General features: G+C 71.9%; 57 protein-coding genes and 1 pseudogene (1 of these 58 cut by a window edge). 19 read left to right on the top strand and 39 right to left on the bottom strand.

What is annotated here, in order from left to right; genetic code table 11:
- The first annotated feature begins 49 nt into the window (after nt 1-49).
- The 4 genes from moaC to BMY89_RS18745 are packed head-to-tail and all read left to right on the top strand — an operon-like array spanning nt 50 to nt 2,699.
- Entirely contained in the window at nt 50-541 is a 492-nt protein-coding gene (moaC, locus tag BMY89_RS18760; protein WP_092381314.1) for a cyclic pyranopterin monophosphate synthase MoaC, read from the top strand.
- The gene (locus tag BMY89_RS18755; protein ID WP_092381313.1) at nt 538-1,020 is read left to right on the top strand and encodes a MogA/MoaB family molybdenum cofactor biosynthesis protein; all 483 of its coding nucleotides are present in this window, start codon (nt 538-540) and stop codon (nt 1,018-1,020) included. The genes moaC and BMY89_RS18755 overlap by 4 nt, the downstream gene beginning before the upstream one ends.
- A gap of 9 nt (nt 1,021-1,029) precedes the next feature.
- Complete coding sequence (locus tag BMY89_RS18750) at nt 1,030-2,286, top strand: molybdopterin molybdotransferase MoeA (protein ID WP_092381312.1); 1,257 nt, start codon at nt 1,030-1,032, stop codon at nt 2,284-2,286.
- Complete coding sequence (locus BMY89_RS18745) at nt 2,280-2,699, top strand: molybdenum cofactor biosynthesis protein MoaE (protein ID WP_092381311.1); 420 nt, start codon at nt 2,280-2,282, stop codon at nt 2,697-2,699. Before BMY89_RS18750 ends, BMY89_RS18745 begins: the two co-directional genes overlap by 7 nt.
- A 71-nt stretch (nt 2,700-2,770) precedes the next feature.
- Here the strand turns inward: BMY89_RS18745 and BMY89_RS18740 are convergent, their stop codons facing one another.
- Together BMY89_RS18740 and BMY89_RS18735 are read right to left on the bottom strand one after the other, a co-directional pair.
- Entirely contained in the window at nt 2,771-4,213 is a 1,443-nt protein-coding gene (locus BMY89_RS18740) for a glycosyltransferase 87 family protein (RefSeq protein WP_092381310.1), read from the bottom strand.
- Nucleotides 4,214-4,418: 205 nt separating this feature from the next.
- Entirely contained in the window at nt 4,419-4,964 is a 546-nt protein-coding gene (locus tag BMY89_RS18735) for a DoxX family protein (RefSeq protein ID WP_092381309.1), read from the bottom strand.
- A 134-nt stretch (nt 4,965-5,098) separates the two neighbouring features.
- Here BMY89_RS18735 and BMY89_RS18730 point away from each other — a divergent pair, with 134 nt between their 5' ends.
- The 3 genes from BMY89_RS18730 (at nt 5,099) to BMY89_RS18715 (ending at nt 7,122) form a co-directional block, all read left to right on the top strand.
- Nucleotides 5,099-5,644, top strand: coding sequence for a GNAT family N-acetyltransferase (locus BMY89_RS18730; RefSeq protein WP_092381308.1), 546 nt, complete (start codon nt 5,099-5,101; stop codon nt 5,642-5,644).
- A 519-nt stretch (nt 5,645-6,163) separates the two neighbouring features.
- Nucleotides 6,164-6,931, top strand: a complete 768-nt coding sequence (locus tag BMY89_RS18720; RefSeq protein WP_092381306.1) for a DUF5753 domain-containing protein — start codon at nt 6,164-6,166, stop codon at nt 6,929-6,931.
- Complete coding sequence (locus BMY89_RS18715) at nt 6,928-7,122, top strand: DUF397 domain-containing protein (RefSeq protein WP_092381534.1); 195 nt, start codon at nt 6,928-6,930, stop codon at nt 7,120-7,122. Before BMY89_RS18720 ends, BMY89_RS18715 begins: the two co-directional genes overlap by 4 nt.
- Before the next feature lie 214 nt (nt 7,123-7,336).
- On the opposite strand, the gene BMY89_RS18710 is transcribed toward BMY89_RS18715, so the two are convergent.
- From BMY89_RS18710 to BMY89_RS18680, 7 genes are all read right to left on the bottom strand, one after another.
- A complete protein-coding gene (locus tag BMY89_RS18710; RefSeq protein WP_092381305.1) occupies nt 7,337-8,578 on the bottom strand; it encodes an ATP-binding protein in 1,242 nt (413 codons plus the stop codon).
- 151 nt (nt 8,579-8,729) lie between these two features.
- Nucleotides 8,730-9,608: an LppU/SCO3897 family protein gene (locus BMY89_RS18705; RefSeq protein ID WP_092381304.1), complete on the bottom strand. Its 879-nt coding sequence runs from the start codon at nt 9,606-9,608 to the stop codon at nt 8,730-8,732.
- A gap of 160 nt (nt 9,609-9,768) precedes the next feature.
- Nucleotides 9,769-12,966: a UvrD-helicase domain-containing protein gene (locus tag BMY89_RS18700; RefSeq protein ID WP_092381303.1), complete on the bottom strand. Its 3,198-nt coding sequence runs from the start codon at nt 12,964-12,966 to the stop codon at nt 9,769-9,771.
- 62 nt (nt 12,967-13,028) lie between these two features.
- A complete protein-coding gene (locus tag BMY89_RS18695; protein WP_092381533.1) occupies nt 13,029-14,339 on the bottom strand; it encodes a metallophosphoesterase in 1,311 nt (436 codons plus the stop codon).
- A gap of 13 nt (nt 14,340-14,352) precedes the next feature.
- Nucleotides 14,353-14,601 carry a MoaD/ThiS family protein gene (locus BMY89_RS18690; RefSeq protein WP_092381302.1) on the bottom strand — a complete coding sequence of 83 codons (249 nt, stop codon included), beginning with the start codon at nt 14,599-14,601 and terminating at the stop codon, nt 14,353-14,355.
- Nucleotides 14,602-14,603: 2 nt separating this feature from the next.
- Nucleotides 14,604-15,617 carry a GTP 3',8-cyclase MoaA gene (gene moaA, locus BMY89_RS18685; RefSeq protein WP_092381301.1) on the bottom strand — a complete coding sequence of 338 codons (1,014 nt, stop codon included), beginning with the start codon at nt 15,615-15,617 and terminating at the stop codon, nt 14,604-14,606.
- On the bottom strand, nt 15,614-16,528 hold the full coding sequence (locus tag BMY89_RS18680; RefSeq protein WP_092381300.1) for a fructosamine kinase family protein: 915 nt from the start codon (nt 16,526-16,528) through the stop codon (nt 15,614-15,616). Before BMY89_RS18680 ends, moaA begins: the two co-directional genes overlap by 4 nt.
- A gap of 214 nt (nt 16,529-16,742) precedes the next feature.
- On the opposite strand from BMY89_RS18680, the gene BMY89_RS18675 reads away from it, so the two are divergent.
- Both BMY89_RS18675 and BMY89_RS18670 read left to right on the top strand, forming a co-directional pair.
- Nucleotides 16,743-17,780 (top strand): DUF4192 domain-containing protein, encoded by a 1,038-nt coding sequence (locus BMY89_RS18675; protein ID WP_092381299.1) that lies wholly within the window; start codon nt 16,743-16,745, stop codon nt 17,778-17,780.
- Nucleotides 17,781-17,817: 37 nt separating this feature from the next.
- Nucleotides 17,818-18,528, top strand: coding sequence for a GAP family protein (locus BMY89_RS18670; protein WP_092381298.1), 711 nt, complete (start codon nt 17,818-17,820; stop codon nt 18,526-18,528).
- Nucleotides 18,529-18,568: 40 nt separating this feature from the next.
- Here the strand turns inward: BMY89_RS18670 and fdhD are convergent, their stop codons facing one another.
- The gene (fdhD, locus tag BMY89_RS18665; protein ID WP_092381297.1) at nt 18,569-19,423 is read right to left on the bottom strand and encodes a formate dehydrogenase accessory sulfurtransferase FdhD; all 855 of its coding nucleotides are present in this window, start codon (nt 19,421-19,423) and stop codon (nt 18,569-18,571) included.
- A 535-nt stretch (nt 19,424-19,958) separates the two neighbouring features.
- Here fdhD and mobA point away from each other — a divergent pair.
- The 3 genes from mobA to BMY89_RS18650 all read left to right on the top strand — a co-directional run bounded on the left by mobA (nt 19,959) and on the right by BMY89_RS18650 (nt 22,057).
- A complete protein-coding gene (gene mobA / locus BMY89_RS18660) occupies nt 19,959-20,609 on the top strand; it encodes a molybdenum cofactor guanylyltransferase (RefSeq protein ID WP_092381296.1) in 651 nt (216 codons plus the stop codon).
- Nucleotides 20,606-20,896, top strand: coding sequence for a DUF6457 domain-containing protein (locus BMY89_RS18655; RefSeq protein ID WP_092381532.1), 291 nt, complete (start codon nt 20,606-20,608; stop codon nt 20,894-20,896). The genes mobA and BMY89_RS18655 overlap by 4 nt, the downstream gene beginning before the upstream one ends.
- Before the next feature lie 81 nt (nt 20,897-20,977).
- Nucleotides 20,978-22,057: a T3SS (YopN, CesT) and YbjN peptide-binding chaperone 1 gene (locus BMY89_RS18650; RefSeq protein ID WP_092381295.1), complete on the top strand. Its 1,080-nt coding sequence runs from the start codon at nt 20,978-20,980 to the stop codon at nt 22,055-22,057.
- Between the two features lie 57 nt (nt 22,058-22,114).
- Here the strand turns inward: BMY89_RS18650 and BMY89_RS18645 are convergent, their stop codons facing one another.
- Together BMY89_RS18645 and BMY89_RS18640 are read right to left on the bottom strand one after the other, a co-directional pair.
- On the bottom strand, nt 22,115-24,049 hold the full coding sequence (locus BMY89_RS18645; RefSeq protein WP_092381294.1) for a beta-propeller domain-containing protein: 1,935 nt from the start codon (nt 24,047-24,049) through the stop codon (nt 22,115-22,117).
- A gap of 58 nt (nt 24,050-24,107) precedes the next feature.
- A complete protein-coding gene (locus BMY89_RS18640) occupies nt 24,108-24,566 on the bottom strand; it encodes an Lrp/AsnC family transcriptional regulator (RefSeq protein WP_092381293.1) in 459 nt (152 codons plus the stop codon).
- A gap of 59 nt (nt 24,567-24,625) precedes the next feature.
- Between BMY89_RS18640 and ddaH the strand changes: the two genes are divergently transcribed.
- Nucleotides 24,626-25,459, top strand: coding sequence for a dimethylargininase (ddaH, locus tag BMY89_RS18635; RefSeq protein WP_175510387.1), 834 nt, complete (start codon nt 24,626-24,628; stop codon nt 25,457-25,459).
- Between the two features lie 90 nt (nt 25,460-25,549).
- Here the strand turns inward: ddaH and BMY89_RS18630 are convergent, their stop codons facing one another.
- Together BMY89_RS18630 and BMY89_RS18625 are read right to left on the bottom strand one after the other, a co-directional pair.
- A complete protein-coding gene (locus BMY89_RS18630) occupies nt 25,550-26,749 on the bottom strand; it encodes an ABC transporter substrate-binding protein (RefSeq protein WP_092381291.1) in 1,200 nt (399 codons plus the stop codon).
- Nucleotides 26,750-26,828: 79 nt separating this feature from the next.
- Entirely contained in the window at nt 26,829-27,626 is a 798-nt protein-coding gene (locus BMY89_RS18625; RefSeq protein ID WP_092381290.1) for an alpha/beta hydrolase family protein, read from the bottom strand.
- A gap of 101 nt (nt 27,627-27,727) precedes the next feature.
- Between BMY89_RS18625 and BMY89_RS18620 the strand changes: the two genes are divergently transcribed.
- The gene (locus tag BMY89_RS18620; RefSeq protein ID WP_092381531.1) at nt 27,728-28,330 is read left to right on the top strand and encodes a bacterial proteasome activator family protein; all 603 of its coding nucleotides are present in this window, start codon (nt 27,728-27,730) and stop codon (nt 28,328-28,330) included.
- Nucleotides 28,331-28,376: 46 nt separating this feature from the next.
- Here the strand turns inward: BMY89_RS18620 and BMY89_RS18615 are convergent, their stop codons facing one another.
- From BMY89_RS18615 to BMY89_RS18605, 3 genes are all read right to left on the bottom strand, one after another.
- On the bottom strand, nt 28,377-29,189 hold the full coding sequence (locus BMY89_RS18615) for an HAD family hydrolase (RefSeq protein ID WP_092381289.1): 813 nt from the start codon (nt 29,187-29,189) through the stop codon (nt 28,377-28,379).
- Entirely contained in the window at nt 29,189-30,010 is an 822-nt protein-coding gene (locus BMY89_RS18610) for an HAD hydrolase family protein (RefSeq protein WP_092381288.1), read from the bottom strand. The genes BMY89_RS18615 and BMY89_RS18610 overlap by 1 nt, the downstream gene beginning before the upstream one ends.
- A gap of 212 nt (nt 30,011-30,222) precedes the next feature.
- Nucleotides 30,223-30,975, bottom strand: a complete 753-nt coding sequence (locus BMY89_RS18605) for a hypothetical protein (protein WP_092381287.1) — start codon at nt 30,973-30,975, stop codon at nt 30,223-30,225.
- Nucleotides 30,976-31,135: 160 nt separating this feature from the next.
- On the opposite strand from BMY89_RS18605, the gene BMY89_RS18600 reads away from it, so the two are divergent.
- From BMY89_RS18600 to BMY89_RS18590, 3 genes are all read left to right on the top strand, one after another.
- Complete coding sequence (locus BMY89_RS18600) at nt 31,136-31,567, top strand: OsmC family protein (RefSeq protein WP_092381286.1); 432 nt, start codon at nt 31,136-31,138, stop codon at nt 31,565-31,567.
- A gap of 107 nt (nt 31,568-31,674) precedes the next feature.
- Nucleotides 31,675-32,034 (top strand): metallopeptidase family protein, encoded by a 360-nt coding sequence (locus BMY89_RS18595; RefSeq protein ID WP_175510386.1) that lies wholly within the window; start codon nt 31,675-31,677, stop codon nt 32,032-32,034.
- 74 nt (nt 32,035-32,108) lie between these two features.
- On the top strand, nt 32,109-32,825 hold the full coding sequence (locus tag BMY89_RS18590) for an AIM24 family protein (RefSeq protein ID WP_092381285.1): 717 nt from the start codon (nt 32,109-32,111) through the stop codon (nt 32,823-32,825).
- Between the two features lie 33 nt (nt 32,826-32,858).
- On the opposite strand, the gene pheA is transcribed toward BMY89_RS18590, so the two are convergent.
- The 4 genes and pseudogenes from pheA to BMY89_RS18570 all read right to left on the bottom strand — a co-directional run bounded on the left by pheA (nt 32,859) and on the right by BMY89_RS18570 (nt 35,832).
- Nucleotides 32,859-33,815, bottom strand: a complete 957-nt coding sequence (gene pheA / locus BMY89_RS18585; RefSeq protein ID WP_092381284.1) for a prephenate dehydratase — start codon at nt 33,813-33,815, stop codon at nt 32,859-32,861.
- Nucleotides 33,816-33,926: 111 nt separating this feature from the next.
- Nucleotides 33,927-34,400, bottom strand: a pseudogene (locus BMY89_RS18580) (hypothetical protein); the annotation flags it as partial.
- Between the two features lie 67 nt (nt 34,401-34,467).
- The gene (locus BMY89_RS18575) at nt 34,468-34,926 is read right to left on the bottom strand and encodes a PAS domain-containing protein (protein ID WP_092381283.1); all 459 of its coding nucleotides are present in this window, start codon (nt 34,924-34,926) and stop codon (nt 34,468-34,470) included.
- Between the two features lie 168 nt (nt 34,927-35,094).
- Nucleotides 35,095-35,832 carry a hypothetical protein gene (locus tag BMY89_RS18570; protein WP_092381529.1) on the bottom strand — a complete coding sequence of 246 codons (738 nt, stop codon included), beginning with the start codon at nt 35,830-35,832 and terminating at the stop codon, nt 35,095-35,097.
- A 163-nt stretch (nt 35,833-35,995) separates the two neighbouring features.
- Between BMY89_RS18570 and BMY89_RS18565 the strand changes: the two genes are divergently transcribed.
- The gene (locus BMY89_RS18565) at nt 35,996-37,195 is read left to right on the top strand and encodes an arginine deiminase (protein ID WP_092381282.1); all 1,200 of its coding nucleotides are present in this window, start codon (nt 35,996-35,998) and stop codon (nt 37,193-37,195) included.
- 63 nt (nt 37,196-37,258) lie between these two features.
- Here the strand turns inward: BMY89_RS18565 and BMY89_RS18560 are convergent, their stop codons facing one another.
- The 10 genes from BMY89_RS18560 to BMY89_RS18515 all read right to left on the bottom strand — a co-directional run bounded on the left by BMY89_RS18560 (nt 37,259) and on the right by BMY89_RS18515 (nt 46,973).
- Nucleotides 37,259-38,143 (bottom strand): DUF5926 family protein, encoded by an 885-nt coding sequence (locus tag BMY89_RS18560; RefSeq protein ID WP_092381281.1) that lies wholly within the window; start codon nt 38,141-38,143, stop codon nt 37,259-37,261.
- 83 nt (nt 38,144-38,226) lie between these two features.
- Nucleotides 38,227-38,640: an ATP-binding protein gene (locus BMY89_RS18555; protein WP_232521430.1), complete on the bottom strand. Its 414-nt coding sequence runs from the start codon at nt 38,638-38,640 to the stop codon at nt 38,227-38,229.
- 67 nt (nt 38,641-38,707) lie between these two features.
- On the bottom strand, nt 38,708-40,165 hold the full coding sequence (locus BMY89_RS18550) for a sensor histidine kinase (protein WP_092381279.1): 1,458 nt from the start codon (nt 40,163-40,165) through the stop codon (nt 38,708-38,710).
- Between the two features lie 49 nt (nt 40,166-40,214).
- A complete protein-coding gene (locus BMY89_RS18545; RefSeq protein WP_092381278.1) occupies nt 40,215-41,006 on the bottom strand; it encodes a glycerophosphodiester phosphodiesterase in 792 nt (263 codons plus the stop codon).
- Nucleotides 41,007-41,017: 11 nt separating this feature from the next.
- Nucleotides 41,018-41,353, bottom strand: a complete 336-nt coding sequence (locus BMY89_RS18540) for a rhodanese-like domain-containing protein (RefSeq protein ID WP_092381277.1) — start codon at nt 41,351-41,353, stop codon at nt 41,018-41,020.
- A 78-nt stretch (nt 41,354-41,431) separates the two neighbouring features.
- Entirely contained in the window at nt 41,432-42,493 is a 1,062-nt protein-coding gene (locus BMY89_RS18535; RefSeq protein ID WP_443673917.1) for an LCP family protein, read from the bottom strand.
- Between the two features lie 76 nt (nt 42,494-42,569).
- A complete protein-coding gene (locus BMY89_RS18530; protein ID WP_372433314.1) occupies nt 42,570-43,787 on the bottom strand; it encodes an LCP family protein in 1,218 nt (405 codons plus the stop codon).
- Between the two features lie 207 nt (nt 43,788-43,994).
- Nucleotides 43,995-45,224, bottom strand: coding sequence for an LCP family protein (locus BMY89_RS18525; protein ID WP_092381276.1), 1,230 nt, complete (start codon nt 45,222-45,224; stop codon nt 43,995-43,997).
- A 99-nt stretch (nt 45,225-45,323) separates the two neighbouring features.
- Nucleotides 45,324-46,298, bottom strand: a complete 975-nt coding sequence (locus BMY89_RS18520; RefSeq protein WP_092381275.1) for an NAD-dependent epimerase/dehydratase family protein — start codon at nt 46,296-46,298, stop codon at nt 45,324-45,326.
- Between the two features lie 99 nt (nt 46,299-46,397).
- Nucleotides 46,398-46,973, bottom strand: a complete 576-nt coding sequence (locus tag BMY89_RS18515) for a flavin reductase family protein (protein ID WP_372433315.1) — start codon at nt 46,971-46,973, stop codon at nt 46,398-46,400.
- Here BMY89_RS18515 and BMY89_RS31365 point away from each other — a divergent pair.
- Complete coding sequence (locus BMY89_RS31365) at nt 46,953-47,075, top strand: hypothetical protein (RefSeq protein WP_269766874.1); 123 nt, start codon at nt 46,953-46,955, stop codon at nt 47,073-47,075. The two genes, BMY89_RS18515 and BMY89_RS31365, sit on opposite strands and share 21 nt — an antisense overlap.
- Before the next feature lie 20 nt (nt 47,076-47,095).
- On the opposite strand, the gene BMY89_RS18510 is transcribed toward BMY89_RS31365, so the two are convergent.
- From BMY89_RS18510 to BMY89_RS18475, 8 genes are all read right to left on the bottom strand, one after another.
- Nucleotides 47,096-48,775 carry an ABC transporter permease gene (locus BMY89_RS18510; RefSeq protein WP_092381274.1) on the bottom strand — a complete coding sequence of 560 codons (1,680 nt, stop codon included), beginning with the start codon at nt 48,773-48,775 and terminating at the stop codon, nt 47,096-47,098.
- Complete coding sequence (locus tag BMY89_RS18505; protein WP_092381273.1) at nt 48,772-49,536, bottom strand: ABC transporter ATP-binding protein; 765 nt, start codon at nt 49,534-49,536, stop codon at nt 48,772-48,774. The genes BMY89_RS18510 and BMY89_RS18505 overlap by 4 nt, the downstream gene beginning before the upstream one ends.
- Before the next feature lie 190 nt (nt 49,537-49,726).
- Complete coding sequence (locus BMY89_RS18500) at nt 49,727-51,367, bottom strand: sodium/solute symporter (protein WP_092381272.1); 1,641 nt, start codon at nt 51,365-51,367, stop codon at nt 49,727-49,729.
- Nucleotides 51,368-51,817 (bottom strand): DUF485 domain-containing protein, encoded by a 450-nt coding sequence (locus BMY89_RS18495; RefSeq protein WP_232521420.1) that lies wholly within the window; start codon nt 51,815-51,817, stop codon nt 51,368-51,370.
- Nucleotides 51,818-51,919: 102 nt separating this feature from the next.
- Nucleotides 51,920-52,699 carry a LytR/AlgR family response regulator transcription factor gene (locus tag BMY89_RS18490; protein WP_092381271.1) on the bottom strand — a complete coding sequence of 260 codons (780 nt, stop codon included), beginning with the start codon at nt 52,697-52,699 and terminating at the stop codon, nt 51,920-51,922.
- Nucleotides 52,696-53,922 (bottom strand): sensor histidine kinase, encoded by a 1,227-nt coding sequence (locus BMY89_RS18485; RefSeq protein WP_092381270.1) that lies wholly within the window; start codon nt 53,920-53,922, stop codon nt 52,696-52,698. Before BMY89_RS18485 ends, BMY89_RS18490 begins: the two co-directional genes overlap by 4 nt.
- A 46-nt stretch (nt 53,923-53,968) precedes the next feature.
- A complete protein-coding gene (locus tag BMY89_RS18480; protein WP_092381269.1) occupies nt 53,969-55,540 on the bottom strand; it encodes a sugar transferase in 1,572 nt (523 codons plus the stop codon).
- Nucleotides 55,541-55,807: 267 nt separating this feature from the next.
- Nucleotides 55,808-56,112, bottom strand: partial view of an Fpg/Nei family DNA glycosylase gene (locus BMY89_RS18475; RefSeq protein WP_092381268.1) — the end only. It continues 556 nt past the right edge of the window; only the last 305 of its 861 coding nucleotides appear in the window; the start codon falls outside the window, past its right edge; the stop codon is at nt 55,808-55,810.

Raw genomic sequence — 56,112 nt, 5'->3', positions numbered from 1 at the left:
CTTCCGAGCATCATCGGCGCTGTCGTACCGGAGGGATAGGCTCGCGACCGTGACCGAACCGGCCCAGCTCACCCATGTCGACGCCGCTGGTGCGGCCCGCATGGTCGACGTCTCCACCAAACAGATCACCGGCCGGGTGGCGGTGGCCGCCGGCCGGCTGCGGACCACCCCCGAGGTCATCGACCTGCTGCGCCGCGACGGATTGCCCAAGGGTGACGCGCTCGCGGTGGGGCGACTGGCCGGGATCATGGGTGCCAAGCGCACCCCTGATCTGATCCCGCTGTGCCATCCGATCGCGCTGCACGGTGTGACGGTCGAGTTGGTGCCGACCGTCGACACGGTCGAGATCACCGTGACCGCCCGCACGGCTGACCGCACCGGCGTGGAGATGGAGGCGCTCACCGCGGTCGCGGTCGCCGGGCTGGCCCTTGTCGACATGGTCAAGGCGGTGGATCCGGCGGCGAGTGTCGACGCGGTCCGGGTGCTGCGCAAGGAAGGCGGGAAGACAGGTCTGTGGGAGCGTCCGGAGGACCGGCTGTGATCCGCGCCCGGGTGGTGGTGGCCTCCAACCGGGCCGCTGCCGGCATCTACGCCGACACCAGCGGTCCACTACTCGTCGATGGTCTGCGCGAGTTGGGCTGCACGGTGGACGATCCGGTGGTGGTGCCCGACGGCGACCCGGTCGGCGCGGCGGTGTGGGCGGCCGTGGCGGACGGCGTCGACGTGGTGCTGACCAGCGGTGGCACCGGGATCACCCCCACCGACCGGACCCCGGACGTGACCCGGGCCCTGCTCGACTACGAGATCCCCGGCATCGCCGAGGCGATCCGCGCGCACAGCCGCGACAAGGTGCCGACCGCCGCGCTGTCCCGCGGCGTGGCCGGGGTGGCCGGTCGCACGCTGGTGGTGAACCTGCCCGGCTCGACAGGGGGGGCGCGCGACGGCCTCGCCGTGCTGGGGCCGATTCTCGGGCACACCGTCGACCAGTTACGCGGTGGCGACCACCAGGCAACCCGATAGGCTCGGCCGGTGAGAACGGAAACCGCATCCCCCGATGAGGTCACCGCGCCACCACCGACCGACTGGTCGGAGGCACGCACCCGGGTCCACGCGGTCGGCCTGGCCGCCGCGCTTCCCGCCGTCGAGCGTCCCCTCGCCGAGGCCGACGGGCACACCCTCGCCGAACCGCTCACGCCCAGGACCGACCTGCCGGCCTTCCCGACGTCGAGTGTGGACGGCTGGGCGGTGCGCGGTACCGGCCCGTGGCGGGTGACCGGCCGGGTGCTGGCCGGTGGGGTTGCGGCCCCGTTGACCGAGGACGGGACGACGGTCGAGATCGCCACCGGGGCGATGGTGCCGGTGGGCACCTCCGCTGTGCTGCGGGTGGAGGAGTCGACGCGTACCGCCGACGGGCTGGTCGACGGCGTGCCGCGAGCCACGCCGGAGTGGCGGCGGCCCGGCGAGGAGGCGACCGCCGGCGAGCCACTGCTCCCGGTCGGCACTCCGGTCGACCCGGCGGTGATCGGTCTGGCCGCCTCCTGCGGCCACGACAACCTGCGGGTACGCCGGCAGCCCCGCGCGGCCCTGCTGGTCTTCGGCGACGAACTGCTCACCGAGGGGCCGCCCGGCGGCGGTCGGGTCCGTGACGCGCTGGGCCCGGCGGTGCCGGGCTGGCTGCGCCGGTACGGCTGCCAGGTGAGCCCGGCCGACGTGGTCGGCCCGGTCGCCGACACGCTGACCGCCCACGTGGCCGCGTTGCGTGCCGCACTGGGCAGCGTCGACCTGGTCTGCACCACGGGCGGCACCATGCACGGTCCGGTCGACCACCTGCATCCCGCGTTGGCCGAGTTGGGCGCGGACTACGTGGTCAACACGGTCGCGGTGCGTCCTGGCTTCCCGATGCTGCTGGCCCAGGTGGTCGGCGCTGACGGGCGGGCCCGGTTCGTCGCCGGGCTACCGGGAAATCCGCAGTCCGCCATCGTCGCCCTGGTCTCGCTCGTCGCCCCGCTGCTGGCCGGTCTCACCGGCCGGCCGTTGCCGGCGCTGCCGCACGTCACCCTCGCCGAACCGATCGCCGGCCGCGGTGACCACACCCATCTGGCGCTGGTCCGGCTCGACCGGGTCGCCGGGACGGCCCATCCGGTCCGGCATGTCGGCTCGGCGATGCTGCGCGGGCTCTCGGCCGCGGACGGGTTCGCGGTGATCCGGCCGGGCAGCGCCGGGGTCGCCGGAGACCGGGTGCCGGTCGTACCGCTACCGCTGCTGCCCGGGGAGCGCGCATGGTGACCGTTATCAGCACCGTCAGCGAGGAGCCGCTCGACATCGCCGCGCACGAGGCGGCGGTCGCCGACCGTCGGGCGGGCGCGGTGGTCTCGTTCGCCGGCGTGGTCCGCGACCACGACCACGGCCGCTCGGTGACCAGCCTTGAGTACGAGGGCCACCCGAGCGCCGAGAAGCTGCTGCGGGAGGTCGCCGAAGAGATCGCCGAGGACCCCGACGTCTACGCGGTGGCCGTGTCGCACCGGATCGGTCCGTTGGCCATCGGCGACGTCGCCCTGGCCGCAGCGGTCAGCACCGCACATCGGGCCGCCGCGTTCACCGCCTGCGCGCGCCTGGTGGACGAGGTCAAGGCTCGGCTGCCGATCTGGAAGCGGCAGGTCTTCGCCGACGGCACCGACGAGTGGGTCAACTGCCCCTGACGGTGTGCCTCCTCGCCCCACCGGCGATGCCCGGCCCCTGGGCCCTGCGCCAGGGTGCCGGACGTGGCGCGCTACCGCCGGCCGTAGAGCATCGCGGTGCGCGCCATCCGGTCGGTGTGAAAGGCGGGTTCCGCGCCCGGCCGCCAGGGCAGCGCGGCGACCAGCACGATCAGGGCCAGCGCCAGGGAGTTCTCCATCAGCGCGCCGAACAGGCCGTCGTCATAGTGGGAGACCTCCGGCAACTGGTGCTCGTACGGCCAGATCGGGGAGATCAGGAAGAGCAGGTAGAGCCCGATCGCGGCGACGCCGTGCCGGAGACCGGTCAGCGTGGGATACCAGATCGGCGGGCGCAGTGTGGACACTCCTGGCGGGCCGCCGTACGGCCCCGTCGCCGGGCGAAGTGCCGGTAGTCGGCTGGCGTCGTGGCGGCGTACCGCGGCATCGGCCAGCACGATGATCGCCGGGATCACCCAGACGAGGTGATGCGTCCAGGAGATCGGGCTGATCACGTTGGCGGTCAGGCCCACCAGCGTGAACGCGGTCAGTTCGTCGCCGTCGGCGTGGGAGTTGGCGGCCCGGGACAGGCCGAGCGCCAGCATCAGCACGGAGAAGGCGAGCCAGAGCAGCCCGGGGGTCTCGATCGAGTCGTAGAGCCGGGCCAGCAGGCCGGCCAGGGACTGGTTGGGCGTCATGTCGGCGGCGCCCACCCGTTCGGTCTGCCACAGCACGCTGCCGAAGTACGCGCGGGACTCGGTGCCGACGACGCCGAAGCTGCCGATCGTCACGGCTACGGCGGTGCCGACGGCCGTCGCGGCCACCCGCCACTGCCGAGTGATCATCAAGTAGAAGATGAAGAGGGCCGGGGTCAGCTTGACGGCGGTGGCCAGGCCGATGCCCACACCGGCCCACGCGCCACCGTAGACGAACCGCAGTAGTGCCCCGTCGTTCTCGGCCTGATGGGTGCCCCGGCGGGACCGCCAGCGCAGCGCGATCAGGTCGGCCATGATCAGGGCGAACAGCAGCAGGTTGACCTGTCCGTAGCCGAGCGTTTCCCGAGTGGGCTCGATGGCGACGGCGAGCGGCGTGGCGATGGCCACCGTCCACCAGAGGGGCCAACCCAACCGGTCGACGATCGGGCGCAGCAGCGCCGCCAGCACCACGGCCAGTGCGGCGATGCTGACCGTGGCGTTCAGTAGGCCGGCCAGGGCAACCGGCAGGTGCGCCATCGGCAGCATGGCCAGGCCGGCGAAGGGTGGGTAGGTGAAGCCCAGGGTTGTGTCGGGCGCGACGAACTCGTACAGCTCGTGACCGCTCGCCCACCAGACAACCGCGCCGTGGTAGATCTTCATGTCGAAGAAGTTGTACGGACGCCCGAACGCACCGATGGCGAGCCATGCGGCGTAGGCGACGGCGGCCACGATGCCCGCCCGTACGACTGTCCTACGATCGATCCCACGCGTTGCGCGACGGACTGTAGCGAGGCGGTCCAGCCCTCTACCGACGATCGTCGGCATGGCGTGGCCACCCCCGTACCAGTGTCGTCCTACCCGTCCAGGTCCAGTACGGAGCCTAGAACGGCGCATCACGTCAGTGCCTCCCGCGTTATGCGACCGTGTCCGATCCCACACATTCTCTTGATATTTCCACCGCGTTAACGCTTGGTGGGTGGTTCAGGTGATTCGTGGCCTTAGTCGGGGCGCGGGGGCGGACAAGCGCAGCTCAGCCGGGTAGGCGTCGAGCGGTGGAGGCGGACAGGACGGCGATCCTGGCCTCGCGCCGGGCGGTCCGCACGGCACGGCGCACCGAGCGTCGCGAGTGGCCGATCCGGTGTCCGGCGCGCCAGCGTAGCCCGGGCTTACCCTCCGTGTCCGCCGCAGCGAGCAACAACCCACCAAGGAGACCCAGGTTCTTCAGGAAGTGGATCTGGTTGTTGTTCTTCGCGATCGGATCGTCGTTGCTCCAGAAGGGGTGCCCGGCGAGCGTCACCGGGATCAGCGTGCCCGCCAGGACCAACGCCGCCGGCCGGGTGAGCCGCCCGGTGGCCAGCATCAGTCCGGCGCCGAACTGCACCGCCGCGTTGGCGCGGACCAGGGTCGCGGTGTCCGTGGGGATGCGCGGGTGGGCCCCTGCCAGCAGCGGCGCCACCCGGTCGGTGATCGGTTTCGCTGCGGGCACCAGGCGTTCGGGGTTGGCGAAGTTGCGGGCGCCGCTGACCACGAAGATGCCGCTCAGCATGGCGCGGGCGAGGGATCGTACGGGCGTCATGGACCAGTCATACCCTGTTCCGGCCATCGCCACGCCCGGCAACGGCACATCTCGATCGATCGGGTGACCACGCCACCGTGCCCAGTTCCCGAGACCGTCGTGGATGGACGAGCCGCAGGCGGTAATCTCGCCGCGTGACGACGCTGCGGCTACGCCCGGAGGAGCCGGCCGACACCGGCGCGGTCCGGCGGGTGCTGGCCGCTGCCTTCGCCCGGCCCGACGTGGCCGTCCCACCGGAGGTGCGGCTCGTCGACGAGCTACGCGGCGGCGACGCCTGGATTCCGGAGTTGGCGATGGTCGCCGAGTACGGCGGTGAGGTCGTCAGCTACGCCCTGCTCACCCGGGTCGTGGTGAGTTCGGCGGAGGCGAGCGTGCCGGCGCTGGTGCTCGGACCGGTGGCGGTGGCACCCCACCGGCAGCGGATCGGGCTCGGCGCCTCGGTCGTGCAGGCCGCCCTGGACGCGGCGACGGAGCTCGGCGAGCGGCTGGTGGTGGTGCTGGGCGACCCGGCCTACTACCGGCGTTTCGGCTTCACTCGGGCTGACCAGCTGGGCCTGACCAGCCCGTGGTCGGGGCTGGGTGAGCCGTGGCAGGCGCTGGTCCTGCCGCCGACGGTCAGCGGTGAGCAGCCCGCACCGCGCGGTGAGGTGGTCTTCCCGCCGCCCTGGTCGAAGGTCTGACCGCGCCGGGCGTACTCACTTCGAGCGGCGGACCGGGACCCAGTCGGTGAACCGCCGATGCAGGTCCCCCGCCTGCCTGACCGAAGTCTGATCTGCGAGCTGTCCGGCGGCCTCCTCCCGAAGCGTCACGAGATAGACCATGAGCGACGGCGTGTTGTCTGCGTACTCGGCGAGGAGGCGCAGCTTCGCCGGTTGGCACGGCCACGGTGCGCCGCAGGCCCGGCAGCGCCACGCTGGGCGTGCCGGCGCGTGCTCCTGCCGACGGTCGGTCACCGGAGATCGCGGTGGGGCAGCGGTGCGGGCACGGGTGCCTCCTCGGTCGCCACAGAAAGTTGGGAGGGGCCGCCCCCGTAGGTGCTCGCCGGTCAGGAGCGGCCCCGACAGCACGACCAGCGGGTTCGGGGGTCCTCCACTGGCGCGTGCCGTCCTGGGTGCCAGCCTGCCGGCGATTGGCTGCCGCCTACACCACGTATGGGAGTGGATACTGAGTGTCCCCGGACGTCCAGGAAGGATCGTGGAGTGAACCGTGCCGTCGTCACCGCCATGACCGAGGCGGGCGAGACCGCCGACACCCTCGCGGCGCAGGTCGGCGTCGACCCGAAGACCGCCGCGCGATGGGCGAGCCATGGACGCATACCGCGCCCGCAGACCCGGCGGCGGGTCGCCGCTGTGCTCGGTCGAGAGGTGACCGAGCTGTGGCCGGACTTCCTCAAGCGACGCGAGCCGGCGTGGTTCCGGCGGTGGGTGGACATCGAGCGCGAGGCGGTGGCGCTGCGCGCCTTCCAGCTGGCCTGGGTGCCGGGCCTGCTCCAGACCGAGGCGTACGCGCGGGCGACGCTGGCCGGGGAGACGCTGACCAGCGACGATGTCGGCCGGCTGGTGGAGGCCCGCCTCCAGCGGCAAGCCATCCTGCGCCGGGAGAACCCGCCGATGCTGATCGTGGTGTTGGACGAGCTGGTCCTCCGCCGGCCCGCCTACGGCGACCGGGCGCTGATGCGCGAGCAGTGCGAGCACCTGGTGACGTGCGGCGCACAGCCCACGACGGCGATCCACGTGGTGCCCGCGTCGGTCGGCATGTACCCGGGGTTGGGTGGCCCTTTCATCCTTGCCGAGCTGGACGACGGCAGCGTGCTCGGTCACGCCGACAGTCAGGCCGAATCACAGATCATCGATCAGCCTGCGGACGTTGCTACCCTGGCTCGCAGGTGGGAACGCATCCGTGGCGAGGCGCTGTCACGGACGCAGTCCCTGGAGCTGATCAGGGAAGCGGCAGCATCATGGAGATGACCGGCGCGCAGTGGCGCAAGAGCAGCAAGAGCGGCAACAACGGCGGTGACTGTGTCGAGGTCGCCGACAACATCCCCGGCGTCGTCCTCGTCCGGGACACCAAGGACCGTGCCGGCGGCACGCTCACCTTCCAGCCGGCGGCCTGGCGCGGCTTCGTCGAGCTGGCGAAGGCCGGCCGTCCGACCGCCTGACCGACGTCAAGAGCAGCCCTCGGCCGGGTGGCCGAGGGCTGCTCGCCGTCTGCGTCGACTCGCTGCCCGTCTCGACCGCAGACCATTCCCCGCCGCCCGGCCTGGCCGTGCCGCCAGTCGGATCTGGGGCAGTGCGGGTGTCCGACACGCCGGGGGCAGGGTTGCTGCACTGACACAGATCAGGCCGGCGAGCTGGTGGCGGTCGCCGGCCGAGTCAGGCGGGTTGGGTGCGCAGGTAGCGGCCGAAGTGCGGGACGGTGAAGGCGACCGTGCCGCGTTCGCCGGAGTAGATCAGGCCCTTCTTGATCAGGGCGTCGCGGGCCGGGGAGAGGCTGGCGGGCTTACGGCCGAGCGCTCGGGCGATCTCCGCGGTCGGCACCGCCGCGTCCATGTCGTCCCGTCCGCCACCGTCGGCCTCCCCCTCGACCAGGGAGAGCGTGGCCATCGCCCGCATGTACTCACGCTCGGCGGGGGTGGCCCGCTCGAAGCGGGAGCCGAAGAATCCGACCGCCAACTCGGCCTCGGCCTCCGGCGCGGCGACCCGCACGTCGGCGGCGGTGATCGGCGACCGGGGCGCGTGATCCCAGGTCGCCTTCCCGTACGCCTGGACGAAGTACGGGTATCCGCCTGACTTCTCGTAGAGCAGGTCGAGGGCCTTAGCCTCGTACTCGACGTCCTCCCGCTCGGCGGGGGCGCACAGTGCGTGGTCGGCGGCGATCCGGTCGAGCCGGTCGATGCGCTGGTAGCGGAACAGCCGCTCGGAGTACGACTTGGCCGCGCTCAGCACCGCCGGCAGGTGGGGCAGCCCCGCACCGACCACGATCAGTGGCGCGCCGAGCTGGGACAGCTCGTGGCAGGCAGCGCAGAGCGCGGAGACGTCCTCCGGCCCGAGATCCTGCATCTCGTCGATGAAGATGGCGATGCCGGTGCCGACGTCGCTGGCGACCGAGGCGGCGTCGGTGAGCAACTCCACCAGATCGATCTCGATGTCGCCGGAGTCCGCGCGCCCACTGGCCGCCGGCACGTCGATGCCGGGCTGCCACCGGTCGCGTAGTTTCGGGGCAGCGCCACCACGGCCGGTCGGCGCACCCCGTTGGGCGAAGGCCTTGAGCACCCCGAGGAACGCGTCGATCCGGTCCGGTGCCCGGTGTCGCGGTGCGAGTTCCCGGACGGCCATGTGCAGGGCGGCGGCGACCGGCCGGCGCAGTGACTGATCCGGTCGCGCTTCGATCTTGCCGCTGCCCCAGAGACCGTTGATCGCCTGGGACCGCAGGGTGTTGAGCAGCACGGTCTTGCCGACACCCCGCAGCCCGGTGAGCATCAGGCTGCGCTCGGGGCGACCTCGGGCGATGCGTTCCAGCACGATGTCGAAGACGTCCAGTTCCCGCCCCCGCCCGGCGAGTTCGGGCGGGCGCTGGCCGGCGCCCGGGGCGTACGGGTTGCGGACCGGATCCACGAATCGCAGAGTATCGGGCTGTCTAGCCGAGAGGCTAGACATGCGTAGATGAGGCTATCGGCGTGTTGCCCCGTCGAGATAAAACTAGTGCTGTCTAGCGTCCATGCTAGACAGCACTAGTTTTGCCGATCGATCAGTCGGGCGGGCTGCGTCAGCCGCGTTGCTTCAGGCAGAGCACGAAGTCGAGGGAGTCCAACTCGCTGTCGTAGAAGTACCAGTTGGTGTAGCCGTCGACCTTGGCGCACTTCTCCTCGGCGTCCTTCTCGCCGCTGGTCTTGCCGTCGAAGCGCTGTAGCACCTCGTACGACTTCGACACGCAGTCGCTGATCAGCAGCTTGGGCTTTGTGCTGGCCGGCGCCTCGTTGCTCACACACTGGCCGGCCCGCACGAAGCGCGGGTCGGTGGACGAGTTGGCCGCCGGATCGCTGGGCGGTGCCTCGTCCTCGTCCAGGGCGTCGGAGTCCGGCGGCGGCGCTGCTTGCTCGGTGGGCGCGGACACCGGGGACGGCGTCTCGTCGTCCTGCCCGAGCAGGTAGAACGCCGTCGTACCAGCCAGCGCCAGCACCAGTACCGCCGCCAGCACCGCGAGCACCGGGCCTCGGCGGCGGTTGCGCTCCGGTGGCGGCTCGGGCGTTCCGGCGTACCCGGTAGCCGCCCCGACCTCGTCCGGGTAGGCCCGGTGGACCTCGGTCTCATGGGGGTGCGGGCGGTAACCCTGCTCGGCGGCGCCGTAGCGGGGACCGCCGTAATCCGGCCCACCGCCGTAATCCGGCCCACCGCCGTAATCCGGCCCACCGCCGTAATCCGGCCCACCGCCGTAATCCGGTCCACCGCCGTAAGGCGGCCTGGCCCGGTAATCCTGCCCGGCCCCGTAGGGCTGACCGGACCCATGTGGCTGCCCGGAGTCGTAGGGCTGGCCCGGTCCGTAGGGCGGCTGCGGGTCGGGTGACTGGCCGGGGCCGTACGCCTCACCGGGTCGCGGCTCGTGCCACGGCTGCCGGCCGCCGCCCGGTGGTCCGTAGTTCGCCATACACGCCCTCCTGAGCCAGTCGGTGAAGCCGTCGGGTGTCCGACCGACGACGATGACCGCCGCCCACGTCACCGTAGTGTCTACGACAAGACCACCGAAGCGACGGACGGTCGGCTATACGACCCAGGTCAGGTGATCCCGCCGCGAGCGGAATCGATCGTCAGATGAGCCGCAGCTGACGGTCCTTCGGCCGGCGTGGTCCGTCACCCTCGCCCAGGCGTTCGAACAGGCCCGGGTCGACCACGTCGAGGAACGGCGACGGACGGCAGTCGCGCTCTGACCCGTGCCGGACCCGGCGGGCGGCGTGACTGACGTAGAGCCGGTCCTGCGCGCGGGTCAGCCCCACGAAGAAGAGCCGGCGTTCCTCGGCGATGGCGTCGTCGTCGGGTGCCGAACCGGGCCAGCGCAGCGGCAGCAACCCGTCCTCTGCACCGACCAGGAAGACCACCGGGAACTCCAGCCCCTTCGCGGCGTGCAGGGTCAGCAGGGTGACCGCCTCGGCCCGGGGGTCGAGCGCGTCCACCTCCGCCCCGGTGGCGAGTTGAGACAGGAACATCTCCATGTCCTCACCGCACCGGCGGGCCAGCGGAGTCAGCAGGTCGACCGCGCTCCGGACGTCCTCGGGGCGTACCCCGCCCGATCCGTCGAGGGTCGGGGTGGCGAACCGCTCCGCGAGCACCTGGCCGGCGAGGCGTACCCGGGCGGGCAGGGCACCGTCGAGACCCGACGCGTGCCGTAGCTCGCGGGCGATCGCCATCACGCCGGGGCGGTCCCGCAGCCGGTCGTGCGAACGTTTCTGCACCGGGATGTTGGCCCGCGACAAGGCGTCCACGATCGGCGCGGCCTGCGAGTCGGTGCGGTACAGCACCGCGATGTCCGAGAAGGACAGCGTGGTGGACCGGCCGTCGATCCGGCCGGAGTCCAGCGACCGGTGGGAGAGGCCACCGACCAGTTCGTCGACGGTGCGTACCACGAAGTCGGCCTCGTCGGCGACGGACGCCGCAGCGTACCGGCCGACCATGGGCGCCTCCGGGTCGAGCCGGGCCGGATCCAGCCGGCGGCCGCGGACCAGCGAGGACGGCGCGATGGCCTGCACCGCCGCGGCCAGGATCGGTGCCGAGGAACGGTAGTTGCGGTTGAGCCGGACCAGCCGGGCGTCAATGAAGTCCTGCGAGAAGCGCAGGAAGTACCCGACGTCGGCACCCCGGAAGGAGTAGATGGCCTGGTCCGGGTCGCCGATCGCGCACAGGTTGCCGTCGGCGGGGCTGAGCAGGCGCAGCAACTCGTACTGCACCGCGTCGACGTCCTGATACTCGTCCACGAAGATCCATCGCCACCGCTCCCGGTACCGGTCGACCAGCCGCCGGTCCTCCCGCAGCAGCGCCACCGGCAGAGTGAGCAGCTCGTCCAGGTCGACCATGCCCTGCTTGCGTAGCAGGGAGGTGTAGCGGGTCAGGTCCTCGCCGGCGTCGGTCCGCGCCGCCGCCCGATCCGCGTCGTCGGCGATCCGGAAACCCTCCGGCAGGCCGGCGGCCTCGGCGTTCTCGCGCAGGATGGTCAGCCCCAGCGAGTGGAAGGTGCCGACGGTGACGTCCTCGGCGACCGGACCGAGCAGGCCGTCGAGACGGTGCTGCAACTCCTCGGCGGCCCGCCGGGTGAAGGTGATCGCCAGGCACTGCTCCGGAAAGACGTTCAGCTCGGCACAGAGGTACGCGATCCGGTGGGTCAACGTCCGCGTCTTGCCGGTGCCCGGCCCGGCGACGATGAGCAGTGGACCGCCGGGGGCCGAAGCGGCGACCCGCTGCATCGCGTCGAGCCGATCGAGCAGCCCGGTACCGACCTCCTCCATCCCGGCGAGCATCGGCTCGAACGGCTCGTGCGGCGAGGGTGGCGGTGCGATCGGCGGCGCCGGAGGTGCCGGCTTACGCTTCGGTTCGGGCTTCGCCGCCGGCCGCTTCGCCCTGGTGTCCGGCTTCGCCGCCGGCTCCGTGGGCTGCCGCTGCGCGGGAACCGGTACGTCGAACAGCGTCTCCTGCCCGGCGGACGCCCCGGCGCCGCCCAGCTCGGCGGGATCGAACAGCGTGATCACGCCGTACTCGCCGTCGTAACCGGGCACCCGGCGGACCTCGCCACGGCGCAGCCGGCCGATCCCCTCGGCCAGCAACTCTCCGCCGACCCGGCCGATCTCGTCGACCGGTACCCGGGTCAGGATTCCCAGCTCCGAGCCGAGCGCGGCGACCAGCTCGGTGAGTTTTCCTTCGACCTTCTTCGAACGCGGGCCCACCTTGTTGATCTCACCGAGGATCTCGGCGAGTTGGATCAGGTGGGTCACCTCGGGACTGTGCTCCGGCCGGTACCCCTCGGGCCGGTCGGCCAGGTCCGACACCCGGCTCAGCACCCCGACGGTCAGCGGCTTGCCGCATTCCGGGCAGCGTCCCCCGGCCGCCCGGGTCTGCTCGGGTGCCCAGTTCACCCCGCACAGCCGGTGGCCGTCCGCGTGGTACTTCCCCTCCTCGGGGAAGAACTCGATCGTGCCGGCCATCCCGGTGCCGGTACGCAGCGCCTCGCGCATGCCGAAGTAGTCCCGGGTCGAGGCGAAGACCGTCGCCTCGCGGGCCAGCGCGGGTGGTGAGTGCGCATCGGAGTTGGAGACCAGCCGGTAGCGGTCCAGGCTGCCGACCCGCCAGTTCATCTCCGGGTCGGAGGAGAGGCCGGTCTCCACCGCGAAGATGTGCTCGGCCAGGTCGGCGTAGCAGTCGGCGATCGCGTCGAAGCCGGACTTCGAGCCCAGCGCGGAGAACCACGGGGTCCAGATGTGCGCCGGGACGAGGTAGCCGTCACCGCTGGCCTCGAGAGTGATCTCCAGCAGGTCGCGGGAGTCCAGACCGAGGATCGGTCGACCGTCCGAGCTCAGGTTGCCGATCCGGCCGAGCGCGGCGTTGAACCGGCCCACCGCGTCCAGGTCCGGCAGGTAGACCAGGTGGTGGACCTTGCGGGTACGGTCGTCCCGCTTGTAGATCGTGGAGATCTCCACGCTGAGCATGAACCGGACCGGGTCGCTCTCCGCCTCGCTGGACAGCCGGGGCGGCAGCCGGCGGGCGATGTCCCGTTCCGCCTCCGGTGACAGCCGGTACAGCCCGGGTTCGGCGGGGTGCAGCGTCTCACGCAGGTGGTCGTACCAGGCCGGGTGGGTGAAGTCGCCGGTGCCGAGCACCGCGATGCCCTTGCGTCGCGCCCACCAGCCGAGGTTCGGCAGGGTCAAATCGCGGCTGCAGGCACGCGAGTACTTCGAGTGGATGTGCAGGTCCGCGACGAATGGCGGGAGGCCACCGGGGGGTACGGCGCTGAACGGAGGCACGCCGCATCCTGCCACGCCCGGCGGCGCTCCCGCGCGTCGCCACGCTACAAAGGTGAGGTGCGCTATGCCGAGCGGAGCTCGACGAGGGTGATCTGAGGCTCCGCGCCGACCCGTACCGGCGGGCCCCAGAAGCCGGCGCCGTTGGTGACGTAGACCTTCGTCCCGTCCACCTCGCCCAGCCCGGAGACCACCGGTTGTTCGAGCTTGACCAGCAGATTGAAGGGGACCATCTGGCCGCCGTGGGTGTGGCCGGAGAGTTGCAGGTCGACGCCGTACCTCGCGGCCTCCAGCGCGGCAACCGGCTGGTGGGCCAGCAGCACCACCGGTCGGGACGGGTCACGGTCGCCGAGCGCCGCGCCGTAGTCCGGCGGTGCGGACACCCCGCTGCCCACGGCGGAGACGTCGTTGACCCCGGCCAGGTCGAGGACGCCACCGGGAGCGGCGATCTCCAGCCGCTGGTTCTGGAGTACCCGCAGCCCGAGCCGGTCGACCTCGGCCACCCACTCCTCCACGCCCGAGTAGTACTCGTGGTTGCCGGTGACGAAGTAGCTGCCGTGACGGGAGCGCAGGCCCCGCAACGGCGCGGCGGCGTCACCCAGCTCGGCCACCGTGCCGTCGACCAGGTCACCGACCACGGCGACGATGTCGGCGTCCAGCCGGTTGATCGCGGCCACGATCTGCTCGGTGTGTACCCGGCCGCGCAGCGGCCCGATGTGGATGTCGGAGACGGTGGCGATGCGCAGGCCGTCCATGCTGCGCGGCAGCTTGGCCAGCGGAATCTGCACCCGGTCCAGCTGCGGCGGGCCCATCGCGGTACGCACGCCGTAGCCGACCAGCCCGGTGGCGGTGAGGCCGGCGAAGATCGCGGCTCCCCGGGCGAGCAGCAGGCGACGGCCCGGATCGTGGTCCGGCCCGATCGCGCCGGCGGCCGGCGGCTCGGCGGGGGCGTCGGTCGAGGGTGCCTCGGCGACCGGCGTCGGCCCGTCGGTCGCGGCCGGCCCGTCGGTGGACGGTGCGGGTCCGCGCGCGCCGGCCGAGCCGACCAGGACCGGTTCGGGCGCGGCCAGGGCCGACCGGCGGCGCAGCACCAGCCGCGTCACCAGCATCGGGACTTCCAGCGCGACGAGCAGCACCAGCAGGTAGAACATCAGCGCCAGCCAGAGGTAGCCCGGCCAGGCGAGCCAGTACATCCCGGCCCGGGTGCCGACCATGGTCGCCGGTACGAGCAGCGCCAACACGATCGCGCTGACCGTGCCGACCCGCCGCCAGCGCCCCGCCGTGGTGGTGTCCTTTACCAGCCGCTTCCACAGGTAGAGATGGATCAGCCCGGTGACCAGGGCAAGGGTGGCCACGAAGCCGAGTACCGCGAACACGTGTGGTTCCCCCTCAGCCACCGGCGAAGGGAGGCAGGACGTCGATCGTCGCACCGGCCGGCAGCGGCTGCTGCCGATCATGACAGGTCACGCCGTCGACCAGAAAACTCGACACCGCCAGCACCGGCACCATCCGCCCGCCGTGCCGCTCGGCCAGCTCCGCCAGCAGCTCCTCCAGCGACCTGCCGGCGGCGGTGGTCTCCTCGGCGCGGCCGGCGGCGGCGCGCGCCCCGGCGAAGTAACGGACGGTGACGCTCGCCATGATCAGCCTCCGATGGCCGACATCGGCCGGGTCGGTTGCAGGAAGGACGGGTCGTCGATGCCGTGCCCGGCCCGCTTGCCCAGCGTCGCCGCCTGCCAGCGCCGGGCCAGCTCCTCGTCGTCGGCACCGGCCCGCAACGCGCCGCGTAGATCCGACTCGTCGGTGGCGAACAGACAGTTGCGGATCTGGCCGTCGGCGGTGAGCCGGGTCCGGTCGCAGTCGCCGCAGAAAGGCCGGGTGACCGTGCCGATCACCCCGACGCGGGCCGGACCGCCGTCGACCAGCCAGGTCTCGGCGGGTGCCGCGCCGCGCTCGGTCGGGTCCTGGCTGAGGTCGTACGCCGCCCGCAGGGTGACCAGGATCTCCTCGGCGGTCACCATGGCGGCGCGGTCCCACCCGTGCTGGGCGTCCAGCGGCATCTGCTCGATGAACCGCAGCTCGTAGCCGTGGTCGAGAGCGAAGCGGAGCAGCGCCGGTGCCTCGTCGTCGTTGACGCCGCGCATCAGCACGGCGTTGACCTTGACCGGGGTGAGCCCGGCGTCGGCCGCGCCGGCCAGGCCGGCCAGCACGTCGGGCAGCCGGTCCCGGCGGGTGAGCCGGCTGAATCGCTCACGGTCCAGCGTGTCCAGCGAGACGTTGACCCGGTCCAGGCCGGCGGCGCGCAGCGCCGGGGCGAGGCGTTGCAGGCCGATGCCGTTGGTGGTCAACGAGATCCGGGGACGCGGGTCCAGTGCGGCGACGGCCGTCACGATGCCGACCAGGCCGGGCCGGATCAGCGGCTCACCTCCGGTGAACCGCACCTCGTCCACCCCGAGCCGGCAGACCGCGACCCGGATCAGTCGGACCACCTCGTCGTCGGTGAGCAGCTGCGGGCCGGCCAGCCAGGGCAACCCCTCGGCGGGCATGCAGTAGGTGCAGCGCAGATTGCACTTGTCGGTCAGGGATACCCGCAGGTCCCGGGCGACGCGGCCGTACCGGTCGACGAGGACGCCGCCGGTCGGCGGGGCCAGGCTCACCCGTCGACCGTAGCGCGCCCGACCCCACTCAGGGCGTCCCGAGCGCTGCGGGTTACCGAATCACGGTACGCCGCGCCGAAAATGGCGGTGTGTACGAGCAGCAGGTGCAGTTGATGCAGCGGCATCCGAGCGCGCCAGCCGTCGGCCAGCGGCCAGGTCTCCTGATAGGCCGCCAGGATCCGCTCCCGATGAGGCGGACCGCCGAAGAGGGTGAGCTGTGCCAGGTCGGTCTCCCGGTGGCCGCCGTGCGCCGCCGGGTCGACCAGCCAGGCCCGGTCGTCGTTGCCCCAGAGCACGTTGCCCGGCCAGAGGTCGCCGTGGATGCGGGCCGGCCGCTCGTCGCCGCCGAACTCGTCGATCCGGGCCATCACCTGCTCGACCAGCGCCGCGTCCGCGCTGTTGAGGGCTCCGCCGTTGACCGAGCGCCTGAGGTACGGCAGCAGCCTGGTCCGGGCGAACCACTGCGGCCAGGAGCCCTCGTGCGGTGTGTTGTCCGCCGGTAGCGCACCGATGAACCCCACCCACGGCGCGCCGAACGCCGGGGCGCCGGCCCGATGCAGTCCGGCCAGTTCCCGGCCGAAACGTTCGGCTGCCTCCGGGCTCGGCTCACCCGGTTCGATCCACTCCAGCGCGAGCAGGTCGGGCAGCGCCACCAGCACCTCCGGTACGGCCACCGCGCCGGCCTCGCGTAGCCAGCGCAGCCCGGCCGCCTCGGTGGCGAAGAAGCCCTCCGGCGCCGGCCGCCCCGCCTCCGGTGGCCAGGTCTTCGCGAACACCGAGTGACCGTCGTCGAGGGTCAACCGGGACGCCGCACAGATGTCACCGCCGGACACCGGCGTCTCCCGGATCCGCTGGTGGGTCAGGAAGGTCGGCAGGTGCTCGGGATGCGCCCGCAGGTACGCCAGATCCATCCCCGCAACGTATCGCCTGAGGTGCAAGGAGGGGCCCCCTGTTAACGCCTGCGGTAGAGAAGGGGCCCCCTATTAACAACCGACACCGCCCGCAGAGGTCTCCGGTGCGGGTCGAACGCCAGCGAGCTGGGAAAATACTCTCCGTGTCTGTGGATAACCCGCGTGTCATCCACAGGGGCAGCGGCGCTCACCGCTCGGCTCGCAGGCTTCCTGCATGAACTCGACCGACCTGCCCCGGCTCACCGTCCGCTCGCCCGCCGACCTCATCGCCGCCGTGCCGTACCTGCTCGGCTTCCACCCCGCCGACAGCGTCGTGGTGGTGGCGATGTCCGGCTCGCGGATCGTCTTCGCCGCGCGCGGCGATCTGCCCGGCGACGCAGATCCCTACGAGCCGGGTCAACACATCGCCGCCGTGACGGCCCGGCAGGGCGCCGACTCGGCCACCGTGATCGGGTACGGCCCGGCCGCCCAGGTGACCCCGGCAGTGGACGCGGTACGGGACGCGCTGGCCGACGCCGGGCTCACCGTCCTCGACGCCCTGCGGGTCACCGACGGGCGGTGGTGGTCCTACGTCTGCGCGCAGCCGGAGTGCTGCCCGCCCGAGGGCACCCCGTACGACCCGCAGGCGAGCCTGCTTCCCGCGGCGGCCGTCTTTGCCGGCCAGGTCGCGCTGCCCGACCGGGCGGCGCTCGCCGCCCAGGTCGCCCCGGCCGGTGCGGCGACCATGCGGGAGGCCACCGAACGGGCGGAACGACGGATCGCGGACCTGCTGGCGTCGGCACCCCCGACCGATCTGCTCGGTGGGCGGGCGCTGCGGGCGGCCGGGGTGAGCGCCCTGCGGGACATTCGACGGCAGCACCGCGACGGTGAGCGGCCGACCGACGACGGGTTGGCCTGGCTCTGCCTGCTCCTGACCCATCTGCCGGTACGTGACCACGCCTGGGAGCGCACCGACGGCCGAGACGAGGACATCGCGTTCTGGGCGGAGGCGCTGCGCCGCGTCGACCCGGCGCTGACCGCCGCCCCGGGTGCGCTGCTGGCGTTCGCCGCGTGGCGCGCCGGGCAGGGTGCGTTGGCAGCCGTCGCGCTGGAACGGGTGCTGGCCGAGCATCCCGACTACTCGCTCGCCCTGCTGCTGGACGATCTGCTCCGGCAGGGCGTGCCCCCGTCCCGCCTGGACGGCTGGCCGGCGACGGGCCGACCGAGGGCACCCCGACGCGGTCGGCGCCGCTCCCGACGCCGACCGCGATGAATAATCGCCTCATGTTCGACCTGATCGTCGGTACGGCATGAGCGTCGCGCTGCTGCTGTCCCTTGCGGGTCTGGCGCTGATCGACAGCACCAGCATCGGCACCCTGTTCATTCCCGTCTGGCTGTTGCTCGCCCCGGGATCGGTGAGCGTTCGGCGGGTGCTGACCTACCTCGGCACCATCACCGGCTGCTACTTCCTGGTCGGGTTGCTGCTCTACTTCGGCGGCAGCGGTCTGGCCGAGCTCCTCGGCGGTGCGCTCGACAGCCGGCCGGTGCTCTGGTTGCAGCTGGCCCTGGGAGTCGGGCTGTTCGTGCTCAGCTTTCGCTACGACGGCAAGCGAGGCGCCGGCACCGGCCGGGTACTGCGCTGGCGGGACCGGGTGACCACTGGCGACTCGTCACCGCGCTGGCTGGTCGGGCTGGCGTTGTTCGCCGCACTCGCCGAGGTGGCCACCATGCTGCCGTACCTCGGCGCGCTGGGGCTGCTGACCACCTCGGGGCTCGCCGTGCCGACCGTGCTGGCCCTCCTCGGCGGGTACTGCCTGGTGATGGTGCTGCCGGCGATGCTGTTGCTGGGCGCTCGGGTGGCCTGGCCGAGACTGGTCGAGCCGGTGCTCACCCGGCTCAACGCGTGGATCGTCAGATCGTCCGGCAGCATGCTCGGCTGGGTGTTGGGTATCGCCGGCTTCCTGATCGCCCGGGACGCCGCCGTCCGGCTGGAGTTGTTCGACATGTTCGCCCGTCGCTGACGGCGGGACAGGTCAGCCGGTCACCCGGCAGCGGGACGGGTCAGGCGGTCACCCGGTGTGCGCCGGTGTAGACGTTCATCGTCCGGCCGCGCAGGAAGCCGACCAGGGTCAGCCCCGCCTCGCTGGCCACGTCGACCGCGAGCGTGCTCGGCGCCGATACCGCGGCGAGCAGCGGCGCGCCGGCCATCCACGCCTTCTGGGTCAGCTCGAAGCTGGCCCGACCGGACACCAGCAGCACGTGGCCCGAGAGCGGCAGCCGGCGCTCGCGTACCGCCCAGCCGACCACCTTGTCCACCGCGTTGTGCCGGCCCACGTCCTCGCGCAGCACCACCAACTCGCCGTCGGCGGTGAACAGACCCGCCGCGTGCAGGCCGCCGGTGCGGTCGAAGCCCCGCTGCCCGGCCCGCAACCGCTGCGGCAACTCGGACAGCAACTCCGCCGACACGCTGAGCGGGTCGTCGCTGACGTCAAAGAGTGACCGGGTACGGACGGCGTCGATGCTCGCCTTGCCGCACACCCCGCAGGCGCTGGTGGTGTGGAAATGCCGGGTGACGTCGGTCACTGGATCTGGCACGCCGGCTGCCAGCGTCACGTCCACCACGTTGTAGGTGTTCGGGGTATCCGTGCCGGCGCACAGCTGAGCCGTGGACACGTCCTCCGTCGACCGGATCAGCCCCTCGGTGAGCAGGAAGCCGATGGCAAGATCGAGGTCGGCGCCGGGGGTACGCATGGTGACGGCCAGTGGTGGACGCCGACCCGGCCCGGCCGGACCGACCCGGATCTCCAGCGGCTCCTCGGCGGCAAGGGTGTCCGGCCGCCGTACCCGGCCACGCCCGGCCTCCGTCGCGTCCAGATCCACCCGCAACACGCCACGTCGCTCACTAGCTCGTCCCACCCCGCCATCCTCCCCCGCCGCCCGGACCTCGCCGCATCGCCCCGGACCCACCGGCCCGCCGGCCATTCGGCCTTGGGCTCCGCGCACTTCCCCGAGCGTGGTCCAGGTGTGTCACCGGCCTAGAACGACCTTTACGAGCAGCTCGGTGACCTTCCGCTGGATGCTGTCGAGCTGAACCATTTGTGCTCTCACCCACTCGCGCTGTACCTCTGACCCGCACGCCGGTGCGCCCTTGGTGGGCCTGGGGCGACCCGGCGCGTGCGCCGGGCGGCCGGGGCGTGGCCTGTGTCCGCCGGCCGGCCGTGGGCGTGAACTGCCGCAGCGGGTCGAGAGTCACGAGTTCCACCTGTCGCCGCGATCCGTTTGCGCTATCAGCTCGACAGCGCCGGGAACACCACCTCCACACCGTGCCCGTGGACGAGGGCGCGGCGCGCGGACGGCCGATGTCCGCTCTGGGCCCTGTTGACCGAGGGGAGCGCCTGCGTGCGTGGCGAGGAAGGATCTCGGGGGTACGGCGGGCGGCTACCGTGGCGCCGTGAGGGCGTACGCGGCGGTGGTGCTCGCGGGTGGTGCGGGGCGACGGATGGGCGGCCGGGACAAGCCGGCGCTGCCCGTCGGTGGTGTGCCGATGCGGGAGCGGGTGCTCGCGGCCGTCGGGGATGCGTCGCCTCGGATCCTGGTGGGCGCCGGGCCGGCGCTCGCCGGGGTACGGCTGACCCGGGAGGTGCCGCCCGGCGGCGGGCCGGTTGCCGCCGTCGCGGCAGGGCTGGCCCTGCTCGACGTCGACGTGCCGGCCGTGGCCCTGCTCGCGGCCGACCTGCCGCTGCTGACCCGGTCCGCCGTCCGCCAGTTGCTGCGTCACCTCGACGAGGCTGATCTCGACCGTCCGGCCGGCTCGGGCGACTCGTTTCGAACGGCCGGCCCAGGGACCGGCACCGACGGCGCGTGTTTCGTGGACGCCTCGGGGCGGCGGCAGACGCTGTGCGGGGTGTGGCGGCCGGATGCCCTGCGTACCGCCCTGGACCGGCTCGCCGGGCGGCGCGGTGAGCTGGCCGGTGCGTCGCTGCGGGAGTTGCTCGCCGGACTTGCCGTACGCGAGGTGACGTGGACCGGCGACGGCCTGGAGCCCTGGTTCGACTGCGACACTGAGGGTGACGTACGCCGGGCGGAGGAGTGGGCGCGATGACGGTGCTGGACGACTGGGTGACGGCTGCCTGCACGGAGCTGGGTCTCGACCCGGCGGAGGTGCCGGTGCCGACCGTGCTGGACCTGGCCCGGGATGTGGCCCACCAGGTGCTGCGGCCGGGTGCCCCGGTCACCGCGTACCTGCTCGGGTTGGCCGTGGGGCGCGGTGCCGATCCCGCTGCGGCCGCTGCCCGCCTCGCCGGGCTGGCCGGCTCCTGGCCGGTCGAGTTGGGCGGCGATCGCCAGCCTCGTTCGGACCCGGCCGGGCCGGATCGCCGGGCCGACTGACCGCCGTTGTCCGATCACGGTCCGCGCCGATCCGTCCCGCCGGCCGGCTGGGTAGGGTGACCGGAACGGACGGAGGCGATCATGACGGCAGACCACCCCTCGGCGCCGCCCGGTGCGCCAGCGCATCACGAGTCGATCCTGCTCGACGAGCCGAGCACGGCCGACCTACGGGCGAAGGTGACCCAGGCGTGGCGGGAGTTCGCCCGAGCGCTGGCCGACCGGCTGTCCGACCTGCCGGCGGGAGCACATCTGGAGTTGACCCTCGACCCGACCGCATCCGGCACCGATGACGCCGTCTACTCCGTCTACGTCGAGGTGGGTGCGGACGGCCGGCTCGCCGCCCGGGCGGTGGGCAACGCGACCCTGCCGCAGGGCTACCGACTGGACCGCGGGGCGGTCGCCGACATGGTCGCGCTGGGCTGGTCGCCGCCGGGTGTGGTGGAGGGCTCGGGGGACCAGTTCGGCGCGGACTACCCGACGGACGAGGCCACCCGGCTGGCCGCCATGCTCTCGCGTACGCTGCGCGACGTCTACGGTGCCCCGCATCCGGCCTTCCTGGTCTACCTGATCTCCGATGCCGAGGGCGAGCCGCTGCCCGGGCCGCCGCTGGGAACCGCGCGCAGCGAGGACGGACTGGGCCGGGAGATCGGCACCGAACTGGAGAAGGTGCTGGCCGCCGCCGGCGAGGCCGGCGCGGACACCGAGGTGCTGGAGTTGGCCGAACGGGTCCGTACCGTCGTCTCGACCATGCTCAAGTCGGACTCCGACCGCGTCCAGGTCGACTCCGACGGTGACATCAACATCCGGGCCGGCTCGGCAATGGTCTTCGTCCGGGTCCGGGACAACCCGCCGCTGGTCGACGTCTTCTCTCCGGTACTCACCGAGGTCGAGCCCACCGAGCGGCTCTACGTGAAGCTCTCCGAGCTGACCAACCGGATGCCGATCGGGCGCCTCTACTGCGCCGACGACACCGTGTGGGCGTCGATTCCGGTCTTCGGCCGCAACTTCCAGCCCACCCACCTGATGCTGGCGGTGCAGGTGATGACCGGCCTCGCCGACGAGCTGGACGACCGCCTGCACGGCGAGTTCGGCGGCAAGCGCTTCTTCGGCGAGGGAGACAAGCCTGGGCGCGGTGAGCACCGCACCGGCATGTACCTGTGAGGCGGGTGGGACCCGGAAACCCCGAGAAACCGGGCCCCACCCGCGCGGGAGGAAGGTTCAGGTCGTCGCGATCCAGCCCAGGCTCCGGGCGGTTACCGGGTCGCTGGCCCGCAGGCCCGCATCCGAAACGGTCCAGAGCACGTCGCCGACAACCAGCGACCGGCGTACCGACGGCGACGACACCCACGGGCGACGGGCGTTCGGGTGCTCGATGCTGGGATGGGTCACCGCGCCGATCTCGCTGATCGTGTCGCCGGTGACGTGCAGCAGCCGGATGCCGGCGTCTACCGGCAGCGCCACCAGCCCACTGTCCGGCCGGTACAGGAAGGCGTGCGGGTCGTGCTCGGCCGCCGACCACCCGTTGGGCAGATGCCACTGGTCCAGGCGGGTCGGCCGGGCGGGATCACGGACGTCGAAGAGGGACACCTGCAACCCCTCGGTCCTGCCTTGGCCGTCGGCCTCCTGACCGACGCCGAGCAGCCGTCCGTCGGGCAGCGGGTGCAGGTACGCCGAATAGCCGGTGATCTTCAGTTCGCCGGTCACCACCGGTGCGGCCGGGTCGGTCAGGTCGAGTGAGTAGAGCGGGTCTGTCTGCCGGAAGGTGACCACGTACGCGACCGGCCCGAGATAGCGCACCGAGTAGATCCGCTCCCCCCGCCCCAGGCCGCCGACCACTCCGGTCGACGCCAGCGCCCCACCGTCGCGACGCAGGATGTGCACGGCGGACTCGGAGGTCCGTCCCGCACCCCACAGATCGCCGGTGGTGGTGGCGACCCGCAGATGCCCCGCCCACTCCGAGAGCGCGTACTGGTTGATCAGCCAGCCGGGCACCGAGCCGGCGGCGAGGAAGCGGGGGCGGCCCGGCGCAGCGGTGTCGAACTGGTAGATCTCGGTGACCTGGTCGGCCGACGACGGCCGCCAGCGGGGCGTGGTCGGCGTCGCCATCGGCCGCTGGCCGGCCAGGTAGAGCCCGGTCGCCGTGCCGTAGACGGTGTCGGCGTCGGCGGCCACAGCGACCGGATCGCCGTCGCCGAGCCGGTCGGTGGTCAGGTCGAAGCTGAGCACGGTGAGCGTGGAGGAGCCGGTCATCCGCTTCGGACGGCTGAGCCGGTCGCAGCCGACCCGCCCGGTGTGCCGCTCGTCCCCGGCCGTCCACTCGTACTCCGGCAACCATGCCTCGACACCGGCCCGCGCGATCACCTTGTGGTTGCGTTCGGTCCGGACCGGGTCGCTGCCGGCGGGCTCGATCGGGAACTCCAGGCGGGTCGCCGCGCGGACCACCACCCGGGCGGTGTCACCGGTGAGCCGTGCGTCGACGGTGCTGCCCTGGATCCGGTACGTGCCGAGCAGCCGGGGCTGGCCGGTCAGGCCGATCAGCATCAGGCGGGTCGCGCCGGCCGGCCCCGCCAACCGGTAGCTGTCGGCCGGGCTCGGCGCGTCGGCGGTGAGTACCAGCGCCCGGTCGCCGAGCAGCAGCAACTGGTGCTCCAGCCAGCGCTGCTCCTCCTGGCCGCCGGTCAGGTCGAGTTCTCCGACGACCTGGCGGCTGGCCGGGTCGATCACCCGAAGCACGCCGTGGGTGACCGTGACGATCCGCCGGCCGTCGGTCTTGACCAGGTCGGGTTCGTCCGCGCCAACCTCGTGATTGTTGGTCGTCGAGTGACCGGCCCCGCCGTCCTGGGCCGCGGCGTCGCCCGCGGCCCCGGCGAAGGTCCGGGCCATCGACTCGGCGCCGCCGAGCGCCGCCCGATCCCCGAAGAGCACCGCGTCGCCACCGAAGCCGTATGGACCGACCGACGCGGTCGCCGCCGCGCGCAGTTCAGTGAGGGCATCGGCGCAGGAGTCGAAGGAGACCAGGCCGACCGGCACCATCGGTGGTCCGATCGCCCCGGGTGGCCGTGACACCGGTTCCGGCATCGCCATGCTGCCGGCGAGCAGCGCGAGCGCGACCAGCGTGCCGCCGGTCGCGGTGACCTTGGCTCCCCGTTTCATGGCCGGTTCGACGCGGTGGCTCCGCGTCCGGTTCCACCCGCCGGTGTGCGGTTACCGGTCAGCGGGTGGAGGGGCCGACGCCGGGGGACTCGACCAGTCGGGACAGGACGATGGTGCTGCGGCTGGAGGTCACGAAGCTCTCGGCCCGCAGTCGCTCCAGCGCCTCCTCCAGATGGGAGATGTCGGCGGCGCGCAGGTGCACCAGCGCGTCGGCCTCGCCGGAGACGGTGTAGGCGCCGACCACCTCGGGGTGGCGCCGCACCGCGACACCGATCTGCGCCGGGGTGGTCCGGCCGGCGCAGAACAGCTCGACGAACGCCTCGGTGGTCCACCCGACCGAGGCGGGGTCGACGATGGTCGTGAATCCCCGGATCACCCCGGCGGCCCGTAGCCGGTCGACCCGTCGCTTGACCGCCGGAGCGGAGAGTGACACCCGGGTGCCGATGTCCGCGTACGAGGCGCGGGCGTCAGCGACGAGCAAAGCAATGATTCGCTGGTCTACGGCGTCGATCTGCAATGTTCCGCCTCATAGAAGCAATGTTTGCGGCTGTTACCAAAGTTGTACCCTACCTACTCTTGGTCACCGTGAACCAGCAGCGAGTGCCGCGAAAGCGGACATATCTCATGTGCTCGCCCGAGCATTTCGCGGTCGAGTACGCGATCAACCCGTGGATGGACGTGACCGCTCCGGTCGACGCGGAGTTGGCGGTCAAGCAGTGGGACCGCCTGCGGGAGACCCTCGTCGGTCTCGGCCACGAGGTGCACCTGCTGGCTCCCGAGCCCGGCCTGCCCGACATGGTCTACGCCGCCAATGGGGCGTTCGTGGTGGACGGGACGGCCTACGGGGCGCGGTTCAAGCACCAGCAGCGGGCCGCCGAGGCGGCCGTGCACCGGACCTTCTACGACTCGCCGGACTGGCGGTTCATCGCGCCGAACGAGACCAACGAGGGCGAGGGCGACTTCGCGTACCTGCCGGAGGCGCACGGCGGGCTGATCCTGGCCGGGTACGGCTTCCGCACCGAGTTGCCCGCGCACGCCGAGGCGCAGGAGGCGCTGGGTCGGCCGGTGGTCTCGCTGCGACTGGTGGATCCGCGCTTCTACCACCTGGACGTGGCGCTCGCCTCGATCGACGACGGGAACATCGTCTACTACCCCGGTGCCTTCTCCGCGGCCACCCAGAAGGTGCTCGCCCAACTCTTCCCCGATGCGATCGTCGCGGACGACGACGATGCCCTCGCCTTCGGGTTGAACCTGGTCAGCGATGGCGCCAACGTGGTGCTCAACAGCGAGGCAACCCGGCTGGCCGGCCGGCTCAAGGCGGCCGGGTACACGCCGGTACCGGTGGAGCTTGCTGAGCTCAAGAAGGGCGGCGGCAGCGTGAAGTGCTGCATCGCCGAGCTGCGGCACTGAGTGGCCACCGAGCCGCGGCAGCACGCCGCGGCATCGAGCTGCCGGGTACGCGAAGGGCTGGCCACCGAGGCGGGGGCCAGCCCACTGCACTCAGCCCAGCGTGGCCAGCTCGCTGACCAGTACGTTCGACAGCACCTGACCGTCGCGCTGCACCTCGCGCAGGTACCACTTCTGCTGCGGGGTGCGCGGCTGGTTGAACTGCCACGCGCCGCGCGGGCTGTCGATCTGCCCGATCCGGCCCAGCGCGAGGTTGACCTGTTGCGGGGTGGGCGCCGGGCCGGCGAGGCGGATCGCCTGGTCGAGCACCTTCGCCGCGTCGTAGGAGGCCATCGCGTAGGTGGTGGGTGAGACGTTGTGCTTCTTGCGGTACGCCGAGGCGAACCGGCGGTTGGCCGCGTTGTTCAGATCGGCGGAGTAGTTCAGTGCCGTCCGGATGCCGAGCGCGTCGGTGGCCGGCCGGATGTCGTCGAGCACGGTGCCCTCGGTGAGGAAGCCGGGGGCGTAGACCCGGCCCTGGAAGCCGGCGTCGCGCAGCTGCATGATGAACTCCACCGCAGCAGGGCCGGCGTAGAAGCAGAAGACGACCGAGGGGTTGTTGGCCAGCGCCCGGTTGATGTCGGAGACGTAGGCGGTCTTGCTGGGGCTGCCGCTGCCGGAGGTCCAGACCACCTGACTGGCGATCCGCGGGTCGGACTCGCCGAACTCCTGCCGGAAGCCGCGCAGCACGTCCTCGACGCCGACGACCCCTTCCGGCAGGATGATCGCGACCCGTTCGGCGGGGGCCAACTCGTCCTTCATGTAGCGGCCGAGCGCCCGTCCCGCCTCGTCGAGCACGTACGACGTACGCCAGATGTAGACGACGCTCTGCAGGCTCGCGGGCGAGGCGTTGGAGCCGATCAGCGGGACCCGGGCCTGTTCGACGGCGTCCCGGATGCCGAACATCACCGAGGAACTGGCTACTCCGGTCATGGCGAGCACGCCCTGCTTGAGTAGCCCGTCGACGGCAGTCTGGCCGGACTTGACGGTGTCACCCTCGTCGGCCGTGATCAGGTCGACGGGGTGGCCGCCGAGACGCCTGTCGTTGAGGTCGAGGTACAGCTCGAAACCGTTGCCGAGTTCGTCACCGACTGCCTTGCTCGCGCCGGACTGTGGCGCGATGAGTCCGATCTTGATCGGGCTCTGCGTGCTGGTGGCGTCCTGCTCGGCATCGGAGCCGCACCCGGCGACGAGTCCGCCCGTACCGAGCGCGGCCAGCAGCTGGAGTGCCCGCCTGCGGTTCATCTGCGACACCGGGTTCCCTTCAAAATGCGTTGCCGGGCGGCATCCGCCCCTCCGGCGTTCTACCTGCTCCGCGACGCTGCGTCAATGGCTAATGATCTTCGTGCAGAGACCGCAATGCGCCGGTTACCTGCGGCCAGGCCGCCGACTCGGGATCGATGAGCCCGAAATGTTCGCATTCCGGTAGCTCAATCAGGCGGATATCGGCGCCCGCAGCCCGCCCGGCGGTCACATAGTCCCGGGAGATCCCGGCCGGGACCTGCTGATCCAACGTGCCGTGAATCACTACGGTGCGTGGTCGCAGGGGCACCAGGGATCGGGGATCGGCGGTCCCGTACCGGTCGGGGACGTCCGCCGGTCCGCCACCGAGCAAGGCGGCCACCGCCCCGCCGTCCAGGTCCAGCCGGTGGGCCTCGGCCAGGTCCGCGACCGGGGCGAGAGCCAGCACCCCGCCGACGGCCCCCGGCGCGTGGGCCGCCGCGTACAGCGCGAGGTGCCCGCCCGCCGAGTGACCGACCAGCACCGGTGCCGCTGGCGCGACCCGCCCGGGCAGCGCGACGTCGGCCAACCGAGGCAGCGCGGACACCCCGGCGAGCACGTCGGTGAGGGTGCCGGGCCAACCACCCCCGGGCTGCCCGGTCCGCCGGTACTCCAACTGGGCGACCGGGTACCCGAGCGCGGCCAGCGCAGCCGCCAGCGGATCGGTGTGCCGCCGGTCGTACTCGGCACGCCAGAAGCCCCCGTGCACCACGACCACCAGCGGTCGGGGTGGGCCGGCACCGACCGGCCGGCGCAGATCGGCGATCTGTTCGGGGTGCTCGCCGTAGGCGACGGTCACGTCCGGCTCGGGCGCGGGGCGGGTCAGCACCGCCCGGGGATCGGAGGGCATCCGGCGACGGTAGCGCGGTTGACCACCAACCGGGGGGCGGGTGGCCGGGCATCCTGGCGATCGCCGGGCCGGGGGGCGCCGACCCCGGTCACTGGGTGAAGATGGATGGCATGACCGAAGCGCGCTCCGCTGGAGAAAACGACGAGCCCGGCCGGGACGGCACCGGGCACACCGGAACGGTGGTGGTGGTCGGACCAGACGGTCGGCCCGTCGGCACCGTGCAGACCGACGACGGGCCCGGCGAGGATCCGTCGCGCCTGGTCGAGCAGCCGGCCAAGGTGATGCGGATCGGCAGCATGATCAAGCAGCTGCTTGAGGAGGTCAAGGCCGCTCCGCTGGACGACGCCAGCCGGCACCGGATGCGGGAGATCCACGAGCGGTCGATCGTCGAGCTGAAGGAGGGGCTGGCCCCCGAGCTGCGCGAGGAGTTGGAGCGGCTCTCGCTGCCGTTCGCCGAGGACCAGGCGCCCAGCGAGAGCGAGCTGAGGATCGCCCACGCCCAACTGGTCGGCTGGCTGGAAGGGCTCTTCCACGGCATCCAGGCCGCCCTGGTGGCCCAGCAGATGGCCGCTCGGGTGCAGCTCGAGCAGATGCGTTCTGGGCGGCAGGCGCTGCCCAGTGGGCCCGCCGGGGCGGTGCTGCCCGGCATGCCCGGCATTGGCCAGCCGGGCGGTGAGGGGCACAGCACCGGCCAGTACCTCTGATCCTGTCGGCGTGCGGCAGGCAGGGCGCGTGCCGCACGCCGGCGGTTCAGTCCGCCCCGAAGACCTTTTCCAGGTATGTCGCCACCCCGTCGACGGAGTTCGCCGAGGCGACCTCGTCGGCGATGGCCAGCACGGCCGGGTGCCCGTTCGCCACCGCCACCGCCCGGCCCGCCCAGGTCAGCATCGGTACGTCGTTGGGCATGTCGCCGAAGGCCAGCACATCGGCCGCGTCGACGCCGATCCGGTGGCAGTACCAGGCCAGTCCGGCCGCCTTGGTCACGCCGGCCGCCGAGATCTCCACCAGCCCGGAGTGCGAGGAGTGGGTGGCTTCGGCCAACCCCACGAGGGCGGCGGCAATCAGCTGGGTGAACCGGTCCGGGTCCTGCTCCCCGGCCCGCGCCAGCAGCTTCACCGCCGGCGCCGACAGCAGCTCCTCGGCGGTCTCCACGGCCCTGATCGCCTCGTCGTCGGCGTCCCACCGCAGCGGGTAGTGCGCCTCGTGGCGCATCTGCCGGCCGTCGACGACCTCGACCGCCAGACTCACCCCCGGCACCTCGGCCCGTAGCCGGCGGACCACCTCGGCGAGCAGCTCCGGGGCCAGTGGGTCGGCGCGCAGCACCTCGTCGGCGATCGGGTCGTAGACCACCGCGCCGTTGGCGCAGACCGCGGGCAGCGGCTCGGCCAGCTGGTCGTACACCAGTTGCAGCCAGCGGATCGGCCGGCCGGTGACCAGCACGACCGGCGTGCCCTGGGCGGAGATCCGGGCCAGCACGGCGGCCGTGCGGGCACTGAGCGTGCGGTCGTCGCGTAGCAGTGTTCCGTCGATGTCGCTGGCGATCAGGCGTGGTGTCCCGTCCATCACCGGGACAGTAGCCGGTCGAGGTAGACCGCCACTCCGTCGTCGTCGTTGCGCAGGGTCACGTCGTCGGCCACCGCGCGCAGACTCGGGTGGGCGTTGGCGACCGCCACCCGGCCCCAGCCGGCCCACTCGAACATCGGCAGATCGTTCGGCATGTCGCCGAAGACCAGCACGTCGGCCGGGTCCACGCCGAGGCTCTGCGCGATCACGCTGAGCCCGGACGCCTTGTCCACCCCGGGCGGACAGATCTCGATGAAGCCGAGCCCGGCCTGGGTGAGGGTGGCGAGCTGCGGCGGGACGACCTCCCGGGCGGCAGCCAGCAACTCGTCGACGTGGTGGTCGGCGGTACGCGCGAACGCCTTGATCACGTCGCCGGCGAGGCACTCGGCGCGGGTACGCACCTCGAACGCGTCCTGGTAGGGCCAGGCCGGGTGGTAGTCGCCCCACAGCGGGGCCTCGTGCTCGTCGGACGCCTCGACCATGACCGTCAGCGGGCCGACCGCGGCTTCCAGATCGGTCAGCAGGACGGCCAGCACCTCGCTGGAGAGGCGTTCGTCGCGCAGCACCACCGGCCCGGTCGGGTCGCTCTGGTCGACCACCCGGCCACCGCCGGCGAGCACGAGGAAGTCCGCCGCGCGGATGTCGTTGCGGGTCAGCTCGGTCAGCCGGGGACCGCGACCGGTGGCGCCCACCACCGGGATGCCGGCGGCGCGCACCCGGTCGAGGACCTCGTGGGTGTACGCCGACACGGTGTCGTCGCTGCGGACGAGCGTCCCGTCGAGGTCGGTGGCGATCAGTTTGGGCAGGCCCGGGCGGGTCATCGTTCCTCCTTCGCCCGCCGCCGTCGCGACCAGCCGGAGCGCCGGTTGGGAGACCCGGCGTGACGGCGGGCAGCAACCGTACCTCGCAGAACCGGGCGCAACCATGGCTTCCAGGCGAATCGGGTGCCAACGGACGACGCACCGGAGGTGACCGTTCGCCGGCCCGGCCATGGGTTCGGGCAACCGGCGGGACAACGCCGCCGACGGTCGGTTCAGTCGGGCGGCGCCTCGCGGGCGAAGGGCACCGTCGGAGCGACGGTGATGTCGGCCGGCGGACGTCCATCGTCCAGCTCCGCGTCCTGGGACCGGTGGCGGTCACGCCGGCGACGCCATCCGCTCGACTCCGTCAGCGAGTCCTCCGGCTCCGTGCCGGGTCCGGCCTGCCGACCCTGCTGCTCGGGCGCGACCCGCAGGAGCGCGGCGGCGAACAGCCCGACGGCGACGAAAGCGACGATCAGGCCGCGCCCGTACTCGATCAGAAAGGTCCACTCCGTGTTGTAGAAGTAGCTTCGTCGCGTCGCGTCGTCGAGTGACACGACGGTCGCCAGGAGCAGCGCGAGCTCGCCCGCGGCCAGCGCCAAACCGGCCACCCGGGCGTTGACCCGCACTGACTTCGTGCCGCGCAGCGCGAGCGCCACGGCGCCGCCGAGCGCGAGAAGACCGATCAGGTAGGCGGTGCCCAGGCCACCGACCTCGGACACCCCACTGGTCAGGACGAGCGGCGTGGACGGCTCGGGTCCACCGTTGGGAACAGTGATCGTCGACCACTCGCCCAGCAGCGATGCGAGGGCGGCCACGGCACCGAGCCCCGCCAGCAGCACCGGCACCCGGTGGTCACGGCCGAGACCGGCGAACGCTCGGCTGAATCGGCGGGTCGCGGGCGATTCGTCCGCCGCGCCCGACTCGACGACGGTGGTGCCGTCGGAGCGGTCGTCCTGACGGGGAATGGGGAGGTCGTGGTTCATCGCGCTCCCCTCTCCTGGTGGCCCGGACGCCGCGCGCCCGCCGCGCCGTGCGGGTCTGTGTCGCATCATGGCACAGCCGGTCCGCCGTGCCGAGGAACTGCGCAGGCGTAGCCGAGGCGGTCGGTCGCCTGGCGACGCTCGGTGGGCTAGCGTCAGGTACATGCCTATCCGTACCGCTTCCGCACGTTGGCAGGGCAACCTCACCGAGGGGTCCGGCACGATCCGCACCGGCAAGGGCGGGCTGGAGGGGAACTACTCCTTCAAGTCCCGCTTCGAGGAGGGAGAGGGCACCAACCCCGAGGAGTTGATCGGCGCCGCTCACGCGGGCTGCTTCTCGATGGCCTTCTCCAAGGCGCTCGCCGACGCCGGCACGACGCCGACCTCCGTGGAGACCACCGCGAAGGTGCATCTCGACAAGACCGACGCGGGGATGACCGTGACCCGGATCGACCTGGAGACCGTCGGCGAGGTGCCCGGCATCGACGAGGCGCAGTTCGCCAAGCTCGCCGAGACCGCGAAGCAGAACTGCCCGATCTCCCGCCTGCTGTCGCCCGGCGCCGAGATCACCCTCACCGCCCGCCTCACCTCCTGACCCTCCGTCAACCTGCCGTCGATCTTGCACTTCTGGTCGCCGTATTGCGGCTTTCATGAATATTCGTCGGGACCGGAAGTGCAAGATCGCGGGTTGGTTGGGGGAGAATGGAGGGCGTGGCGGTCGAGATGGAGCGGGAGCGGTTCGAGGAGTTGGTGGGGGAGGCGCTCGACGAGGTTCCGGAGGAGTTGCTGGCCCTCATGAACAACGTGGTGATCCTGGTGGAGGATGACCCGCCTCCCGGTGAGGACCTGCTCGGTCTCTACGAGGGACACGCGTTGACCGACCGGGGCTGGGACTACGCCGGTGTCCTGCCGGACCGCATCCTGATCTACCGAAACCCGATCCTGCGCATCTGCGACACGGACGAGGACGTCATCGACGAGGTGGCCGTCACAGTGGTGCACGAGATCGCCCACCACTTCGGCATCGACGACGCCCGCCTGCACGAACTGGGCTGGGGCTGACAGCTCCGCCCTGGTGGCACTTGCGGCCCGGCTCTACCGTCTCGACCAGGTACGGCGAGTACGGGAGGAACCCAATGCGCAGCGAACTGTTCTCGGCGGCGAATCTGGAGCGGGAGTCGGGACAGCCCGGCATGCGGCTGCAGAACTCCAAGATGTTGAAGATCGAGCTGAACGGCGAGGCGATGGCCCGGGTCGGTTCGATGGTGGCGTACCAGGGGCAGGTGCAGTTCCAGGCGCTCGGCTCCGGCGGGCTGGGCAACTTTCTCAAGCAGAAGTTGACCGGCGAGGGCGTGCCGCTGATGAAGCTGACCGGCCGCGGAGACGTCTTCCTCGCCGACTTCGCCAAGGACGTACACGTCATCGACCTGGAGCCGGGCGATGCGCTCTCCATCAACGGCTCCAGCGTGCTGGCCTTCGACTCCACCCTGCAGTACGACATCAAGATGGCCGGCGGCGCTGGCATGGCCTCGTCCGGCCTGTTCAACTGCGTCTTCACCGGACACGGCAGGATCGCGGTCACCACCCGGGGCACCCCGGTCGTGCTCAACGTCGACGCGCCCACCTACGTCGACCCGCAGGCCGCCGTCTGCTGGTCGGCCGCCCTGCAGACCGGCTACCACCGGGCGGACCAGATCGGCCTCGGCACGCTGCTGGGCCGCACCACCGGAGAGGCGTACACGATGAGCTTCGCCGGGCACGGGTTCGTGGTCGTCCAGCCCTCCGAGGAACCACCGATCATGGGCAGCGGACAGCAGGACCAGGGCGGCGTGCTCGGCGGCCTGTTCCGCTGAGCCCGGCCCCGGCTGCGGCCCGGCCCCGGCCGGTCAGGACTGTTCGCCTACTCGCAGCCGGGTGAGCCAGGCGGCGGCGTCGGTGTAGTCGGTGTCGGAGAGACCGGCCGGGGCGGCCACCGGGCGTTCGCCCGTCAAGCCGCCCCACCGGTGCCGGGGGTACGAGCCCAGGAACCGCACGCCGGCGCAGACCCGGTGCAGCCCCTGCAACGCCTCACCGAGCCGCACATCGGCGACATGGCCGGTGCAGTCGAGGAAGAAGACGTACCGGCCGAGCGCCTCACCCGTCGGCCGGGACTCGATCCGGGTCAGATTGACGCCCCGGACCGCCAGCTCCATCAGCACGGACAGCAGCGCACCCACCCGGTCGTGCGCGATGTAGACGGCGAGTGACGTCACGTCGTCGCCGGTGGGTGGTGGCGGCGGTCCGGGCCGGGACAGCAGAGCGAACCGGGTCACCGCGTCGGGGTGGTCGGCGATCTTGTCGGCCAGCACGGCCAGCCGGTGCCGGGCCGCGCCGATCGGGGCGCAGATCGCCGCGTCGTACTCGCCGTTGGCGGCGCCGGCCGCCGCCGCGCCGTTGGAGAGCACATCCACCACGACCGCGTCGGGCAGGTGGGCCCGCAACCAGCCCCGGCACTGGGTGGATGCCTGCGGGTGGGCGGCGATGCTGCCGATCGAGGGCAGGGGGGTCCCCGTACGCGCGGCGAGCACGAACTCCACCGGCAGGATCACCTCTCGGGTGATCACCAGCGGCTCACCCTCGGCCAACTCGTCGAGGGTGACCCCGACTGCGCCGCCGATCGAGTTCTCCAGCGGGACCAGGGCGGCGTCCGCGTCCCCGGCGCGTACGGCCTCCAGCGCCTCACCCACGCTGCGGGCCGGCGTACGGCTGCCCCGCTCGGCGGCGGGCACGGTACGCAGCGCCTGCTCGGCGAAGGTGCCCTCGGGTCCGAGGTATACGAAACGGGTCGGCGGCGTTCCCGGCATGCGCTCAGCCTACGCATTCGACGTCGGCGACGAGCCGGACGGCGTGGGGGACGGTGTCGTGGCAAACGGCGTCGGGAGCGTCGGCGACGACGGCACCGGTAGGGCACCGTCGCTGCCGCAGGCCAGCGTCTGGATGCCGGCGGGGCCGGCCACCCGAACCTCGGCCGTGCAGACGTCGGTGCCGGCGGTGACCAGGCGCAAGGTCCCGGACTGTTTCCGGGTGACCACCTGGAGCGGTTCGTACCCGGTCACGTCGAGGATGGTGAACTGCCATCCAGCGGCGCAGAGCGGGCCGCTGCGGGCGCTGACCTTCGCATTCTGGGAGAGCAGTCCACCGCGGCCACGAACCAGGCTGATGATGCGCTGCGCCGACGGGTCGCCCGGGCAGGCGACCGCGACCAGGCCCGGATCGGCCGAGGGGCTGTTGGGACCGGGCAGCCCGCCGGCCGGCGGCGGTGTCGGGGTGGCCGACATGCTCGGCGTCGTCGTGGGTGCCCGCGTCGGCAGGCCCGGCGAACCGTCGCGTACCTCCGGAGGCTCGCCGCAGGCCGACAGGAGCGCGACCAGCGTCACGACGGCGACCAGCCGCCGAGGGCCGGCAGCATCGCAGCGCCGTCGGGCTTCGGGGCGGCGGGGTGGGATGGGCGTCAGGTCAGACCTCGGAGAAGAAGGTGAGCGAGCCGGCGACCTCACCGTTGGCGAGCACCGGGGTGGAGATGGCGTCGACGGTCGCGTCCGTGGTTCCCTCCGCCGCCGCCTCGATCCGCAGCAGCCCACGGGCCAGGCGGCCGGAGGAGAGCGCCAACAGCGGCGGAATCTTGTCGATCTCGGGCTCGGCCAGCTCACCCCGGTAGGCGGTGAAGTCCAGCAGCCGCAGCCCACCATCGAGCAGCGGCAACCCGATCACGTCCTCCGGCGCGCCGAGGCGGAGCAGTTCGCAACCGGCGGCAGAGACGGCCATCACCAGCGTCTCGGCGTCGATCAGCAGGCAGGGCTCGGCCGCGCTGGAGACGGTGGCCGACCACCGGTCGATGTTGTCGCACCCCTGCTCTGTCGGTGTCTCCCCGGAGGGCACGAACACTTCAGAGAGCGAGAGTTCGACGTGGGCCACCGAGCCTCCTATGCACACCGACGGTACGTCCACGCTAGCCGGTCGCGGCAGCGACCGCCGACCGTGCTGGACGTCCGGGGCCGTCGGTGTTGATCAGTGCCCGGTCGGCGACGGCACGGGGGCCGGCGGAGCTGAGCCGTGCCCGGCCGCGTGGCGTCGCCGCAGACGTTACCGCCGGCCGGCCGGCTTGTCAGCGGCCATTCGGCCGTCCTCATACCACCGGTAGTCCGCCGCTGGCGGGTAACCGCCGCTCGTCCAGGTGGCGGGGTGCTGCGCCACCCGGGACAGCTTCTCGGCGGTGGTCGGGCTGATCCGGTTGCCAGCCGCCACGAGCAGCCGGTCGAGCTCCCGGTGGGTCGCCATGAGGCAGTCCTTGGGAAGCCCGTAGACGCTGATCACCCCCGAACCCACGAAGGTGAGCACCGGCGTCACCGGGATCGGATGGCCGACCGCGGCGGTCAGCGCCTTGCTGGCCCGTCGGGCGTCGCGGCGGGCCTCGGCCACGTAGGGCGGGCGCTTTCCGTTGATCTGCACCACGTCGCCGGCGACCAGGACGCGGGCCCGGCCGTGGTCGGCGATGGTGACCGCGAAGAGTCCGCTCGGGCCGATGGCGAGGAAGCCGGCGCGATTGTCCTCGTCGTCGAGCAGGGCGTCGGCGGCGTCGGTGCGGGGCCAGTCGATCACGTGCCATGCCGGCCCGAGGTGGTCGAGTTGGCCGAGCGCGCGCGCCCCTGCCGCCTCCAGGCGTCGGGCGCCCCGCTCGGCCCGGCGGCGCCGGGCCCACTCCAGCGGGGACGGGCGTGGGGCCGCGACCACCCCTGGCGCCTCGACCCGGGGGTGCGGCACCGCCACGGGCGGCAGTGCCCGGGCAGACGGTACGGCTCGACGAGCGGGGAAGACAGTCATCGCGACCTCCGGCAAAAGGTCCCTCGAAGTTACTTTCTCACTACCCTACGTTGCCGGACCCGGTGGTCGGCAAGCCGGAGCGCCGGAATGACTGTGGATGAATGCCATATTCACCCACGGTTGTTTTACCGGATACCGCCAAACCCTGCCCTACGCTGCGGGAGTGAGCCACCACGTGGACAGTGAGGTCGGCCGGCTCGGCACCGTGCTGTTGCACCGGCCGGGGCCGGAACTCGCCCGGCTCACCCCACGCAACAACGACTCGCTGCTGTTCGACGCCATCCCCTGGGTGGGCCGAGCACAGGAGGAGCACGACGCCTTCGCCGGAGTGCTTCGCGAGCGCGGCGTAGAGGTGCTCTACCTGACCGACCTGCTCACCGAGGTGCTGGCCGTGGCGGACGCCCGGGCCGAACTCACCGAACAGGTGCTCGACTCGCCCCGGCTCGGCGACACCCTGCGCGGCCGGGTCGCCGCGCACCTGACGTACCTCGACCCGGCCGCCCTCGCCGGCGTCCTCGTCGCCGGCCTGGCCCACGAGGAGTTGCGGCTGCGCCGGGACCGGCGCGGTGGTCTGGTCTACACCCTGATGGACCGCCACGACTTCATCGTCGATCCGCTGCCGAACCTGTTGTTCACCCGCGACTCGTCACTGTGGATCGGGGACCGGGTGGGCGTGACGAGCCTGGCGATGCCCGCCCGACGCCGGGAGACCACGCTGACCGACGCGATCTACCGGCACCACCCGCGGTTCGCCGGCACCGAATTCGTGTACCGACCGGGCCTGGAGCATCTGGAGGGCGGCGACGTGCTGCTGCTGGCCCCCGGGGTGCTGGCCGTGGGGGTGGGTGAGCGGACGACCCCCGCCGGTGCCGAACGGCTCGCTCGCCAGGTCTTCGCGGCCGGGCTGGCACACACCATCCTCGTGGTCCCGATCGCGCAGGAGCGGGCGACCATGCACCTGGACACCATCTGCACGATGGTCGACGTCGACACGGTGCTGATGTACCCGAATGTGGCCAGCACGCTGTCGGCGTACACCGTCATTGCCGGCACGGACGGCGACGACCCGCGGGTGGACGGCCCGGCACCGTTCCTGCGGGCGGCCGCCGACGCGATGGACCTGGACCAGCTACGGGTGATCGACACCGGCCTCGACCCGGTGACCGCCGAGCGCGAACAGTGGGACGACGGCAACAACACCCTGGCGCTGGCACCCCGACTCTGCGTCGGCTACGAGCGCAACGTCGAGACCAACGCGCAGTTGGAGCGGGCCGGCATCGAACTCATCCCGATCGCCGGCTCCGAGCTGGGCTCGGGCCGGGGCGGACCGCGCTGCATGTCCTGCCCACTGCTCCGGGAGTAAGGAAGGGCCCCTTGTTAACGCCTGGGGTAGAGCAGGGGCCCCTTCTTAACACCAGCCGGTGGATCAGCGCAGGGTTAGCTGACGGCCGAGCAGCCCCTGCCGGGATCGCCGGGCCGCGGCATCGAGCGGGCCCGTCTCCGTCAGGGCCTCGGCGTAGCGCTTGGCGAAGTCGGCCACCGGGTGCTCCCAGTCGCCGGCCGGGGCGTCCTCGGGCAGGTCCCAGACCGGCACCAGCCGCCCGTGGGCGCGGAACATGCCGGCGAACTTCGTCCCCTCGCCGAGGGCCAGCGAGCCGGCCGCGCCGAGCCGGGCCAGCGCGTCCAGCGCGGCCTCCTCGGCCTCCGGCAGCACCCAGCGGACGTGTGCCTTCTCCGGCACCCGGCACCAGTACGCGGCTCGTGCGGCAGCCAGTCGCACGGTGGGATAGATCGCCGCGTTGGCCCGCTCCAGGGACGCCTGCACGGTCGGGTCCTCGGCGGCGGCCGGAACCAGCCAGAACTCGAAGCCCTCGTGCAGCGTGATCTCCAGCGGACCGTCGACCAGGATGTCCTGCAGCCGGGGCCCGGGGCCGGGCAACGGTGGCACCGCAACCGGCGCGCCAGCGGCGGTCCGCAGTGCGCAGAGCAGCGACTCGGCCAGGTCGCGCGAGACGTCACCGGACTGCTGGTGGCGCTGCAGTCCGACCAGGATGTGCCCGTCCTCCCGGCTCATCGCGGGGGCCGCCATCGGCAGCACGGTCGCCAACGTGATCGGCCGGTCGCCGTACTCGTCGACCAGTGCCGGAGTGAGCCGCAGCGGCGCGGACGCGGCGGGCACCAGCTCCCGCAGCGCGATCCACTCGGGCTCGTCGGTCAGCCCCTCGAAGGGACGCGGGACGAAGACGTCCCGGACCTTCTCCCGTTTACCTGTCGGTGCGGCGGCCCGCTGATTCTTTCGACGCTTGCTCACGGCGAGACAGCCTAGAGGCCCCGGCAGGACGGTGGGGGCAGGACCCGCACCTGCCGCGGGCAACGAGCCGGGTGGGTGCCGACTCAGCCGGTCGTCACCAGGCCCGGCCGCTCCGGGACCGGGTCGAAGTCGGCCCACACACTCTGGCCGAGACCGTCCCGGTCCACGCCCCAGCGGCTGGCCAGGCCGGAGACGATGTGCAGGCCACGGCCGTCGGCCGCGTCGGTGTCCGCCGGGCGGATGAGTGGGCCACCGGCGGCGCCACCATCGGTGACCTGAAGCCGGATCTGCGCCCCGTCGGGCGTCGTCCGCAGTCGCCAGGCGACCCGGACCACCCCACCCGGCAGCGGATCGGCATGGCGGACGGCGTTGCCCACCAACTCGGCCAGGACCGCCACCAGATCCGCCAGCACCGCCGGGGAGACGGCGTCGCCCAGTTCGGCGGCGAGCCGGCGCCGGGCCACCCGCGCGCCGCTGGCATGATGCGGAACCACCACGCACCACGCCCGTTCGACCGCTCCCGTCGCCACCTGCGCCCCTCTTCCGCCCCCGTGATCCCCACCGTCATCTGCGGGGCAGCCGTACCTCAGCGACCGTACCGCCGCCTGTCCTCGGTCGGAGGAATACCCAGCCATTCTGCTGTTCAACGATCCGGCGGACGAGAAAGAGGCCGAGACCCGTACCGGGATAGCGGCGCCGGTCGCCGGAGTCACCCTGCCAGAACCGGTCGAAGGCCCGTTCGACGTGCTCCGGGCGCACTCCGATGCCACGGTCGCTGACCCGGAAGCAGACGGTCTGGCCGTCCGCGCCCGCGCTGATGTCGATCTCTGAGTCGGGCTGGGAGTACTTGCCGGCGTTGGTGACCAACTCGGTCAGCACGGTGGCCAGGCTCTGCCGGTGTCCGACCGGCCTGGGCAGCTCGGCCGGCAGCTGGAGGGTGGTTCGGCGGCGCAGCTCCGTGGGCAGTTCGGCGACCGCAGCCCGCAGCGTCCCGGCCAGATCGAACGGGACGGGCGGCCCGTCCCCCGGCCACTGTTCGGCCGCCGAGGAGAGCAGCCGGTCGAGCAGCCGGGCCAGCTCGTTGGCTCGTTGGCCGATGACCCGGGCCGCCTGTCGCCGGTCGGGCTCGCTCAGCGACTCCCAGTGGTCGGTGAGGGTGTCCGCGTACCCCTTGATGACGGTCACCGGGGTGCGCAGCTCGTGGCTGGTGACCGCGACGAACAGGTCTCGCTCGTGGTCGTGCCGCTGCTGGTCGCTGATGTCCCGGAAGGTGACCACCCGAAGGGTGCCGGGGCCGGGCAGCTCGCCGGAGGTGATCCGCAGCCAGCGCCCGTCCGGTAGTCGGTGATCGAGGACCTGCCCGGACGGTGGAAGCGGGAACGGCAGCGGCTGGTTGATCGCGTCGGCAGACGGGCGTCCGGTCACCTCGGCGGCGGCCGGGTTCCAGAGCCGGACGTGGGCGTCCCGGTCGACCACGGCCAGTCCGTCGGCGAGCGCTGCCACCACCGGGCCGTCGCCGTGCACCGGCAGGCCGCTCTGGTCGCCGTACATGTGGGCGATGCAGGACCCGAGGTAGCCGACCACCCCGCGTTGCTCGGCGCTGGGCTCCTCTTCGCCGGCCAGGTACAGGGCGTGCAGACTGCCGACGGTGTGACCGCCGATCTCGGCCCGGCCGACGACCATCCGCCGCAGACCACGTTCGGACAGTTCGGTGGCGAGGTGGTTGGTGAACTCGTCGGTGCGTACGGACTGCACCCGGGGGCCGGCCAGCAGGCAGATGGTGACCGGGTCGTTGGCGGGCAGTGGCCGGCCGACGGTCCACTCGGCGGCACCGGTGGCGGCGATCACCCGGCCGCCGCTGGGTGCGAACTCCACGAACGCCATCCCCGCGGCCCCGAGCGCCGGTTGGGCCACCCGGAGCAGCTGGTTCAGGACCGGCAGACCCGCGTCACCAGAGTTGATCATCTCGATGACGGCGGTGTGCCCGGCGATGAGAGCCGAGTAGTCGGTACGGTCCGGCATGACCCGAGTGTGCACCGCCGTCCGCGTTTCCGGGCACCCCCGAGCGGTCTCACCGACCCAACCGGGCCAGTGTCTGCGCCGGACGGTCGGTGATCACGCCGTCCACCCCGGCGGCCAGCACGAGGTCGAGGTCGGCCGGCTCGTTCACGGTCCAGACGTAGACCTGGTTGCCGGCCGCCCGCAGCGCCGGCACCAGCGTGGGGCGGGCCCGCACCAGCGCGATGCCCGGGCCGGCGATGCCGGCGCCGAACGGCAACCGGCCCAGTCGCAGCCACCGGGGCAGCACCTCCAGCAGCAGTACCGTCGGCAGCGTCGGGGCCAGGGCCCGCATCCGGCGTACGGCCAGCGCGGAGAAGGACATCACGGTGACCCGTACCGCAGCGCCGGGGCGCGGCTCGGCGAGGTCGTACCGGCGCAGCAGGTCGACCAGCTTGCGCTCCACGTCACCGGCGTACCGCGACGGGTGTTTGGTCTCCACCAGCAGCCGGACGGACCGGCCGGCGGCGAGTACGGCCTCCAGCAGCCGTTCGAGGGTGAGCAGCCGAGTGTGTGAGTCGTCGAGCACCTCGTCGCCGTCGGCCGGTGTGCCGCCCGGATGCCAGGAGCCGAAGTCCAGCTGCTCCAGCTCGGCCAGGGTGCGGGCACTGACCAGCCCGCGGCCGTTGCTGGTCCGGTTGAGCCGTCGGTCGTGTACGCAGACGAGGTGCCCGTCGCGGGTCAGCCGGACGTCACACTCCAGCCCGTCGGCGCCCTCGTCGAGGGCGCGAAGGTAGGCGGCGAGGGTGTGTTCCGGTAGGTCGTACGACGCGCCTCGGTGCGCGAAGACGAGAGGTCCGTCCATCGCCGTAGGTCCTACAGGACCTGGCCCGGTTGCCCGTCGGAGCCGATCACCGGTCGCCCGGCGGCGTCCCAGTCACCCATTCCGCCGGCGACGTTGTGCACCTGCTCCCAGCCGTTGCGCAGGAGGTACGCGACGACCTGGGCCGAGCGGCCACCGGATCGGCAGATGACGGCGACATCCCGGTCGGTCGGTATCTCGGCGAGGCGGGCCGGCAGCTCCATCATCGGCAGGTGGTGCGCGTCAGGCGCGTGACCGGCGGCCCACTCGTCGTCCTCCCGGACGTCGAGCAGGTAGGTCTCATCGGTGATCTCGGAAATGGTCACGGTGGGTATCTGAGGTCCGAACACGGGTACCAAGCCTAGAACCTCGTCGCGGTGCTTCCGACAACCGGATGGCGGCGTCGTGGGATCGCCTTCCCGAGCGGGTCAGATCTGGGTGACCCAGCGGGGATGGGTCCCGGCCCACTGCGGCATGCGGGTGCCGCGTACCGCCGCGAACAGGTCCTCGCCCTCGTTGTCCAGCCGGACGTAGGACACCTGGTCGATGGTCTGCGGGTACGACGGCACCTGCACGCCGCGTAGCCCGTCGGTGGACAGGCCGTGCAGCGCGAGCAGCAGTTCCTCCACCGCCACCCCGTTGGTGTCCATGGTCAGCGACTCGCCGACGGCCTCGACGAGCCGGTGGATCTGGACGGGGTTGGCGCGCAGCCGGGTCTCGCTGGCGCGTTCGAGCATCGCCCCCAGCAACTGCTGCTGATGGGTCTGCCGGTCGTAGTCGCCGCCGGGCAGGTCGTAGCGTTGGCGTACGTAGTCCAGCGCCTGCGCGCCGTCCATCCGCTGGCAGCCGGGGTGGAAGACCCGGTCGGTGTGGATCGAGCGCACCTCGTCCCGTACGCACATGTTCACCCCGCCGAGCAGGTCGATCACGCTGCGGAGGCCGGCGAAGTCGACCAGGGCGGCACCGTCGAAACGGATTCCGGTGAGTCGGGTCAGGGTGGCCGAGAGCAGTTGCGCACCGGACTGACCGCCGCCGCCGTACTCGTAGGCGGTGTTGACCCTGTCCTCGCCGCCCGGATAGCCGCCGCGGGGCGGGATGGTGACCAGCAGGTCGCGCGGCACGGAGACCAGGTAGCCCTCCCGCAGTCCCTTCGGCACGTGCACGATCAGGATGGTGTCGGTGCGCTGCTGTGCGCCGCTGTCACCTGGTCGCCGATCCGAGCCGACGAGCAGGTAGTTGAGGGGGCCGTCGAGATCGGTACGGTCGGCGCGGGCGCTCGGGTCGAGCAGTTGCTCCCGGGTCATCGTGCGCTCGTACCGGTCGGCGAGCACCCGCAGGCCGACCACGGCGAGGGTGGCCAGCAGCACCACCGCCAGCCCGATGCCGAGCAGTACGCGGGGCCAGCGCGGACGTCCGGAGCCGCCGCCCGATGTCCGCTTTTCGTCCTCGCGTGCCTTCCTGGCCGTGACGTCCCTCCCGTCGGTAGACATGAAACGTACTCATGTCAGGGTACGAGAGGTTTACGGAGCGTGACGGCGTTTCCTCGATATCCGCCGCCCCGCAAGGTCACTTCCGGGAGGAGATCACCTCGGGGTTGTAGAAGACGAACTCGGCCAGCTTGTCCTGCCTGACCGCGCGGAACATGTCCAGGGTCTGCTCGCTGAGCGCCTCGTTGCCGTTGCCGTTGGCGTTGTACGTGCCGCTGTTGGTCTTGAGCATGATCAGTTCATTGCCGGTGACCCCACGCATGGTGAAGACGAAGTCCTCTACCGGCACGCCCCCGGTGTCCAGGATGAACGCCTTGCCGGCGGCCTTGATCAGCCCGTTCAACTTGCCCAGGTTGGTCAGGCTGCCCTCCTGGGTGGCCTTCTTCGCCATCGCCTTGATCAGCTGCTGCTGGTTCTGCTGGCGGTCGTAGTCGCTGTTCTTCAGGCCGTACCGCTGGCGGGAGAAGTCCAGGGCGGCCCAGCCCTCCATCTCCTGGCAGCCCTTCTTGTGCACCACCGGAGTCCTGGTCTTGCCGGTCTTCTTGGCGTCGGCGTTCCACATCGGCTTGCCGTCGACGTACGACATGTGGATCGATGTGACCTCCTGCTTCGGGCAGATGCGCACCGAGCCGAGGGCGTCGATGACGTTCTTGAAGCCGCCGAAGTTGATGATCGCCGCGCCGTCGAAGCTGACGCCGGTCATGCCCTTGATGGTCTGCGCCATCAACTGAGCGCCGCCCTCCCAGCCGCCGCCGTTCTGGGCCCCCGCCTGGAAGGCCGCGTTGATCTTCTCTACCCCGCCCTGGTAGCCGGTCTTGGAGAAGGCCGGGATCCGCGCCTCGGTGTCGCGGGGGATCGAGATCAGGTACGCCTGGTCGTGGGTGGCCGGGATGTGCAGCACGATGATGCTGTCCGCCCGCACGTCGTCGGCCGCCCACCGCTCCCGGGCGTCCACGCCCAGCAGCAGCATGTCGATCGGGCCCTTGAGGTCCGCGCCGCCCTCCGCGTTCGTCTTGCCCGCGTCGCCGAGCAGGTTGCGCTGGGAGATGTTGCCGGTCGCCTGACTGATCACCGCCTTGCTGCCGACGATGGCCACGCCGCTGGTCATCATCAGTGCGGCACCGAAGATCACAGTGAGCCGGGCCCAGAGCGGGTCCTTGCGCCGGGTGCGCCCCTTCTTCTTTCCCGACCTGGCGGGTGCCTTACCGGCAGGGGGCGCAGTGGCGGACCCGCGGGGCGGCTCGAGCAAGGGGGGGCTTTGAACCGGCGGCATTCGTGCTCCAGCTCGTGTTCGCATTTGAGGGGGCGGCAACACTTTACGGACGCATTCCCGTGGTGGCGAGTTCGCGTGGCGTCCAGTTCGCGTTCTTCGCCGCGTCATCCTGCTGAAATGGCCGAACGTACAGATCAAATTGGACGGTCGGTGGTTGGTTCACAGGAGATCCTCGGCATGGAGCGGCGGCGGCCCCCGATCGTGGGTACCGCCGCCGGTCGACCTCGGTACTCAGCCGTTTCCGGTGCCCGACTGCTTGTTGGCCTTCACCCACTCGGTCATCGTGTCCCCGGACATGGCCCGGTACATGGCCAGGGCGTTCTCCCGGTCGGAGACGACCACCGACTCGCCGTTGATGGTCTGGCTGCCCAGGTGCGGGCTGGTGACGAAGGTCAGGTTCTCGCCGCGCAGATTCCGGAACTGCACGGCCATGTCGGTCAGCGAGAAGCCCTGGTCCACCGTGACGGCGTCGGTGACGGACCGGAGAAAGGCGTTGAGCTTCTTCGGGTTGGTCAACGTGCCCGTGCTGGCCGCCTTGTCCATCAGCGCTCGCAGGAACTCCTGCTGGTGACGCATCCGCGCGAAGTCGCCGTCCGGGAACTGCTTGCGCTGGCGGATCCAGTCCAGCGCCTCGGTGCCGTTCATGCGGTTGGTGCCCTTGGTGAACTCTCGGTACGGCTTGTGGATCGAGGTGATGGTCCGTTCCACCTCGAGGTCGACCCCGCCGAGCGCGTCGGTGACCTGCTTGAAGCCGGCGAAGTCGATCGCCATCACGTGGTCGATGTGCACGTCGGTGAAGCACTCGACCGTGCGTACCGCCAGCGGTAGCCCACCGAACGCGAACGCCGCGTTGATCTTGCGGCGCTGGCCGATCTCACACCCGGCGCCGGCGCTCTCGGGGATCGGCACGTACAGGTCCCGCGGGATGGAGACGAGGTACGCCTGCGAGTGGTCGGAGGGAATGTGCATGACGATGATCGTGTCGGCGCGCCACTCGCCCGGCCGGTCCATCGGCGCGTCCGGATCCCGCGAGTCGGTGCCCACCATCAGGATGTTCAGCGCGCCGTCCACGGCCTTGGCCGGACGGCCGCCGGTGATCTCCGAGAACGGGTCCGTCCGGGCCATGTTGTTGTCGAGGCTGCGGGCGTAGAACCAGGCGCCGGTGCCGAAGATCAACGCCAGCGCCAGCACGGCGACGCCGGCCACCAGGGCGATGCGGCGCCAGCGCGGGCGCGGCCCCCGCGGCGGTGGCCCGCCACCGGGCCCGCCCGGCCCCACCGGCCCGCGCGGGCCGCCGGGGCCGCGCGGCGGGACCGGCTCGTCGTGGTACGCGGGCTGCCGCCGCGTCTCGGCCGGCTGGGCGGCCCGGCCACCGCCCCGACCGGGGCCGGGCACCGCCGCGCGCCCGGCGCTGCGGCGCAGGTGGATGACCGGCAGTGCGGCGGGGATGGTCGCTGACATGTAACTCAGGGTACGCAGCCTCGGCCAGTGTCGCCCTGAGCAGCGAACACGCCGTGTCGCCGGCCGCTACGCCATCGGGCCGCCGAGCCATCGAGGCCGCTACGCCATCCGGCCTCGGAAATGCTCGATCGTGCGGCGCAACCCCACCTCCGGCGTGACGGTGGGCTCGTACCCGAGCACCTCGCGGGCCAGGGTGAGATCGGGTCGGCGCATCTCCGGATCGTCCGCGGCCCGAGTGACATAGGTCACCTCGGACTTGCTGTCGCAGAGCGAGATGATCGTCTCGGCCAGTTCCCGCATGCTCATCTCGTGCTCGGTGCCGCAGTTCACCGGCCCGCTCTCGGTCGAATCCAGCAGCAGCAGGATGCCCCGGACGAGATCCGCGACGTAGCAGATCGAACGGGTCTGGTTGCCGGTGCCGTGCACGGTGATCGGCTCTCCGCGCAGTGCCTGGGAGATGAAGGTCGGGATGGCCCGGCCGTCATCCGGCCGCATTCTCGGCCCGTAGGTGTTGAAGATGCGCACGATCGCGGTGTCCACCCCCCGACTGCGGCGGTACGCCATCGTCGCGGCCTCCGAGAAGCGCTTGGCCTCGTCGTACACGCTGCGGATGCCGATCGGGTTGACATTGCCCCAGTAGGTTTCCCGCTGCGGGTGCTCCTTCGGGTCGCCGTACGCCTCGGAGGTGGAGGCCAGCAGGAACCGGGCACCGTCGGCGGCAGCCCGCTCCAGCAGGTGCAGCGTCGCCACCGAGCCCACCCGCAGGATCTCCACCGGCAGCTTCTCGAAGTCGGTCGGGCTGGCCGGCGAGGCCATGTGCAGAATCGCGTCGAACCGCTCCGCCAGGGCCGGGTGGTCGGGCAACCCGTCGGAGACGTCGGCCTCCACCAGCGTGAAGTTGGGTGTGTCGAGCAGGTGGGCGATGTTCTCCTTCGCCCCGGTGACGAAGTTGTCGAGCACGACGACCGTGCAGCCGCGTCCGATCAGGGAGTCCACCAGGTGCGACGGGACGAAGCCGGCGCCGCCGGTGACCAGGATGCGGTGACCGGGGCCGAAACGCTGCTCAACCTTCATGCTGGCCAGCCTATAAGGAGGGGCCCCCGGTTAACGCGTGGCGTGGTACAGGGGGCCCCGGTTAACACCGGGCCCGCCTGCGGAGAGGATCGTGGCAGCTCAGGTCAGCTCGCGGTAGCGGCCCCGGTGGTGCAGCAGCGGCGCGGTCTCCGCCACCAACTCGACCCGCTCGATGGTCGCCTCGACGAGTAGACCCCAGCCGTACTCCCGCGCGCTGTCGAGCCGGCAACCGGCCCAGCCGCCGCCGTCGGCGGGCACCGGCCCGTACGGCGTGTCGGTCCAGGTGCCGGTGGCGAAGAGGCCGCCGGGCGACGGAAAAAGGCCGGCGAACCGGTCGGCGAGCTGCCGGTGCGGCGGGCCTAGCGGCGTCACGGCGAACCGGTCGGCCTCCTGCACCGCCGCCCACAGCTCCGACTCCGCATCGATCAGGCCGAGCAGCCGCCCGGGTTCCCCGTCGGCCACCAGGATCGAGGAGACCGTCAGCCCGGCCGGGCCGGGCGCCGTCCAGAGCGTCACCGGCGCGGCGAGCCGACCCCGAAACCGGCGTACGGGCGATCGCTGTCCGGCCGGCACCGCGAACGGGTCGCTGTGGTGGATCTGGGCACCCGGCTCATGATTCACGTGAAACATTGTGACCCGCCCGGCCAGTGGGTCGTGTCGGAAGGGGGTGAGGATTTCGACGGCCTCGTCGGCGAGATCCGGGCCGCCCTGCGTTCCCGTGACCACGTCACCCGTGCGCCCCGCTCGCCGAGCCTGACCAGCGACCCGTTGACCTGAGTGCTAGAGCCGACGGGGAGTCAGCGGCGTGGGGTGACCATCGCCAGGAGTTCGGGCAGGCGGCGATCCAGCACGTCGCCGGCCAGGTATGCGCCGAGCAGCGCTGCGCCGACGCCGTAGGCCGCGCCCAACGGCAGGCCCAGCCACAGCCAGGCGTCGCCGAGCAGCGCGGCGGCCACCACCATCGGCACGCCGATCGCGGCGGTGGCGAGCATGGCCACCAGGGTCAGCAGGCCCTTGACGACGCCGGCACCGCTGTTCATCGCGAACGGGTTGCTCGTTTCGGGCAGCGAGTACGCGCCGAGCACCGACACGAACGAGTTGACCGCCAGTCCGGCACCGTAGGTGGCGAGCAGGGTGCCCACCATGAACCCGATCCAGGCCGGTTCGCCGAGCACCAGCGCGATCACCACGGCGACCACCGCCAGCATGGGCAGCACGTACAGCGAGAAGGCGGCCATCCGGGCGTGCAGTTCCAGCCGGCCGGGCACGCCGGCCACCACGTTCGCGGCGTACGCGCTGCCGTCGAAGCCGAACTGGTTGGCCAGCGTGACCGCGGCGAGCAGCCCGACGAAGAGCATGGAGAGGCTGACCAGCACCGGCGACGAACTGCCGGCGGAGGTGAAGCCCTGTTCGCTGTCGATCGTGAAGCCCTGGCCGCCCAGGTTGACCATCACCGGCACGAAGAGGCCGACCACCGCGATGGTGATCAGGTTGGCTCGCCGTCGGGCGTCCCGCCACCAGTAGCGGGCCTCCCGGGCGACCAGCGCCCCGAACCGGTCCCGGCGCAGCCAGCCGGCTGCCCGGGGGAAGAGTTGAGCCACCACGCCGCTGGTCAGCTCCGGCCTGGCCCGCGCCGGCCCGGAGCTTGCCGCGCCCACCATCGCGGACTCCAGCGAACGCGACCACCAGATCAGCAGCGCGACGATCGTCACTGCGGTGATCAGAAGCTTGAGCGGCGCGGCCCACACCCGGCCCTGGGCCATGTCGATGCCGGCGGTCCAGGCAGCGCCGAAGGGGGTCCAGCCGATGACCGTGGCCAGCCCGGTGAGTCGGTCCCAGTTGGCGTCCTGGATCGCGGCCAGGCCGGCGATCTGCAGCGGCCCGAGCAGCGCGGCGGCCACCGCGAGCAGTACGGCCGCCAGGTCGCGTACCCGGCGGGACCGGAGCATGGAGGCGAAGGCGCTGGTCACCGCCCGCGCCGCGGCGACGCAGAGGAGCAGGCCGAAGACCACCCCGATGGCGGCGACGACGGCGGCGGACCAGCCGCCGAAGATCCCGGCAGTGACCACCAGCCCGGAGAGCGCCAGCAGCATGGCGACCGTGGGCACGCTCACCAGCGCCGCCGCGAACAGCCCGGTGACCAGGGTGCGCCGGGACAGCGGCAGCAGCGCGAAGCGGGCCGGGTCGAGCGTCTCGTCGACGCCGAAGAAGACCAGCGGCAGCAGCAGCCAGCCGAGCACCGTCAGCCCGCCGGCGAACGCGGCGATCAGCAACGCGTACCGGTCGTCGCCGGCCAGCCCGGGTGCTGCCAGGCCGAAGAAGGCACCGACCGCGAACCACAGCCCGATCAGCGACCCGACCAGGAACAGCGCGACCCGCCAGCCCTGGCCGCGGAAGTTGTTGCCCATCACCCGCAGCTTGAGCCGGACGAAGTGCCGCGCTGTGACGCGCCGCACCGGTCTCGCCGGTGCGTTCATCGGGACAGCCACGCCAGCTCCTCACCGGTGGCGGTACGCCCGCCGACCACCTCGACGAAGACGTCCTCCAGGGAGCGGTCGCCGCGTACCTCCTCCAGCGTGCCGACCCGCTTGATGGTGCCCTCGGCGAGGATGGCCACGTGCGAGCAGAGGCGTTGCACGACCTCCATGACGTGACTGGAGAAGACCACCGTCCCGCCGCCGGCCACGTAGCGCTGGAGGATGTCCCGGATCAGCGCCGCCGAGACCGGGTCGACCGCCTCGAACGGTTCGTCCAGCACCAGCAGCCGAGGGCCGTGCAGCAGTGCGCAGGCCAGCCCGATCTTCTTCTTCATGCCCGCCGAGTAGTCGACCACCAGGGTGCGGCCGGCGTCGGCGAGGGCGAGCACGTCGAGAAGTTCCGCCGCCCGCTGGTCGACCACCGTCGGATCCATGCCGCGCAGCAGACCGTGGTACGCGAGCAGTTCGCCCCCGCTCAGCCGGTCGAAGAGACGTACCCCGTCCGGCATGACGCCGAGCAGTTGCTTCGCGGTTACCGGGTCGGCCCACACGTCACTTCCGAGCACCCAGGCGCTCCCGGCGTCCGGCCGCAGCAGCCCGACCGCCATCGACAGGGTGGTGGTCTTCCCCGCCCCGTTCGGGCCGAGCAGTCCGTAGAAGGAGCCGGCCGGGACGTCCAGGTCCACCCCGGCCACCGCGATCTTGCCGTCGAAGCTCTTGGCCAGGCCGCGCAGCGTCAGCGCCGGGTGCTCACCAGTCATGGGCCCGACCGTATCCGGTGGTGACCAGGATGCCGCCCGACCAGCGGACGATCTGCAGCTCATCCCCGAGTCGGACGCCGCACCTGGGCCGGCTCTCGACACGTGTGCCGGCTCTCGACAGGTGTGCCGGCTCTCGACGTGTTAATAGGGGGCCCTTCCTCTACCGGAGGCGTTAACAAGGGGCCCCTCCTTACAAGCGGAGGGCGTCGGGGGCGTGTAGGCGGAGCATGGTGCGGCCGACGTCGGCGGGGGAACGGCGGCGGGTGGCCAGGGAGACGGCGAACATCACCGTGAAGGCCAGCGGCACCGTCCAGGCGGCCGGTTGGGCGGTGAGCGTGGCCGGCCAGCCGGTCAGCGGTGGGCCGAGCACGGTGATCAGCACCGACGTCACGGCGGCCCCGCCGCCGACCAGGATCCCGGCTGCGGCGCCGGCATCGGTGAGCCCGCGCCACCAGATGCCGAGCACCAGCAGCGGGCAGAAGCTGGACGCGGCGACGGCGAACGCCAGCCCCACGACCTGCGAGACGTCCAGCCCGGAGACGTTCAACGCGAGCACCGTCGGCACCACGCCGGCGATCACCGTGGCCAGCCGGAAACCGCGGACCGAGCCGCGGCCCAGCACGTCCGTGGAGATCACGCCGGCGACGCTGGTGAGCAGCCCGGACGAGGTGGACAGGAAGGCCGCGAACGCCCCGGCGGCGACCAGGGCGGCCAGCAGGCGGCCGGTGGTACCGGCGCCGAGCGCCGCCTCGGGCAGCAGCACCACCACCGCGTCGGTCTGGCCGCTGACCAACAGTTGGGGGGTGTAGATCCGGCCCAGCACGCCGTAGATCGTGGGCAGCAGGTAGAAGCCGCCGACCAACGCCAGCACCACCAGCGTGGTGCGGCGGGCCGCCGCCCCGTCGGGATTGGTGTAGAAGCGGACCAGCACGTGCGGCAGCCCCATGGTGCCCAGGAAGGTGGCCAGGATCAGGGAGTACGTGGCGAACAGTCCCCGGTCGTCGGAGCCCGCGGCGCTGGGCAGCAGCCAGTCGGTGGCACCCGTGGCGACCCCGGATACCTCCGGCACCGGGTCACCCTCGGCGAAGCTCAGTTCGTCGCCGGGGCGTACCTCCAGGTTCTGCCCGTCGGGCAGGGTGAGGACCGCACGGTGCTCGACCACGACGGTGGTCGCCGTCCGGAACGTCGGCCCGTCGGGCGGGGTCACCGCCGGTCGCCCGTCGGCCTGCCACTGCAGGGCGAGGAAGATCGCGGGTACCGCGAGCGCGGTCAGCTTCAGCCAGTACTGGAATGCCTGCACGAAGGTGACCGCCCGCATTCCGCCCAGCGCCACGTTGGCGGTCACCACCGCGGCTACCACCAGCGCGCCCACCGGGTACGGCGAGCCGGCCAGGGTGGCCAGCGTCAGGCCGGCGCCCTGCAACTGCGGCACCAGGTAGAGCCAGCCGATGAAGATCACGAAGATGGTGGCCAGCGTCCGTAGCCGGCGGGAGCCCAGCCGCAGCTCGCAGAAGTCGGGCAGGGTGAACGCGCCGGAGCGGCGCAGCGGCGCGGCCACGAACAGCAGCAGGGCCAGGTAGCCGGCGGCGAAGCCGACCGGATACCAGAGCACGTCCACGCCGTACTTGAGGATCAGCCCGGCGACACCGAGGAAGCTCGCCGCCGACAGGTATTCGCCACCGATCGCGGCGGCGTTCCAGGTCGGGCTGACCACCCGGGAGGCGACCAGGAAGTCGGAGGTGGTGCGGGCCAGCCGCAGCCCGTAGAAGCCGATCGCGAGGGTGACGAGGGTGACCGCCACGATCGCCGGTACGACGAGGTCGTTGCCCATTCAGTGCTCCGGCCGCTGGACCAGGTCGGTGAAGTCCTGCTCGTTGCGTTCGGCCAGCCGCACGTACGTCCAGCCGACGGCGACCAGGAACGGGAAGGAGAGCACCCCGAGCAGCAGCCACGGCAGGTTGACCCCGAGCACGGTCATCCGGCCCACCGCAGGAGCGATGGCGAACAGCCAGGGCAGGCCGCCCAGCCCGACCATCACCACCGCCGACAGCTGCAGTGCCAGGGCGAGTTGGGCGCGGACCAGGCCACGCACGAGCGCCTCGCCCACCCGGGTCTGCTGGGCCAGCTCGGTGTGGGCCCCCGCGGCCCGGTGCTGCTGCCGGCGGGACGCCTCCGCCAGCACCACCCGGGTGCGTGCGGGCGGTGCTGGCCGGCTGGGCTCATCGGCGGCCCGGGACGGTTCGGGTCGGCGGGGTGCCGGCGGTGCATCCTCGGCGGCCATCCCGGCAGTCTCGTCCGCCCGACGCGATTGTCAAGAGGGCTGTGGACAACTTGTGGACAACGTGGTGGGGCTGTGGAAAACCCGGTGGACGACGGCCGCCGATCAGCGGCTCCACTCCTGCTTCGCGGCCCGGACCAGCTTGTCCTTCAACTCCCGGGTGTGCCGGCGGCTCACCGGCAGCTCCGTGCCGTCGAGCACGACCACGTACCCGGAGTTGACCAGGCGCAGCTCGGCGATCAGCCGCAGCTGCACCAGGTAGGACCGGTGGATCCGAGCGAACCCCGCGTCGGCCCACCGGTCGGCGAGCGTCGCCAGGGAGACCCGCACCAGATGCGAGCCCTCCGCGGTGTGCAGCCGCGCGTAGTCGCCCTGCGCCTCCACCCAGCGCACGGCCGAGCGGGGCAGCATCCGGGTGGTGCCGGCCAGCTCGACCGGGATCGTCGGATCCTCCTCCGCCCGGGCCAGCGCGGCCGGGTGGGTCGGTACCACCCGCGAGCCGACGACTCGACGCAGCGCCTCGGCCAGCCGCTCCGCGCGTACCGGCTTGCGCACGTAGTCGGTGGCGCCCAGGTCGAAGGCGTCCGCCGCGCCGTCGTCGTAAGCGGTCACGAAGACGATCGCCGGCGGCCGGGCGAAGCGGCGCAGCACCCGGGCCAGCTCCATCCCGTCCAGGCCGGGCATCCGGATGTCCAGGAAGACCACGTCCACGTCAGCGTCGCGGAGCAGCCGCAGCGCCTCGGTGGCGTCGCCGGCCGTGTGCAGCCGGGCCACCCGGGGGTCGGCGCGCAGGTGGTACGCCAACTCGTCCAGCGCGGGTGGCTCGTCGTCCACCGCCAGCACCCGCAGAAAGCCGGACGGGGCCGTGCCGCCGTTGCCGGTCATGCACCGGCCCGTACGCCGGGGTGGAACTTCGGCACCCGCATGCTCACCTTCGTACCCGAACCCAGATCGGTCTCGACGACCAGGCCGAAGCCGTCCCCGAAGACCGACCGGAGCCGCTCGTCGACGTTCGAGAGACCGACGTGCTGGCCCGGGTCGTCACCCGGGTCGCCGGTCGACCCGGCCAGTTCGGCGATCCCGGCGGTCAACGTGGCCGGATCCATCCCCACTCCGTCGTCCTCCACCGTTATGTGACATTCGGAGCCCGCGTCCCGGGCCTCGATGCTCACCATGCCTGTGCCGGGCTTGCGCGACAACCCGTGGCGGACGGCGTTCTCGACGAGCGGCTGGAGGCAGAGGAACGGCAGCGTCACCGGTAGGACCTCGGGGGCGATCTGCAGCCGCACCTGGAGCCGGTCGCCGAATCGGGCCCGTTCGATGGTCAGGTAGCGGTCGATCGACCGCAGCTCCTCGGCCAGCGTGGTGAACTCGCCGTGTGCCCGGAAGGAGTACCGGGTGAACTCGGCGAACTCCAGGATCAGCTCCCTTGCCCGTTCCGGGTCGGTACGGACGAACGAGCCGATCGCGGTCAGCGCGTTGTAGATGAAGTGTGGGCTGATCTGGGCCCGCAGCGCGCGTATCTCGGCCCGGGCCAGCCGCTCCCGGGACGAGTCCAACTCCGCCAGGGCGAGTTGGCTGCCGGCCCAGTGCGCGGTCTCCAGGGTGGCCTGCACCAGTCCCGGCGCGGGCGCGCCGTCGGTGACGGCGACCAGTGCGCCGGCGATCCGACCCTCCGCGCTGCCCAGCGGGGCCACCACCGCGCCCCGCACCGGGCAGTCGATCCGGTCGCAGGGCAGTTCGGACTCGCCGAGCACGGTGGAACGCTCCGAGGTGACCACCCGTCGGGCCGCCGCACGCAGCTGCTCCCCGTGGTGCGCACCGCGCCCGTCGAGCGCGAGCAGCTCGTCGGTGTCGGTCAACGCCAGCCCGTCCGAGCCGATCAGGGTGCGCAGGTGGCGGGCGGCCTTTGCCGCGCCGGCCGGGTTCAGCCCGGCCCGCAGCGGTTCGGCAGCCAGCCCGGCGGTGTGCAGCACCTCGTAGGTGGCCCGCTGCCCGGGGGTGGCGATGCCGCGCCGGCCGCGCAGCCGGCCGACCGCGAACAGCGCCGCGGTCAGCGCGGTGACCAGCGCGAAGACTCCGAGCACAGCGGAGAGGTTGCCACCCACGCCGTTGATCCTGCTGGTTGCGGAGGCTGTGGGAAAGGGGGTGGGGTCAGTAGGCGCCCTTGCGGGCCACCACCACGCCCACCGTGCGCCACAGGATGCTCAGGTCGTACGCCAGCGACCAGTTGTCGACGTAGTAGAGGTCCAGCCGGACCGCCTCGTCCCAGGACAGGTCGGAACGGCCGGACACCTGCCACAGGCCGGTCATGCCGGGACGGACCAGCAGTCGCCGCCGCACATCACCCAGGAAGTCGCCGTCGTCAGCGGGCAGTGGACGCGGCCCGACCAGCGACATCTCGCCCTTGAGCACGTTGATCAGCTGTGGCAGCTCGTCCAACGAAGACGCGCGCAGGAAGCGTCCCACCGGGAAGACCCGGGGGTCCTGCTTCATCTTGAACAGCATGCCGTCGGTCTCGTTCTGGTCGACCAGGCTGGCCAGCCGGTCCTCCGCGTCGACGTACATGGTCCGGAACTTCCACACCCGGAACGTGCGCCCCTCGTGTCCCACCCGGGGCTGACGGAAGAAGACCGGTCCCGGGTCGGAGATCCGGATCGCGATGGCGATGGCGGCGAAGACCGGTAGCAGTGCCAGCAGGCCCAGCCCGGCGGCGACCCGGTCCATCATGTTCTTGGCCAGCAACGCCGGCCCGGAGAGGGTCGGCTCCTCGACGTGCAGCAGCGGCAGGCCCTCGATCGGCCGGATGTGCACCCGTGGGCCGGCGATGTCGGTCAGCTGCGGGGCCACCACCAGGTCGACGCCGGAGCCCTCCAGTTGCCAGGCCAGCCGGCGCAGCTCGCCCGGTTCGGCGCTGGCCGAGCCGCAGACCGCGATGGTGTCCGCGCCCACCTCCCGGACCAGGGCCAGCACGTCGCGGCCCGCGTACACCGGAACCGGGGTCTGCACGCCCTTGGCCGCCGCGTAACCGTCGGTGATGTGGATGGCGACCGGCACCAGCCCGGCGGCCGGGGTACGGGTGACCGCCGTGTAGACCTCCAGGCACTCCGGCAGGGTGCCGACCAGCACCATCCGGTGCGCCGCCTGCTGGATGTTGCGCCGCACGGTGTGCAGCACGAAGCGGGCCAGGATCCGGCCCAGCAGGATCAGCAGCAGGGCCAGCAGCAGGGCGGTGCCGACGGTGAACCGGGACAGGTCGGTCTTGGTGGCGAAGGCGATGAACGACACCGCCGCGCAGACCGTCACTCCCGCCCGGATGACCCGTTTGAACTCGTCGGGCCCGAGCCCGAGGTAGCGCCGGTCGTAGGCGCCGTTGAACCAGAGGATGACCAGCCAGCCCGCCGGCAGCAGCAGGAACGCCACGGTGAAGAACCAGGTCGGGTCGTTCTGGGCTTCGTGGAAGCCGGCGGTGGCCTGGTCGAAGGTGCGAATCGCGGTGTAGCTGGCGAAGGCTGCCGCCGCGAAGTCGAGGAGCAGCAGAATCGCCGTGTAGGGGCGGTGCCACCGGGAGACGCGACGCCGGGCCCGAGCCCAGGCCGACCGAGGTACGCCGTTCGGGGACGGCGGATTCGGCGGCTGGATCTCGAAGCTGTCGACGTGCCGCACGAGTTTGCTCCGGCCTTCGTTGGTCACCGGGCGGTGGAGGCTAGCCGTCACCTCACCCATGTCCTCCCGCAGGACCCGTACCGTTCACTCGCCGTGACGGCCCGGGTCGTCCACCGTTCCAGTTTCCCACGCGAGTTCCGTTCAGTCGCCGACCCGAGGGACATTGCGCGGCGGTCACCTTCCGCCTGGGATCTGGCCGGCCCCATGCCATCCGGAAGCCGGGGACCGGGGCCACTATACCGATGGATGACGGCCCGGGTAGAGCGCCGGACCGGTGGTTGCGCACGCCTCGTCCGATTCCTCTCCGTAGTCGAGGAGTGGTGTCACTCACCGTACGAGTCGGGACAACCGTCGGTCAGCGAGCGGTTTGCCCCCGGTCTGGCAGGTCGGGCAGTACTGGAGGCTGGAGTCGGCGAACGAGACCTCCCGGACGGTGTCCCCACAGACCGGGCAGGGCAGGCCGGTGCGGGCGTGCACCTTGAGCCCGGCGCGCTTCTCGCCCTTCAGCTCCGCGGCCCGCTGGCCCAGCGAGCGGGTCACCGCGTCACCGAGCACCCGGCGGGTCGCCGCGTGCAGGGTCGCCATCTGGTCGTCGGTCAGCCGGTCGGTCAACGCGAACGGCGACAGCTTCG

Source organism: Micromonospora phaseoli (genome assembly GCF_900109115.1).
Lineage (GTDB): Bacteria > Actinomycetota > Actinomycetes > Mycobacteriales > Micromonosporaceae > Micromonospora > Micromonospora phaseoli.
Note: the sequence above shows the minus strand (reverse complement) of the source record. Positions and strands in the feature narration are given on the sequence as shown.

Coding starts and splice junctions, on each gene's coding strand:
- BMY89_RS18745 (WP_092381311.1), top strand. CDS start 2,280: ATGGTGACCGTTATCAGCACCGTCAGCGAGGAGCCGCTCGACATCGCC.
- BMY89_RS18740 (WP_092381310.1), bottom strand. CDS start 4,213: ATGCCGACGATCGTCGGTAGAGGGCTGGACCGCCTCGCTACAGTCCGT.
- BMY89_RS18735 (WP_092381309.1), bottom strand. CDS start 4,964: ATGACGCCCGTACGATCCCTCGCCCGCGCCATGCTGAGCGGCATCTTC.
- BMY89_RS18715 (WP_092381534.1), top strand. CDS start 6,928: ATGACCGGCGCGCAGTGGCGCAAGAGCAGCAAGAGCGGCAACAACGGC.
- BMY89_RS18705 (WP_092381304.1), bottom strand. CDS start 9,608: ATGGCGAACTACGGACCACCGGGCGGCGGCCGGCAGCCGTGGCACGAG.
- BMY89_RS18690 (WP_092381302.1), bottom strand. CDS start 14,601: ATGGCGAGCGTCACCGTCCGTTACTTCGCCGGGGCGCGCGCCGCCGCC.
- BMY89_RS18680 (WP_092381300.1), bottom strand. CDS start 16,528: ATGGATCTGGCGTACCTGCGGGCGCATCCCGAGCACCTGCCGACCTTC.
- BMY89_RS18675 (WP_092381299.1), top strand. CDS start 16,743: ATGAACTCGACCGACCTGCCCCGGCTCACCGTCCGCTCGCCCGCCGAC.
- BMY89_RS18670 (WP_092381298.1), top strand. CDS start 17,818: ATGAGCGTCGCGCTGCTGCTGTCCCTTGCGGGTCTGGCGCTGATCGAC.
- BMY89_RS18655 (WP_092381532.1), top strand. CDS start 20,606: ATGACGGTGCTGGACGACTGGGTGACGGCTGCCTGCACGGAGCTGGGT.
- BMY89_RS18650 (WP_092381295.1), top strand. CDS start 20,978: ATGACGGCAGACCACCCCTCGGCGCCGCCCGGTGCGCCAGCGCATCAC.
- BMY89_RS18645 (WP_092381294.1), bottom strand. CDS start 24,049: ATGAAACGGGGAGCCAAGGTCACCGCGACCGGCGGCACGCTGGTCGCG.
- BMY89_RS18625 (WP_092381290.1), bottom strand. CDS start 27,626: ATGCCCTCCGATCCCCGGGCGGTGCTGACCCGCCCCGCGCCCGAGCCG.
- BMY89_RS18620 (WP_092381531.1), top strand. CDS start 27,728: ATGGATGGCATGACCGAAGCGCGCTCCGCTGGAGAAAACGACGAGCCC.
- BMY89_RS18615 (WP_092381289.1), bottom strand. CDS start 29,189: ATGGACGGGACACCACGCCTGATCGCCAGCGACATCGACGGAACACTG.
- BMY89_RS18610 (WP_092381288.1), bottom strand. CDS start 30,010: ATGACCCGCCCGGGCCTGCCCAAACTGATCGCCACCGACCTCGACGGG.
- BMY89_RS18605 (WP_092381287.1), bottom strand. CDS start 30,975: ATGAACCACGACCTCCCCATTCCCCGTCAGGACGACCGCTCCGACGGC.
- BMY89_RS18600 (WP_092381286.1), top strand. CDS start 31,136: ATGCCTATCCGTACCGCTTCCGCACGTTGGCAGGGCAACCTCACCGAG.
- BMY89_RS18595 (WP_175510386.1), top strand. CDS start 31,675: ATGGAGGGCGTGGCGGTCGAGATGGAGCGGGAGCGGTTCGAGGAGTTG.
- BMY89_RS18590 (WP_092381285.1), top strand. CDS start 32,109: ATGCGCAGCGAACTGTTCTCGGCGGCGAATCTGGAGCGGGAGTCGGGA.
- pheA (WP_092381284.1), bottom strand. CDS start 33,815: ATGCCGGGAACGCCGCCGACCCGTTTCGTATACCTCGGACCCGAGGGC.
- BMY89_RS18570 (WP_092381529.1), bottom strand. CDS start 35,832: ATGACTGTCTTCCCCGCTCGTCGAGCCGTACCGTCTGCCCGGGCACTG.
- BMY89_RS18550 (WP_092381279.1), bottom strand. CDS start 40,165: ATGCCGGACCGTACCGACTACTCGGCTCTCATCGCCGGGCACACCGCC.
- BMY89_RS18545 (WP_092381278.1), bottom strand. CDS start 41,006: ATGGACGGACCTCTCGTCTTCGCGCACCGAGGCGCGTCGTACGACCTA.
- BMY89_RS18535 (WP_443673917.1), bottom strand. CDS start 42,493: ATGTCTACCGACGGGAGGGACGTCACGGCCAGGAAGGCACGCGAGGAC.
- BMY89_RS18530 (WP_372433314.1), bottom strand. CDS start 43,787: ATGCGAACACGAGCTGGAGCACGAATGCCGCCGGTTCAAAGCCCCCCC.
- BMY89_RS18525 (WP_092381276.1), bottom strand. CDS start 45,224: ATGTCAGCGACCATCCCCGCCGCACTGCCGGTCATCCACCTGCGCCGC.
- BMY89_RS18520 (WP_092381275.1), bottom strand. CDS start 46,298: ATGAAGGTTGAGCAGCGTTTCGGCCCCGGTCACCGCATCCTGGTCACC.
- BMY89_RS18510 (WP_092381274.1), bottom strand. CDS start 48,775: ATGAACGCACCGGCGAGACCGGTGCGGCGCGTCACAGCGCGGCACTTC.
- BMY89_RS18505 (WP_092381273.1), bottom strand. CDS start 49,536: ATGACTGGTGAGCACCCGGCGCTGACGCTGCGCGGCCTGGCCAAGAGC.
- BMY89_RS18500 (WP_092381272.1), bottom strand. CDS start 51,367: ATGGGCAACGACCTCGTCGTACCGGCGATCGTGGCGGTCACCCTCGTC.
- BMY89_RS18495 (WP_232521420.1), bottom strand. CDS start 51,817: ATGGCCGCCGAGGATGCACCGCCGGCACCCCGCCGACCCGAACCGTCC.
- BMY89_RS18490 (WP_092381271.1), bottom strand. CDS start 52,699: ATGACCGGCAACGGCGGCACGGCCCCGTCCGGCTTTCTGCGGGTGCTG.
- BMY89_RS18480 (WP_092381269.1), bottom strand. CDS start 55,540: ATGGGTGAGGTGACGGCTAGCCTCCACCGCCCGGTGACCAACGAAGGC.